This is a genomic window from Rhizobium sp. G187 (genome assembly GCF_051549525.1).
Taxonomy (GTDB): Bacteria; Pseudomonadota; Alphaproteobacteria; order Rhizobiales; family Rhizobiaceae; genus Allorhizobium.
Genome location: NZ_JBPUGM010000001.1, coordinates 398,299 through 455,969, shown reverse-complemented (window position 1 = coordinate 455,969; position 57,671 = coordinate 398,299). Strand labels below are relative to the sequence as shown.

General features: G+C 59.3%; 46 protein-coding genes, 1 pseudogene and 1 riboswitch (2 of these 48 only partly in view). Of the genes and pseudogenes, 18 read left to right on the top strand and 29 right to left on the bottom strand.

Features of this window, described 5'->3' with window-relative positions; translation table 11 throughout:
- The 4 genes from murI to ACSV9I_RS02080 all read right to left on the bottom strand — a co-directional run.
- On the bottom strand, window positions 1-131 hold the start of the coding sequence (murI, locus tag ACSV9I_RS02095) for a glutamate racemase (protein ID WP_438326859.1). It extends 712 nt beyond the left edge of the window; only the first 131 of its 843 coding nucleotides appear in the window; it begins with the start codon at window positions 129-131; its stop codon lies beyond the left edge, outside the window.
- Complete coding sequence (locus ACSV9I_RS02090; RefSeq protein ID WP_438326856.1) at window positions 109-942, bottom strand: RNA methyltransferase; 834 nt, start codon at window positions 940-942, stop codon at window positions 109-111. The genes murI and ACSV9I_RS02090 overlap by 23 nt, the downstream gene beginning before the upstream one ends.
- Before the next feature lie 66 nt (window positions 943-1,008).
- Window positions 1,009-1,554, bottom strand: a complete 546-nt coding sequence (locus tag ACSV9I_RS02085; RefSeq protein ID WP_438326854.1) for a hypothetical protein — start codon at window positions 1,552-1,554, stop codon at window positions 1,009-1,011.
- Between the two features lie 32 nt (window positions 1,555-1,586).
- A complete protein-coding gene (locus ACSV9I_RS02080; protein ID WP_054158665.1) occupies window positions 1,587-2,111 on the bottom strand; it encodes a hypothetical protein in 525 nt (174 codons plus the stop codon).
- 277 nt (window positions 2,112-2,388) lie between these two features.
- Between ACSV9I_RS02080 and ACSV9I_RS02075 the strand changes: the two genes are divergently transcribed.
- Window positions 2,389-3,603: an NADP-dependent isocitrate dehydrogenase gene (locus tag ACSV9I_RS02075; RefSeq protein ID WP_054158666.1), complete on the top strand. Its 1,215-nt coding sequence runs from the start codon at window positions 2,389-2,391 to the stop codon at window positions 3,601-3,603.
- Window positions 3,604-3,657: 54 nt separating this feature from the next.
- Here ACSV9I_RS02075 and ACSV9I_RS02070 read toward each other — a convergent pair whose 3' ends face one another.
- The 4 genes from ACSV9I_RS02070 to recA form a co-directional block, all read right to left on the bottom strand.
- Complete coding sequence (locus tag ACSV9I_RS02070; RefSeq protein ID WP_438326852.1) at window positions 3,658-4,095, bottom strand: hypothetical protein; 438 nt, start codon at window positions 4,093-4,095, stop codon at window positions 3,658-3,660.
- 195 nt (window positions 4,096-4,290) lie between these two features.
- Complete coding sequence (locus ACSV9I_RS02065; protein WP_438326849.1) at window positions 4,291-5,532, bottom strand: GGDEF domain-containing protein; 1,242 nt, start codon at window positions 5,530-5,532, stop codon at window positions 4,291-4,293.
- A gap of 128 nt (window positions 5,533-5,660) precedes the next feature.
- A complete protein-coding gene (alaS, locus tag ACSV9I_RS02060) occupies window positions 5,661-8,315 on the bottom strand; it encodes an alanine--tRNA ligase (RefSeq protein ID WP_438326847.1) in 2,655 nt (884 codons plus the stop codon).
- 154 nt (window positions 8,316-8,469) lie between these two features.
- The gene (gene recA / locus ACSV9I_RS02055) at window positions 8,470-9,558 is read right to left on the bottom strand and encodes a recombinase RecA (RefSeq protein WP_438326845.1); all 1,089 of its coding nucleotides are present in this window, start codon (window positions 9,556-9,558) and stop codon (window positions 8,470-8,472) included.
- Between the two features lie 241 nt (window positions 9,559-9,799).
- Between recA and ACSV9I_RS02050 the strand changes: the two genes are divergently transcribed.
- Window positions 9,800-10,744, top strand: a complete 945-nt coding sequence (locus ACSV9I_RS02050) for a carbohydrate kinase family protein (RefSeq protein ID WP_438326843.1) — start codon at window positions 9,800-9,802, stop codon at window positions 10,742-10,744.
- Window positions 10,745-10,773: 29 nt separating this feature from the next.
- Window positions 10,774-11,694 carry a pseudouridine-5'-phosphate glycosidase gene (locus ACSV9I_RS02045; protein WP_438326841.1) on the top strand — a complete coding sequence of 307 codons (921 nt, stop codon included), beginning with the start codon at window positions 10,774-10,776 and terminating at the stop codon, window positions 11,692-11,694.
- A gap of 94 nt (window positions 11,695-11,788) precedes the next feature.
- On the opposite strand, the gene cckA is transcribed toward ACSV9I_RS02045, so the two are convergent.
- On the bottom strand, window positions 11,789-14,413 hold the full coding sequence (cckA, locus tag ACSV9I_RS02040) for a cell cycle histidine kinase CckA (RefSeq protein ID WP_438326838.1): 2,625 nt from the start codon (window positions 14,411-14,413) through the stop codon (window positions 11,789-11,791).
- Window positions 14,414-14,669: 256 nt separating this feature from the next.
- On the opposite strand from cckA, the pseudogene ACSV9I_RS02035 reads away from it, so the two are divergent.
- Window positions 14,670-14,951 (top strand): annotated as a pseudogene (locus ACSV9I_RS02035) (flagellar biosynthetic protein FliO); the annotation flags it as partial.
- A 1,563-nt stretch (window positions 14,952-16,514) separates the two neighbouring features.
- On the opposite strand, the gene dksA reads toward ACSV9I_RS02035, so the two are convergent.
- Window positions 16,515-16,934: an RNA polymerase-binding protein DksA gene (gene dksA, locus ACSV9I_RS02030; RefSeq protein WP_054158675.1), complete on the bottom strand. Its 420-nt coding sequence runs from the start codon at window positions 16,932-16,934 to the stop codon at window positions 16,515-16,517.
- Window positions 16,935-17,203: 269 nt separating this feature from the next.
- Between dksA and ACSV9I_RS02025 the strand changes: the two genes are divergently transcribed.
- From ACSV9I_RS02025 to ACSV9I_RS02010, 4 genes are all read left to right on the top strand, one after another.
- Window positions 17,204-17,695, top strand: coding sequence for a SixA phosphatase family protein (locus ACSV9I_RS02025; RefSeq protein WP_438326835.1), 492 nt, complete (start codon window positions 17,204-17,206; stop codon window positions 17,693-17,695).
- A 126-nt stretch (window positions 17,696-17,821) separates the two neighbouring features.
- The gene (locus tag ACSV9I_RS02020) at window positions 17,822-19,294 is read left to right on the top strand and encodes a YcjX family protein (protein WP_438326833.1); all 1,473 of its coding nucleotides are present in this window, start codon (window positions 17,822-17,824) and stop codon (window positions 19,292-19,294) included.
- On the top strand, window positions 19,291-20,385 hold the full coding sequence (locus tag ACSV9I_RS02015) for a YcjF family protein (RefSeq protein WP_438326831.1): 1,095 nt from the start codon (window positions 19,291-19,293) through the stop codon (window positions 20,383-20,385). Before ACSV9I_RS02020 ends, ACSV9I_RS02015 begins: the two co-directional genes overlap by 4 nt.
- A 133-nt stretch (window positions 20,386-20,518) precedes the next feature.
- Window positions 20,519-21,064, top strand: a complete 546-nt coding sequence (locus ACSV9I_RS02010) for a hypothetical protein (protein ID WP_054158678.1) — start codon at window positions 20,519-20,521, stop codon at window positions 21,062-21,064.
- A gap of 30 nt (window positions 21,065-21,094) precedes the next feature.
- On the opposite strand, the gene folK is transcribed toward ACSV9I_RS02010, so the two are convergent.
- Genes folK through folP form a run of 3 tightly spaced genes read right to left on the bottom strand, consistent with a single transcriptional unit; the run spans window position 21,095 to window position 22,854 of the window.
- Complete coding sequence (folK, locus tag ACSV9I_RS02005; RefSeq protein ID WP_438326828.1) at window positions 21,095-21,598, bottom strand: 2-amino-4-hydroxy-6-hydroxymethyldihydropteridine diphosphokinase; 504 nt, start codon at window positions 21,596-21,598, stop codon at window positions 21,095-21,097.
- A 1-nt stretch (window position 21,599) separates the two neighbouring features.
- The gene (gene folB, locus ACSV9I_RS02000) at window positions 21,600-21,971 is read right to left on the bottom strand and encodes a dihydroneopterin aldolase (protein WP_054158680.1); all 372 of its coding nucleotides are present in this window, start codon (window positions 21,969-21,971) and stop codon (window positions 21,600-21,602) included.
- Window position 21,972: 1 nt separating this feature from the next.
- Window positions 21,973-22,854, bottom strand: coding sequence for a dihydropteroate synthase (gene folP, locus ACSV9I_RS01995; RefSeq protein WP_438326826.1), 882 nt, complete (start codon window positions 22,852-22,854; stop codon window positions 21,973-21,975).
- Between the two features lie 189 nt (window positions 22,855-23,043).
- Between folP and ACSV9I_RS01990 the strand changes: the two genes are divergently transcribed.
- Entirely contained in the window at window positions 23,044-23,580 is a 537-nt protein-coding gene (locus ACSV9I_RS01990) for a DUF922 domain-containing Zn-dependent protease (RefSeq protein WP_438326824.1), read from the top strand.
- Window positions 23,581-23,854: 274 nt separating this feature from the next.
- Here ACSV9I_RS01990 and ACSV9I_RS01985 read toward each other — a convergent pair whose 3' ends face one another.
- Complete coding sequence (locus ACSV9I_RS01985; protein WP_054158683.1) at window positions 23,855-24,175, bottom strand: 2Fe-2S iron-sulfur cluster-binding protein; 321 nt, start codon at window positions 24,173-24,175, stop codon at window positions 23,855-23,857.
- A gap of 117 nt (window positions 24,176-24,292) precedes the next feature.
- Entirely contained in the window at window positions 24,293-24,667 is a 375-nt protein-coding gene (locus tag ACSV9I_RS01980; protein WP_438326822.1) for an Hpt domain-containing protein, read from the bottom strand.
- 474 nt (window positions 24,668-25,141) lie between these two features.
- On the opposite strand from ACSV9I_RS01980, the gene ACSV9I_RS01975 reads away from it, so the two are divergent.
- Window positions 25,142-30,745, top strand: coding sequence for a hypothetical protein (locus ACSV9I_RS01975; RefSeq protein WP_438326820.1), 5,604 nt, complete (start codon window positions 25,142-25,144; stop codon window positions 30,743-30,745).
- A 105-nt stretch (window positions 30,746-30,850) separates the two neighbouring features.
- Here ACSV9I_RS01975 and ACSV9I_RS01970 read toward each other — a convergent pair whose 3' ends face one another.
- The 5 genes from ACSV9I_RS01970 to ACSV9I_RS01950 form a co-directional block, all read right to left on the bottom strand.
- Window positions 30,851-31,480: an ABC-type transport auxiliary lipoprotein family protein gene (locus ACSV9I_RS01970; protein WP_438327664.1), complete on the bottom strand. Its 630-nt coding sequence runs from the start codon at window positions 31,478-31,480 to the stop codon at window positions 30,851-30,853.
- Between the two features lie 29 nt (window positions 31,481-31,509).
- Window positions 31,510-32,883, bottom strand: a complete 1,374-nt coding sequence (locus tag ACSV9I_RS01965; protein WP_438326818.1) for an MlaD family protein — start codon at window positions 32,881-32,883, stop codon at window positions 31,510-31,512.
- Window positions 32,884-32,886: 3 nt separating this feature from the next.
- Window positions 32,887-33,705 (bottom strand): ABC transporter ATP-binding protein, encoded by an 819-nt coding sequence (locus tag ACSV9I_RS01960; RefSeq protein WP_438326816.1) that lies wholly within the window; start codon window positions 33,703-33,705, stop codon window positions 32,887-32,889.
- Between the two features lie 8 nt (window positions 33,706-33,713).
- A complete protein-coding gene (locus ACSV9I_RS01955; RefSeq protein WP_054158688.1) occupies window positions 33,714-34,862 on the bottom strand; it encodes an ABC transporter permease in 1,149 nt (382 codons plus the stop codon).
- Window positions 34,863-35,033: 171 nt separating this feature from the next.
- Window positions 35,034-35,888 carry a UDP-2,3-diacylglucosamine diphosphatase gene (locus tag ACSV9I_RS01950; protein ID WP_438326814.1) on the bottom strand — a complete coding sequence of 285 codons (855 nt, stop codon included), beginning with the start codon at window positions 35,886-35,888 and terminating at the stop codon, window positions 35,034-35,036.
- A 200-nt stretch (window positions 35,889-36,088) separates the two neighbouring features.
- Between ACSV9I_RS01950 and ACSV9I_RS01945 the strand changes: the two genes are divergently transcribed.
- The 4 genes from ACSV9I_RS01945 (at window position 36,089) to ACSV9I_RS01930 (ending at window position 41,169) form a co-directional block, all read left to right on the top strand.
- Entirely contained in the window at window positions 36,089-38,404 is a 2,316-nt protein-coding gene (locus tag ACSV9I_RS01945; RefSeq protein WP_438326812.1) for an NADP-dependent malic enzyme, read from the top strand.
- Window positions 38,405-38,505: 101 nt separating this feature from the next.
- The gene (locus ACSV9I_RS01940) at window positions 38,506-39,255 is read left to right on the top strand and encodes a helix-turn-helix transcriptional regulator (protein WP_438326810.1); all 750 of its coding nucleotides are present in this window, start codon (window positions 38,506-38,508) and stop codon (window positions 39,253-39,255) included.
- 121 nt (window positions 39,256-39,376) lie between these two features.
- Window positions 39,377-40,018 (top strand): acyl-homoserine-lactone synthase, encoded by a 642-nt coding sequence (locus tag ACSV9I_RS01935; protein WP_438326808.1) that lies wholly within the window; start codon window positions 39,377-39,379, stop codon window positions 40,016-40,018.
- An 89-nt stretch (window positions 40,019-40,107) separates the two neighbouring features.
- Entirely contained in the window at window positions 40,108-41,169 is a 1,062-nt protein-coding gene (locus tag ACSV9I_RS01930; protein WP_438326807.1) for a DUF2865 domain-containing protein, read from the top strand.
- Here the strand turns inward: ACSV9I_RS01930 and bluB are convergent.
- The 3 genes from bluB to ACSV9I_RS01915 form a co-directional block, all read right to left on the bottom strand.
- Entirely contained in the window at window positions 41,120-41,869 is a 750-nt protein-coding gene (gene bluB, locus ACSV9I_RS01925; RefSeq protein ID WP_438326804.1) for a 5,6-dimethylbenzimidazole synthase, read from the bottom strand. The genes ACSV9I_RS01930 and bluB overlap by 50 nt on opposite strands.
- Window positions 41,870-41,912: 43 nt before the next feature.
- Window positions 41,913-42,102, bottom strand: a riboswitch (cobalamin riboswitch).
- Between the two features lie 38 nt (window positions 42,103-42,140).
- Entirely contained in the window at window positions 42,141-42,974 is an 834-nt protein-coding gene (locus tag ACSV9I_RS01920) for a TolB family protein (protein ID WP_054158695.1), read from the bottom strand.
- A 64-nt stretch (window positions 42,975-43,038) separates the two neighbouring features.
- Window positions 43,039-44,721: an NAD+ synthase gene (locus tag ACSV9I_RS01915; protein WP_438326802.1), complete on the bottom strand. Its 1,683-nt coding sequence runs from the start codon at window positions 44,719-44,721 to the stop codon at window positions 43,039-43,041.
- A gap of 334 nt (window positions 44,722-45,055) precedes the next feature.
- On the opposite strand from ACSV9I_RS01915, the gene ACSV9I_RS01910 reads away from it, so the two are divergent.
- Together ACSV9I_RS01910 and ACSV9I_RS01905 are read left to right on the top strand one after the other, a co-directional pair.
- A complete protein-coding gene (locus ACSV9I_RS01910; RefSeq protein ID WP_082352532.1) occupies window positions 45,056-46,852 on the top strand; it encodes an LTA synthase family protein in 1,797 nt (598 codons plus the stop codon).
- A 187-nt stretch (window positions 46,853-47,039) separates the two neighbouring features.
- Window positions 47,040-47,930: a hypothetical protein gene (locus tag ACSV9I_RS01905; protein ID WP_054158698.1), complete on the top strand. Its 891-nt coding sequence runs from the start codon at window positions 47,040-47,042 to the stop codon at window positions 47,928-47,930.
- 10 nt (window positions 47,931-47,940) lie between these two features.
- Here ACSV9I_RS01905 and ACSV9I_RS01900 read toward each other — a convergent pair whose 3' ends face one another.
- The 5 genes from ACSV9I_RS01900 to rpiA form a co-directional block, all read right to left on the bottom strand.
- Complete coding sequence (locus ACSV9I_RS01900) at window positions 47,941-48,348, bottom strand: GFA family protein (RefSeq protein ID WP_438326800.1); 408 nt, start codon at window positions 48,346-48,348, stop codon at window positions 47,941-47,943.
- A gap of 227 nt (window positions 48,349-48,575) precedes the next feature.
- Window positions 48,576-49,952 carry a class II 3-deoxy-7-phosphoheptulonate synthase gene (locus ACSV9I_RS01895; protein ID WP_054158700.1) on the bottom strand — a complete coding sequence of 459 codons (1,377 nt, stop codon included), beginning with the start codon at window positions 49,950-49,952 and terminating at the stop codon, window positions 48,576-48,578.
- Window positions 49,953-50,588: 636 nt separating this feature from the next.
- Window positions 50,589-51,977 (bottom strand): glutathione-disulfide reductase, encoded by a 1,389-nt coding sequence (gene gor, locus ACSV9I_RS01890; protein WP_438326798.1) that lies wholly within the window; start codon window positions 51,975-51,977, stop codon window positions 50,589-50,591.
- Window positions 51,978-52,084: 107 nt separating this feature from the next.
- Window positions 52,085-52,609 carry a DUF2059 domain-containing protein gene (locus tag ACSV9I_RS01885; RefSeq protein WP_054158702.1) on the bottom strand — a complete coding sequence of 175 codons (525 nt, stop codon included), beginning with the start codon at window positions 52,607-52,609 and terminating at the stop codon, window positions 52,085-52,087.
- Window positions 52,609-53,328 carry a ribose-5-phosphate isomerase RpiA gene (gene rpiA, locus ACSV9I_RS01880; protein WP_438326796.1) on the bottom strand — a complete coding sequence of 240 codons (720 nt, stop codon included), beginning with the start codon at window positions 53,326-53,328 and terminating at the stop codon, window positions 52,609-52,611. The genes ACSV9I_RS01885 and rpiA overlap by 1 nt, the downstream gene beginning before the upstream one ends.
- Window positions 53,329-53,469: 141 nt before the next feature.
- Here rpiA and ACSV9I_RS01875 point away from each other — a divergent pair, with 141 nt between their 5' ends.
- The gene (locus ACSV9I_RS01875) at window positions 53,470-54,141 is read left to right on the top strand and encodes an HAD family hydrolase (RefSeq protein WP_438326794.1); all 672 of its coding nucleotides are present in this window, start codon (window positions 53,470-53,472) and stop codon (window positions 54,139-54,141) included.
- A gap of 51 nt (window positions 54,142-54,192) precedes the next feature.
- Here the strand turns inward: ACSV9I_RS01875 and ACSV9I_RS01870 are convergent, their stop codons facing one another.
- Entirely contained in the window at window positions 54,193-56,109 is a 1,917-nt protein-coding gene (locus ACSV9I_RS01870; RefSeq protein ID WP_438326792.1) for a L,D-transpeptidase family protein, read from the bottom strand.
- Between the two features lie 436 nt (window positions 56,110-56,545).
- Here ACSV9I_RS01870 and fumC point away from each other — a divergent pair, with 436 nt between their 5' ends.
- Window positions 56,546-57,671: the 5' portion of a class II fumarate hydratase gene (fumC, locus tag ACSV9I_RS01865; protein ID WP_438326790.1), read on the top strand. Its footprint extends 263 nt past the window's final position; 1,126 of the gene's 1,389 nt are visible here — the first part of the coding sequence; the start codon lies at window positions 56,546-56,548; its stop codon lies off the right edge, out of view.

Sequence of the window (57,671 nt, the reverse complement as noted above, 5' to 3'; positions counted from 1 at the left end):
TAGATGAAGCCGCGCTCAGGCATCAACAAGCGAGCCTCACGCAGAACGGTCAACCCGCCGATCCCGGAATCGAAGACGAGAATTGGCTTCGAGCCGACGGTGTCGCTGTTACTTGCCGGAGCTTTCGTCATTCGATCCATCTTCCGACACTACAGCCTTTACCGATGTGTTGATCTGCCCGGGCCTTGAAAAGCGGTCGAGCGATGTGATCACACCGCGAACCACATGGATTTCAGGCGTCGTGAAGGCCCGTCGGGTGAACACGGCGCGCAGATTGTCGATCATCCTCGGCTTTTTGTTGGCAGGATGGAAATACCCCCTGATGTCGAGTGCCTGCTCCAGGTGTTCGAACATGCCGATCACCTCCTCCTTTGTGGCCTGCGGCTGCTGCGGCGCGTCAAACGGCACGGCATGCGGGTCCTCGATCTCGGACTTCATCCATTCATAGGACATCAGAAGCACAGCCTGGGCGATATTGAGTGAGGCGAAGGCCGGATTGACCGGAAAGGTGACGATTTCGTCGGCAAGCGCCACATCCTCGTTCGATAGGCCCGATTTTTCCCGTCCGAACAGGATACCGGTCTTCTCGCCCGAACGGAACCGCTTGCGAAGCGTCTCGGCAGCGGTCACCGGTGAACGCACGGGTTTGAAGCCGTCGCGAAAGCGTGCCGTGGTCGCATAGACGAAGTTCAGATCGGCAACAGCCTCTTCCAGCGTGTCGAACACCACGGTACCGTCGATGACATGGTCTGCCTTCGCAGCTGCAGACCGGGCCTTATCGGAAGGCCAGCCGTCGCGGGGATTAACCAGCCGCAACTCAGCCAGTCCGAAATTTGCCATGGCCCGAGCCACCATTCCGATGTTTTCGCCGAGCTGCGGCTCCACCAAAATGATCGCCGGCCCCTCGGCCAGCATTTTGCGCTCGCTATTCGTTCCCGCCATGACATGCCCTTTTGAGATTACCGGGCTCCCCTTGGCACAAAATCACCGAACCATAAAGAGCCTGACTTATTCCTTGGGCCAGGCACCGGTGACACGGAAGGTGAGATAGTCTCGCGTAAAATCGGCATATTCGTTCTTGACGGAGGTCGACACATCCCCGCCGTTATAGTCGCGGTTCCAGAAATTATCGATCACCGCGCGACCACCCTCTTCGATGACATGGAAGATCACCCCAGGCTTTGACAAATCCGGTGTCAGACCGAAGCAGGATACCGCGTCGAAATAGACGGAGACGGGCGTGATGTCGCCGGATTTGGTCCCTGCTTCAATTCGAACCTTTTCAAGCTCACAGGAATCCTGACCACCAATGATGACATCATAACCGGTCATATAGCCGGCACCATCCTGGAGCTCATCCGTCTTCTGCGCAAGCCGGTACACCTCCACGAAGCTCTGGCTGTAGATTGTCGAAAGGAGCGTATCGTCGAAATAGCCGGACGCCTGCGCATCAGGTCCGCCCGCCTCTTTCCAACCGGCAACGCGCATGAGCACCTTGACGGGATCGCTCGGCTCGGAAGCCATGACGGCAGCTGCCGGGAGCGAAAGCAGCATGATCAGAGATCCCGTCAACAGTCGGATCATTCTCATTGACCACCAACCGCGAGCAGTTCCTCCTTGATCGACGTGCCCGACACGTGATCCACGACTGGATAGATATCGTCGATGACAGGCCGCCCATCTTCTGTCTCAACGTGAAAGATCAGGACCGTATCCTGCTGGTATTCGGCTTCCTTGCCGAAACAGCCGCGGTTCTTGAAAAGTGCGGTTACCTGCCCGTCTCCATCATTCTCGATACGGATATCCTCGAATGGGCAACCGTCCTGCCCCTGGGCAATCGGATCATAGGAAAAAGGAAAACCGGTGGTTTCGCCGTCTGCTATATCATAAGGCGGATTTTTCGATGCCTTGTAAAATGCCTCAGCGAAGCTCTTGCTGAACACGCGGTCTAGCCGATCCTTGCTGAAGACTTCCTCGTACTCGCCGCCCTCATCCCAATTGCGCGCAGTCGCCTCCACCACCTCTCGCACAGGATCCGTATCATCAACGGCGTAGGCAAAAGGAGCAACCAGCAAATAGGACGAAAGGACGGCAGGCAGGACGCGCTTCATGGGACCTCTCCGGGCAGACAGTGTTGGGCATCGATATCCGGTTACACACAGACAGACAGTCGCCGGATCTGCTGCCAGTCCTAGCGCAATATTACGCCGCAATCTCGGACCAAGATTGGCACGACACGCCATGACCGGACGGCGAAAGTTCTATCCCCGAATTTCGCTGAATTCGCCCTCTCCTGTTTGCCTTGCTGTGAGAGAATGTTATAGGCAGCCATCGGCAGGGCGCCCTCCCCGCGCTCGGGCCACAGGCTCCAACCCCGTGAGGATATTCATGAGCAAGATCAAGGTAGCCAACCCGGTCGTCGATCTCGACGGCGACGAGATGACCCGCATCATTTGGCAGTTCATCAAGGAAAAGCTGATCCTGCCCTATCTCGATCTCGATATCGAATATTACGACCTCTCGGTGGAAAACCGCGATGCGACCAATGACCAGGTAACGGTCGATGCTGCCCACGCCATCAAGAAGCACGGCGTCGGCATCAAGTGCGCGACGATCACACCGGATGAGCAACGCGTGAAGGAATTCAACCTAAAGGAAATGTGGAAGAGCCCGAACGGCACAATCCGCAACATCCTCGGCGGCGTGATCTTCCGCGAGCCGATCATCTGCAAGAACGTGCCCCGCCTCGTTCCCGGTTGGACCAAGCCGATCGTAGTTGGCCGTCATGCCTTTGGTGATCAGTACAAGGCAACCGACTTCAAGTTCCCCGGCAAGGGCAAGCTGACGATCAAGTTCGTCGGCGAAGATGGCGAAGTCATCGAAAAGGAAGTCTACAACGCGCCTGGCGCCGGCGTTGCCATGGCGATGTACAACCTCGACGAATCGATCCGCGAATTCGCACGCGCCTCGATGATGTACGGCCTGATGCGCAAGTGGCCGGTCTATCTGTCGACCAAGAACACCATCCTCAAGGCCTATGATGGTCGCTTCAAGGATATCTTCGAAGAAGTCTATCAGACAGAATTCAAGGCGAAGTTCGACGAAGTCGGCATCGTTTACGAACACCGCCTGATCGACGACATGGTCGCTTCCGCTCTGAAGTGGTCGGGTGGTTACGTCTGGGCCTGCAAGAACTATGACGGCGACGTTCAGTCAGACACCGTGGCACAGGGCTTCGGCTCGCTTGGCCTGATGACCTCTGTGCTCCTGTCGCCCGATGGCCGCACGGTTGAAGCTGAAGCGGCCCACGGCACGGTAACGCGTCACTATCGCCAGCATCAGAAGGGTCAGGAAACCTCGACCAACTCGATCGCCTCGATCTTCGCCTGGACCCGTGGCCTCGCCCACCGCGCCAAACTGGACGACAATGCCGAGCTCGCGAACTTCGCAACGACGCTCGAAAAGGTCTGCATCGACACCGTTGAAGCCGGCTACATGACCAAGGACCTGGCGCTGCTCATCGGTCCCGATCAGCCGTGGCTGTCGACGACTGCCTTCCTGGACAAGGTGGACGAAAACCTGAAGAAGGCCATGGCGGCCTGATTGAATCGATCCAAGATCGTATGACAAAACCCGGTCACGAAAGTGGCCGGGTTTTTACGTTTCGTCGCCATCTTCAGCGGCATCAATCGCCTCAAAGCGCTGACGAATGCTGCGCCCCAGTCTCTGACCGGAGATGTTCAAACCACCGATGGGAAGATCGAAACTTTCGAGCCGCTCCGGATCGTCTTCGTTGACATAGCGGATGGCAACGATCCAACGCCCACCGGCACGCCGCTGCGCCACATCAACGATATTGACCCAACCGATCCGGGTATCTGTCGGAAAATGAATGATTTCTTCGTCATTCAATTCGATAACGGGCTTCATGGCCGCCATCAGACGCTTCAGTCCCCTATGGAGAGCCACATAGCTACCAACGAAAAACAACAGATACAGAAGAAAAGAGAGGGAGGCCCAGTTCCCGGCCAGCAACTGGCTAAGCAGCCCCCCTGCGGCGATCGCAATCATGATCGCCGCGGTAACGGCAAACATCAGGCCCGGCGCACGGCGCGGATAGGCAATCTGGACGTTTAATGACAAAGGTTCAGTGGGCATGAAATCTCATATCGCGATGTAGCCCTCTCCACAATTGTTGACCGTCCTGAGCTCAACAGTGCTTTCGCCTTCAGCACGTCCGCCCGACGACCTCATCGCGGGAGATCGTTCACGCCCGACCCGAGACGATGATTACGGCGTTAACGCCTCGAGCGCTGTCGATACTGGCTCAACGCGATGACCGCCTTTTTGAATTGCGGGTGCTTCATACTCGACGGCGGTCAACCGATCGCGGCCGGCTTTCTTCGAAACGTAGAGCGCCCTGTCGGCGGCTGCGAGAGCAAGATTGAAATCAAGGTCGCCCTCGGGAAGTATGGCCGCCCCAATACTGACGGTCAGATGGAAGTGACGCCCCTCAAAACCAAGGGATTTGCGGCGAACACATTCCAATAATGTCTCCAGGATCTGAACCCTGTCATTCGCGATCGACGCGGTCAGGTAGATCCCAAATTCCTCGCCACCTAGACGGCCGCACTGCGCGCCGACAGGCAATTTCGACACCAGTTCTTCGGCAAGCATACGCAGCGCCGCGTCACCAGCTCCGTGGCCATGGTTGTCGTTGATCTGTTTAAAATGATCGGCATCAATCAACGCCATCACGGCCCCGGGAGCCGACCCGCCACTCTTTTGCCGATCGCGGCAAACCGCATCCAGAAATGCTCTGCGATTTTGAAGACCGGTGAGGAAGTCAACTTCGGACGCGCGCTTGTAGTTCAGCGACATCCGTTCATGGACCATGGAGAAGATTGCCAGGGCGGCAAACAGCGCTTGAATGAAGTACTCGAACAGCAACGCGCCGTACCAGATGGTCGCATGACCATCCTGGATGGTCGGCTGATCGATAGCAATCAAAACTAGACGAACAAGATAGAACAACCCATGCAAGCCGAAAGCAAAGATCGCGAAGCGTCTGGCGGGCAATGGCTCTGTGGAATGACCTTGATGGACAACGAGAGCGACCATCAAAGAGTAAGCTGCGTAAAGGACCGAAGCGAACAACACCCGCGCCGACAGGTTGTTTGAAAACTCGGGCCAGAACGCGAACAGCGCCAGCCACACACCTCCGCCGAAGAAAGCGATTGGCACCGCACCTGCCACCCTGCGCTGGTCGAATTCAAGACAGCCGAGCCATACAAGACCCAATGCCCAAATCGACAGCGAATTGCCCATCCCCAAGCTTAGAAGATCCGGAATGACATCACGCAAAGCCAGCAAAAACAGACCGATACATGCTACCCAGAAGCCTGCGGTCCAGCACACAAGTGCTTTGTTCGACCGATCGGACATCCAAAGTAGAGTGAGGAAGATAGACACGATCACAAATGCCGCCGAAAGGCAGAGCATAAGACTAGGGATATGAAACAGCCGGTCCAACGAAAGCCCTTGCCTGTGATGCGAAACGTCGAACTCGCCCCTTCAAATTAAGGGGAAGCATTGGCATCCTTGCCTTCGCCAAAAAAGGCTGGCCCGCTAGACCAGCCTCCATCTGTCGCAAAAATGCGTCAGTTCAGCGCAGCCGCAACGGCTTCGATCGCCTCATCCGCGCGCGCACCATCCGGACCACCAGCCTGAGCCATATCCGGACGACCACCGCCACCTTTGCCGCCCAGCGCAGTCGACGCAATTCGCACGAGATCAACGGCACTGAAGCGCCCAGTCAGGTCCGGTGTAACCGAGACGACGGAACTGGCCTTTCCATCATCCCCAACGGCAATCAGGACGACCACAGCAGTCTCCAAGCCTGACTTGGCATCATCAGCGAGGCCCTTGAGATCTTTGGCATCGACGCCGGACAGACTGCGGCCGATGAAGTTGATACCATTGATCACACGCGGTGCATCCACACCGGCCGTGCCGCCGCCCATGGCAAGCTTACGCTTGGCATCCGCGAGTTCCTTCTCGAGCTTGCGACGCTCGTCAACAAGCGCCTCGACGCGCGACACGACATCGCTGGCCTGAACTTTCAAGGATGAGGCCAACGCCTTGATCCGTTCATCCTGCTCAGAGAGATAGGTCCGTGCGGCCTCGCCTGTCAGTGCCTCGATACGGCGAACCCCGGCGCCCACCGCGCTCTCGGCCACTAGACGGACCAGACCGATATCACCGGTTGCGTTGACATGTGTGCCCCCGCAGAGTTCGATCGAATAGGGTTTTCCGGCCTTTTCGCCGCGCACAGCGGTGCCCATCGATACCACGCGGACTTCGTCCCCATATTTTTCGCCGAACAGCGCCATCGCGCCTTCCGCAATCGCGTCGTCCACGGCCATCAGGCGGGTGGTGACTGGCGCGTTCTGCAGGATGATCTCGTTCGCCATTTCTTCGACGATCTTCAACTCTTCGGCCGTAACCGGCTTCGGATGGGAGATGTCGAAGCGCAAGCGCTCCGGCGCGACCAGCGACCCCTTCTGGGCCACATGCGTTCCAAGCACTTCGCGCAGCGCCTCATGCAGCAGATGCGTAGCCGAATGGTTGGACCGCAGACGCGAGCGGCGCGCATGATCAACGGTCAGCGTGACCGGCACACCTGCCGTGACAATCCCGTTGGAAACGGTCGCGACATGGACGAATACGCCCTCACCCTTCTTCTGGGTGTCCGTGACGTGAAGCGAGAAGCCTTCACCGACGATCACGCCAGCATCGCCCGTCTGACCACCGGATTCGCCGTAGAAAGGCGTCTGGTTGACGACAATCTGAACCTCGGCACCGGCGTCAGCACGCTCGATGACCTTGCCGTCCTGAACGATCGCCAAGACCTGACCTTCGGCAGTTTCAGACGAATAGCCGAGGAACTCGGTCGCTCCAAACTTCTCCTTGAGCTCGAACCAAACGGTCTCCGTTGCCTTGTCGCCCGAACCCGACCAGCTGGCTCGCGCCTCAGCCTTCTGGCGCTGCATCGCGTCGTTAAACCCGGTCAGATCGACGTGAATGCCACGGCCGCGCAAAGCATCCTGGGTCAAATCCAGCGGGAAGCCGTAGGTATCATAAAGCTTGAAAGCGGTTTCGCCATCGAGCTTGTCACCATCATTGAGATCAGCGGTCGCATCAGACAGCAAGGTCAGACCGCGCTCCAGTGTCTTGCGGAAGCGCGATTCTTCAAGCTTGAGAGTTTCTGAAATCAACGGCTCAGCACGGACGAGCTCAGGATAGGCGCGACCCATCTGCTGAACAAGCACGGGCAAAAGCTTGTAGATGATCGGATCATGCGCACCCAGCAACTGTGCGTGACGCATGGCGCGACGCATGATGCGGCGCAGGACGTATCCACGGCCTTCGTTAGACGGCAACACGCCATCGGCAATCAGGAAGGCCGACGAGCGCAGGTGATCCGCAATCACCCGATGGCTGGCACGGCGTTCGCCTTCGGCCTTGACACCTGTGAGCTCGACCGAGGCATCAATAAGGGCACGGAAAAGATCGATTTCATAATTGTCATGCTTGCCCTGGAGAAGAGCAGCGACACGTTCAAGGCCCATGCCAGTATCGATCGAAGGGCGCGGCAGATTGACACGTTCTTCCTTGGTGACCTGCTCATACTGCATGAAGACGAGATTCCAGATCTCGATGAACCGATCGCCGTCTTCATCCGCCGATCCAGGAGGGCCGCCCCAGATATGATCGCCGTGGTCATAGAAAATCTCAGAACATGGACCGCAAGGCCCGGTATCGCCCATGGCCCAGAAGTTGTCGCTGGTCGGGATGCGAATGATCCGATCATCCGTCAGACCGGCAATCTTCTTCCACAGGCCATGCGCCTCGTCATCGGTATGATAGACCGTGACCAGGAGACGGTTCTTGTCGATGCCGAATTCCTTGGTGATCAGGTTCCAGGCGAGCTCGATCGCGCGTTCCTTGAAGTAATCGCCGAAGGAGAAGTTGCCCAGCATCTCAAAGAAGGTGTGATGGCGCGCCGTATAACCGACATTGTCCAAGTCATTGTGCTTGCCACCCGCACGCACACATTTCTGCGCGGTAACCGCCGTCGAATAGGGGCGCTGTTCAAGGCCGGTGAAAACGTTCTTGAACTGAACCATGCCGGCATTGGTGAACATCAGCGTCGGGTCATTGCGCGGGACCAGCGGGCTCGATGAAACGACCTCATGACCGTTCGTCTTGAAGTAATCGAGAAAAGTCGACCGGATGTCGTTTACACCGCTCATGTCACGCCCTTCATTCAGGCCAGTTTTCGGCCATTTCGCAAAATCAATGGCTTTTATCGCCCGTCAGGATCGCTGTCCAGCGGCGCAATGGAAAACCGGCCGCGTCTCCCTCGAAACGCGGCCGGTTTAAGATCAAATCAGAGATCAGGAGATCTCACGCGTCATCAGCACCGTCGCCATCATTGGCATCCGGCCCACCATTTTGCAGGAACTTCTCCGCGATCAGGCCGGCATTTTGCCGCAAGGCCATCTCGATTTCCTGAGCAACGGTCGGATTGTCGCGCAAGAAGAGCTTGGCGTTCTCACGCCCCTGTCCCAACCGTTGACTGTTGTAGGAGAACCAGGCACCCGACTTCTCGACAATCCCCGCCTTGACACCAAGGTCAACCAGTTCGCCGGTCTTCGACACGCCCTCGCCATACATGATGTCGAATTCGACCTGCTTGAAGGGAGGAGCCATCTTGTTTTTCACAACCTTGACGCGGGTCTGGTTGCCGACAACCTCTTCGCGATCCTTGACCGCGCCGATACGGCGGATATCGAGGCGCACCGAAGCATAGAACTTCAGCGCATTACCGCCAGTCGTGGTTTCCGGCGAGCCGAACATGACGCCGATCTTCATACGGATCTGGTTGATGAAGATCACCATGGTCTTCGACTTCGAGATCGAAGCCGTGAGCTTGCGCAGTGCCTGACTCATCAAGCGCGCCTGAAGGCCAGGCAGGCTATCACCCATTTCCCCTTCGATTTCCGCACGCGGCGTAAGCGCCGCCACCGAGTCGACAACAAGCACGTCAACCGCACCGGAACGCACCAACGTATCGGTAATTTCAAGCGCCTGCTCACCGGTATCTGGCTGCGAAATCAGAAGATTCTGCAGGTCAACGCCAAGTTTGCGCGCATAGACCGGATCCAGTGCGTGTTCCGCGTCAACAAATGCGCAAATACCACCTTTTTTCTGGGCTTCTGCAATGGTCTGAAGCGCCAGCGTCGTCTTACCCGAGCTTTCAGGCCCGTAAATTTCAATGATACGCCCCTTCGGCAGACCGCCGATGCCGAGTGCGATATCCAGGCTGAGAGAACCGGTCGAGACCGTCTCGACTTCGACCACACTCTCGTTCGCGCCGAGTTTCATGATCGAGCCCTTGCCGAACGATCGTTCGATCTGCGAGAGCGCCGCTTCCAATGCCTTGCTTTTATCCACCGATTTGTCCTCTACCAGCCGCAAAGAATTCTGTGCCATTCGATCCACCTTTAGGTTATTGAAGCCGCATAGGCAATGAAGCCGCCGATGGACAATATGTACACTTTTTGTTCTCATTTTGCAAGAGCCACTCAAGCCTCTGAAATCAATGAGCATTTCGGATCATGTTCGAATTTTGTTCCAGGAAAAAGGCGAAGGGTAAGAACCTTGCTGCCTACCGACGCGACGAAACGCTGCGGCGCTGCCCGATTCGCTCTTCAGCCAGGCTTTGGGGGCTCAGATGAACCTTGATCTCCTGGCCATCGGCGGGGCCCATATCGACCGGCGCGGACGCATCTTCGGGGAGACAAAACCGGGTGCAAGCAATCCCGGCAAATGGTTCGAGGAGGTTGGCGGCGGCGTCTTCAATGCCGCATCGAACCTGTCGAGACTGGGCCGAAACGTCCGATTGATCGCTCCGCGTGGCGGCGATGCGGCCGGTTCACAGGTGTCCGAGGCCGCCGAGAGAGCAGGGCTGGACGACCAGCCGGTAATGTTTCTCGACCGCGCCACCCCGAGTTATACCGCGATCCTGGAAAGAGACGGCAATCTTGTGATCGCATTGGCCGACATGGCGCTCTACGACGCCTTTGTCGCACGAAGGTTGCGGGCGCGAAGCATGCGTGACAGCCTTGATGACGCGAATTATGTGCTCTGCGACGCCAATCTTCCGGCCGACACCCTGTCTGCGCTATCGAAAGACTGCGCAGCCCGCGGACGACCACTCGCCGCTATCGCGATTTCCCCGGCCAAGGTGATGAAGCTGCATGGCGCTGTCGCTCATCTCGACCACCTCTTCATGAACAGCGCCGAGGCGGAAGCAATTGCCGGCGAACGCGCCAGAACACCGGAGGATTGGCCTCGCCTCCTCAAATCGTGCGGACTGCGCGGCGGAACAGTGACGAATGGGAGCGGTCCGGCCGTCGCCTTTGCCGGCAATCAGGTTGCTGTGATCGAGCCGGCAGCACTGTCCGAAGTTGCGGATGTCACGGGTGCCGGTGATGCCTTTGCATCCGGATTTCTCGATGCGCTTATGTCCGGCGCCGACCTCGCGGAGCGTCTTCGCCGCGCCGTCGCCTGCGCCGCGATCACGCTTCGAACCGCGCGGGCGACGGATGAAAACCTGTCGCAGGTGCAACTCGACACGCAAATGGCCCTTGTCCCGCACGCCCGTTTCCTGCCATGAGGGCATGATCTACCAAAGAGAGTTCCGTCATGACACGTCCCGTCTCCCCGCTCCTGCCGATCACCTATTCGAGCGAAGTCAGCGCCGCAAAGCAGCGCGGCGCGCCAATCGTCGCGCTTGAGTCGACCATCATCACCCATGGCATGCCCTATCCCGGCAATATCGAAATGGCCCGGAGTGTCGAGGACATCATTCGCCAACAGGGCGCTGTCCCCGCCACGATCGCAGTGATCAAGGGCATGCTGCATATCGGGCTTGAGCCGCAGGAACTCGAGACCCTGGCCCAGCTCGACAATGTCATGAAAGTTTCCCGCGCCGATCTTGCCTTTGCTATCGCCGAGCGTCGCCATGGCGCAACCACGGTGGCTGCAACGATGATTGCAGCCTCGCGCGCCGGCATCAAGGTGTTCGCAACGGGTGGCATCGGCGGCGTGCATCGCGGTGCCGAAGAGAGCTTTGACATCTCGGCCGACCTGGAAGAGCTGGCCCGCACCGGCGTCATCGTGGTCTGCGCTGGCGCCAAGGCGATTCTTGATGTGCCGAAAACGCTGGAAGTCCTGGAAACACGCGGCGTACCGGTTGTAACCTATGACTCGGAAGAGTTTCCGGCATTCTGGTCCCGCGCATCCGGTCTGCGCAGCCCCTTGAGCCTGCCGAGCCCGGCTGCGATCGCCAACTTCCAGAAGATGCGCGATCAGCTTGGCATTGATGGCGGCATGCTGATCGCCAATCCGGTACCGGAAGCCGACGAGATCCCGCGCGAAGAGATGGAAATCTATATTGGCCGGGCACTGGCCAATGCCGAGCGTGACGAGATCACTGGCAAGGCCGTGACCCCTTATCTGCTCGATAATATCTTCCATTTGACGGGTGGCCGCAGCCTGAAGACCAATATTGCCCTCGTTGAAAACAATGCCCGCCTCGCAGCTGAGATTGCCGTGGCCAGCTGAACGGCCTTAAGATCAAGGTCGACCGAACAAAGAAAACCGCCAGCTCACGCTGGCGGTTTTCTTTTATGCACAACACGACATCCTGTCGCTTGCGTCAGGTTTCGCCATCGAGCATTTCGCGGACCGCAACCGCCAACTGCTTGAGCGAGAAGGGTTTGGGAAGGAAACCAAACTTGGCATCGGCCGGGAGGTTGCGCGCAAAAGCGTCCTCAGCATAGCCCGATACAAAGATGAACTTCAGGTCTGGATAGCTCTTGCGCAGTTCTGTCAGAAGCGTTGGGCCGTCCATCTCTGGCATGACAACGTCCGAAACGACAATATCCACCTGACCATTCAGCTCATCCATAATGTCGAGCGCCTCGACGCCGGAGCCCGCCTCGTGCACCGTATAGCCACGCGTCTCGAGCATGCGCTTGCCGCCACGGCGGACAGCTTCCTCGTCCTCGACGAGCAAGACCACGGCAGACTTGCCGGTCAGGTCTTTCTGTTCGGCTGCCGCGCCATTTTCGGAAGGTGGCACGACTGTAATCGTGTCTCCATCGACGACGGCAGTTGCCTGCCCGGTCTCGTTGACAGGCTGAACGTCGGGAATATGCCGCGGCAGGAAAATCCGAAACGCAGTGCCCTTGCCGACTTCGGACTCCGGATAGATGTAGCCGCCAGACTGTTTGACGATGCCATAGACCATGGCAAGTCCAAGTCCGGTGCCCTTGCCCACTTCCTTTGTGGTGAAGAATGGCTCGAAGATCTTGTCCATGATCTCGGGCGCAATGCCCGTTCCCGTATCGGCAACCTCGATCAGCACCATGTCTTCGGCAGGCAGTCCGCGATAATTGAAGGCCTCCGCCTCCGCAGCGGAAATGTTGCGCGTCGAAACCGTCAGAGCACCGCCTTGCGGCATGGCATCTCGCGCATTGACGCAGAGATTGATCAGGACCTGCTCGAACTGTGACAGGTCGGTTTTCACCGGCCAGAGGTCACGTCCATATTCGACCTTCAGCTTCACATTGGTGCCGGAGATCAAACGATCGACCAACATGCGAAGATCACCGATGACGTCGGTCAGATTCAAGACCGATGGCCGCATCGTCTGCTTGCGCGAGAAGGCCAGCAACTGGCGCACCAGAACGGCGGCACGGTTGGCATTGCGCTTGATTTCCATCAGATCGGCAAAGCTCGCGTCAGATGGCCGTGCCTGAAGGAGCAGGTGATCGGACGACAGAAGGATGGCCGTCAGCACGTTGTTGAAGTCATGTGCAATGCCGCCCGCAAGTGTGCCCACCGCATTCATCTTCTGCGTCTGCGCCATTTGCGCCTCAAGCGCCTTCTGGTCGGTGACGTCGACGGCATAGACGATGGCCGCCTCTTCGGGCGCCTCGTCGCTCTGGTCGATCACAGCATTGACGTAAAAACGGAAATTGCGCGCATCATTGCTTGGGTGACGGCTGTCGATCGGCGAAATATCGACCTGCCGGTCCTTTGCCGAGGCCAGTGCACGGCGAAACTCCTCGCGTTCGCTCTCATGCAGCACGACCTCGATTCGCTCCTGCCGGTCGATTTCGTCGCGAGAAATGATGTCGGAGAACAGCTTCATGAACGGCGCATTGGTGCGCAGGATGCGGCCTTCGCCGTCCACGGAAGCAATCGCCATCGGCGTATTGTTGAAGAAACGGGTAAACCGCATAGATGCGACCGAATCCGACTGATCGGAGCCATCGCCCTGCTGGCGGGACAATACGATCGAGCGGCTTTCGCCCGGCGCACCGTCACGGGCGGCCCGAACCCGGTGGACAAGGCGCACGGGCAGGCTCTGACCGTTGGTACGGCGCAGATCGAGATCCAGCGTTTCAGTGCGTGACTGGCCGGGCTCCGCCTGAACCGAATCGATCAGCGCCATGCCCTCACCCGCCACGAGGTCGGAAATCGAGAGAGAGCCAGGATTGAACTGCGTCAGGTCTACGCCCAGCCATTCTGCAAGCGTCGCGTTCAGATAGTAGATCTCACCCTTGCGACCGGCAGAGAAGAAGCCGGCAGGCGCATGATCGAGATAGTCGATCGCGTGCTGCAATTCCTTAAAGAACCGCTCCTGATCGTCCCGCTCTATCGTGATGTCGGACAATTGCCAAACATGCAGGCCTTTGCCCCGTCCCTCACCAGGCAGGAGCCTTGCCTTGAGACGATACCAATGTGCGCCAGAGCCATTGGCCGTCTGGCTGCCAAGTGGCTTCAACAGCCGAAACTCCTCGTAGGTTTCGCGCCCTTCTCGCAAACCATTGGTCAATCGATACAAAGCCTCGCTGGATTCGCGGTGACGCGACAATAGAGCTTCCAGCGTCTGGACGTCCGTCGCCTTCTGTGCGCCGGTCATCGCGCCATAGGCGGTATTGGCATAGACGATACGGCCCTGCTCGTCGGTGATCAGCGTGCCTTCCGGCTGGCTCGCAAGAAACCGCCTCGACAAGCTGTCGCCCTGCGGCTGCGGCATGACTTCGACAAAACCGATCACGGCGGAAACGATGAAGAAAATCCCCATCATCGCCAACACGCCAAGGATTCCGAGAAAGAGTTCGTTGTCCAATTGCTCGCGGAAGAACACGAAGGCAGCCGAAGCGGCGATCAGCACCAGCGCCAGGACGAGAATGCGCAATGCCGTACCGGCACCGCCGCGGCGCTCGACCAGGGCGCCCTCTCCGTCGCGGTCCGTCTGTTGTCGTGTCATCAATGCCTCTCGCTCATCACGCGCCCCCGTCAACGTCAACGAGAATCGTGCAGCTTCTGTTTATCAACTTGGCTTGCCTGCAAAAAGCAAAGAAAGGGTTCAAGACCCGCCTTGAGCGGCCTATCCCACAGGAATGCCGCAATCAGTGGCCATTCTCTCTCATTTGATCGCTGGCATCGGCTGCGCGCACCCCTGAGCGCCGATTGCGCATTGGAACATCTTCTGCCAGAAAAGCCAGCAATAGGGAGCGTATCATATGGTTGACGAACTGATTTCGGCTTACGGCGATAATTTCATGGTCGCTGCCTTGGGGGTCGCTCTCGGGCTCCTCTGCCTCTTCATCGTCTTGTGGTTACTGCGCAACCGAGCGCCCTCGCCCTTTGTGCGCGGCGGAAGAAACCGGCAGCCGCGGCTACAGGTTCTCGATGCCGCCGCCGTCGACACGCGCCGCCGCATCGTCCTCATCCGCCGCGACAATGTCGAGCACCTGGTGATGATCGGCGGTCCGACGGATATCGTCATCGAGAGTGGCATCGGCGATGACCGCGCCTATCTGTCAACCGTGGCAGTCCAGACAAACGAGCGCGAGACGATTCCGGCCAAGAGCGTTGCAGAGCCCGTTTTTGTGGCACCGACCGAGCGTCCGTTACCTGTCATGCCCGCCATCGCCGAGACCACGCCGAAGGCTAAGGCCGGCCCCGCACCCAACGCTTCCCCGACGCCTGAGATGCTCCAGCCACCGATCCAGGTCGAACGTCGCGGACAACCGGCCGCGCCGGCAATGCGCGCGCCAGACGTTACGCCGCAATCCGCGCCCATGTCCGCATCCACGGAGGCACCCCGGCAAGTTCGAATGGAAACCCCAGTGGCCGCTCCAGTCGTCGCAAAAGCGATGACCAAACCTGTGGAGCCGAGCCCCACTCCCGCGGTCGACGTCGGTACACTGCGTGCGGAGGAACGCACGCCACGCAGCACGTCTCAGCCAACCAACTTCGCAAGTGAACAGCTCGTCCCTCCGGTCACCGCAACAGCCGCACAGGCGGATATCGCTCCGCTTGCTGCCGCCTTCAGCGCGGCAACCGCCACGGCTGGACCGGTGATGGCGATGGCAACCACGTCGCCAGAGAAGGTGGAGCCCGTAGCACCGATCGCGCCACCAATGGCACCGATCATGCCTGCGGCGCAGATCCCGACATTCTCCACGTCGGCCACCTCCCATCCGCGGGCAGAAATCGCGATCAATGCGCGAGATGATCGCGCTGGAACCATCGAACAGGCATCCATCCCAGACATCCGGCCAGAGATCTCTGCCACTGAGGAAGCCGCACCGCAGATCGAGACACCTCAGGCACCCTCATCGCTCCGCGAACCGGTTTTCAGCCTAGACCATTCGGTCGAGCCTGAATTTGCAGCACCAATCGTGACCGTCGAACCTGTTTCGGACGAACGCGACGAACTGGAACATCTGTCAGCAGCGAGGCCGTTGCCACAGCGCACAGAGCCGACCTTGGAGAGCGCACCGCTTAAAACCGAAATCCCGGATGTCGAGGCCGTGCTCGAAGCCGCCCGGCAAAAGGTTTTGGCACCGGAACCCCGTCGCGAACCACGTCCTTTCGAACCCGAGCGTTTCACGAGCAAACCCGTAACCCCATTCGCGGCAGCCGCCGCCGAAGAGCCAAAACGCGACATCAGCGAATTCGAGCGCGTGCTTGAAGAGGAGATGGCCCTGCATCTTGCCGCCAGCCCCGCGCCGGGCCCTGCGGCCGCTGGTCCAAGACCCGCCGTCTCGCAGGTTGTGCCTGACGCCCTGACTGAAACGCCGCGCCTGCCTGTGGACCTCATTCTTGGCGAGCGCCGGCAGAATGCTGTGGATGACTCAAAGCTGACGCCCGATGCGGAAAGCGCCGCCGAACCCAGCCTGCAAAACGAAATAGCCCGTATCTTCGGAGAGATGTCGGCGAGCCGCAATCCGTAAGTCAGGATCAATACTCGACCCAAACGACAATCGGCCCGCCTTGCGGCGGGCCGATTAAAAACAAGGCAGTGAAATTAGCGAGGTCGCAGAGACCTCGACAATTTCGGCCCCCTTTTTGTCCAGAGATCACTCGTCGCGATAGACTTTTTCGCGCCGTTCGTGACGCTCTTGCGCCTCTATCGACAAGGTGGCGATTGGACGGGCATCAAGCCGCTTCAATCCGATCGGCTCGCCGGTTTCCTCGCAATAACCATAGGTGCCATCGTCGATGCGCTGAAGCGCCGCGTCGATTTTGGATATCAATTTGCGCTGCCGGTCACGGGCGCGCAATTCGATGGCACGGTCTGTTTCGGAGGAAGCCCGATCGGCGAGATCAGGATGATTGGCGCTTTCTTCGGCCAGGTGATCGAGTGTCTCCCGCGCTTCGCGGAGGATCTCGTTCTTCCAGGCGACGAGCTTGGCTCTGAAGTAGGCACGCTGGCTAACATTCATGAACTCGTCGTCTTCCGACAGAACGTAGCTGCTAAGATCGATCTTCTCACTCAACGCGATTCTCCTGAAGAACATCTCACTGGGCGGGTGTATATCCTTTCATTGCAAGCGGTTCAAGCCTTGCAAGCATTGAAGACACCTTTTTAAGTCTGTCACAATTTTCAGCTAAACTGCTATTTTTTAAGCATTAATTTTTGAGGACTGGTCGACACCAGAGACTTCCCCTTACGCAAGCCACTTGTGCTGCCCAACCAGCGGACAGTTGACGCGGAGGGGCGTAAGCAGCTAGGTCAGAGCTCGTTGATCTCATGCGGAACCGACGGATGACGCCCTTCCTTTCGCCTCCCACGCGCCTTTATCTGCTGCGTCATGCCAAGTCGGGCTGGGCCGAGCCGGGCGGTCGCGATTTTGACCGAACACTTTCCGACGCCGGTTTCGCCGAAGCAGAACTCGTTGCAGACGCTGCCGCAGATCGTGGCTACCGGCCGGAACTCGTCGTAAGCTCCACCGCCAGGCGATGCCGTCAGACGTTCGACGCTTTCGGACGCGCCTTTCCAGGCCTGGAAGAGGTTCGTTTCGTCGACGAACTCTACAATGCACCGGCAGATACCTATCTTGAACTTCTGGGCGCGACGCGCGGCGTCCAGTCGCTCATGTTGATTGGGCACAATCCGGCGATGGAAGAAGTCTTGGCCCACCTTTGCGGCCATGAGGTCGTCGGTCGGACAATACCGGAGGGATACCCAACCTCAGGCCTCGCAGTCCTCGAAGGGGCCGACAAAACATGGGCGCTGAAGGATTTTCTGATCGGCTGACGCCTCCCGGCAGACAGACGTGACACCGCCCTCTTTTTCCATAGTGATCGAGATCCTATATCGGAGACTGCCGGCGCAGAGCCCTGCTTCGACGTGACGACCAGCAAACCCTAGTAGGATATGACATTGCCGCCATCGCTGAGTGGACTTGTCGACGAAGCCGCCATCGCCTTCGACAACATCGCCGACCGCGCGTCGGGTCTTGTCAATCCGACGATCAGACTGGGTGTCACCGGCCTGTCGCGTGCTGGAAAGACCGTCTTCATTTCGTCATTGGTTCACAACTTGCTGCATGGTGGCCGCCTGCCGCTATTCGAACCCTTGCGTGCCGGTCGGATCGCCAGCACCCGGCTTGAAGAGCAACCAGACGATGCCGTGCCCCGTTTTCAATATGAGGACCACATCAGGGCACTGGTCCATGACCGGATCTGGCCAGATTCAACGCGCGCGATATCAGAGCTGCGCCTCACGATCGACTATCGGAGCGCCAGCACCTGGTCGCGGATGCTTTCACCAGGTCGTCTGTCGATCGACATCGTCGACTATCCGGGCGAATGGCTACTCGACTTGCCCTTGCTGGATCAGGACTACCGGACATTCAGCGAGACGACTTCAGCATTGTCCGTATCAGGCGTTCGTGCGGAACTGTCGCGGCCGTGGCGCGAGCTGGCATCAAGCCTCAATCCTGACGCCCCTGCCGACGAGATGACTGCAAGACGTCTGGCGGAAACCTTCACCACCTATCTGAGGCTCTGCAAATCAGACGAACGGTCCCTGTCCACGCTGCCTCCCGGCCGCTTTCTGATGCCGGGTGATCTGGAAGGCTCACCTGCCCTTACCTTCGCTCCGCTTCCTGTCCTGGCCGACGGCCCTGCCCCCAAGGGTTCGTTGCGTGCGATGATGGAAAGGCGATTCGAGGCTTACAAGTCCGTGGTGGTCAAACCTTTCTTTCGCGAGCATTTCGCCCGGCTCGATCGGCAGATTGTTCTCGTCGACGCCTTACAGGCGCTCAATCGCGGTCCCGAAGCTGTGCAAGACCTGGAGCGCGCCCTTGGCGATGTCCTCGCCTGTTTTCGTGCAGGCTCCAACAACATCCTGACCTCGCTGCTTCGCCGTCGGATTGACAAGGTTCTGGTTGCGGCAACAAAGGCCGATCACTTGCACCATGAGAGCCATGACCGGCTGGAAACGCTGACACGTCGACTGGTGAACCGGGCGGTGCAGACCATCGGTTCCACCGGCGCCGGGATCGAGGTCATGGCAATCGCTTCGGTTCGGGCAACACGTGAGGGAAATGTTCGCCAGGACGGCCACGACCTGCCGGTGATCGTTGGTACGCCCATAAAGGATGAGCGCATCGGCGACGAGATCTTCGACGGTGAACGCTCGACCGCAGTCTTTCCGGGCGACCTGCCGATCGATCCAGAGGCTTACTTTCGGTCGGTTGATGCCGGCGAAAGCGCCGCCGCACTCGCGGATTTGTCCATTGTCCGCTTCCGCCCGCCGCTTGTCGACAGGAAGGGATCGATCAACCTGTCGGTGCCGCATATCCGACTTGACCGCGCCCTCCAGTTCCTGCTGGGAGATCGCCTCGCATGACTCGTCCAAAAGATCCATCTTCGACCGAAACTGGACAAGACAAGCCGCGCCGACCCGCTTCCTTTGCCGTCACAAGCGATGAGAGCACGAGCGCCTCGGCTCAAAGCCCTGCCCGCGCACCGCGCAGCTTTGCCGCACCCGTCGAGATCGTGCCTGATGACCAAGACCCATTCATCGCCGGCACGGATGTCACCGAAACGCCTCAAGCTACCCCTCGCAAGCGACGCTTTTCATTTGCCAAGCTGGCAGCCGGCGCCTTCAGCCTGCTTCTGTCACTGGCGATTGGCCTTTGGACCGACCAGTTGATCCGGGATCTGTTCGCACGTGCCGACTGGTTGGGTTATACCGCAGCCGCGGCTGCCTTTGTCGGCCTTGCAGCCGTCCTCGGCCTCGTTGTGCGGGAGGGCCTCGGCCTCTACCGCCTGGAAGCCGTCCAGTCGCTGAAGGCACAAGCCGAAGCCGCTTCCGCATCACGTCTGCGGCCTCCGGCACAATCCGTTGTTGAGAAGCTTGTGTCTCTGGTCGGCCATCGTGCCGAGACGGCCCGCGGCGTGGCCGCGCTCACCGCATCAAAGGACGACATCATTGACGGCCCCCAGCTGATAGAGTTGGCCGAGCGGGAACTTCTGTCACCCCTTGACGCACAGGCCCGTAGCCTGATTCTGAACTCTGCCAAACGCGTCTCCGTCGTAACAGCCGTCAGCCCCCGTGCAGTTGTCGACCTCGCCTATGTCATCTTCGAAGTGGTGAGGCTTGTGCGCGCCATGGCAGAGCTCTATGGCGGCCGTCCAGGTTCTCTTGGCATGCTACGATTGCTGAAGGATGTCATCGCGCATTTGGCGGTCACTGGCTCGATTGCTGTCGGCGACGGCATTGCCCAACAGGTCCTCGGTCACGGCCTTGCCGCACGGCTTTCAACACGGCTCGGTGAAGGGGTAATCAATGGCCTGATGACGGCACGAATCGGTATCGCAGCTATGGACCTCTGCCGCCCCCTGCCTTTTCGGGCCAACAAGCGACCGGGAATTGGCGACTTCGTGTCAGATCTCACACCTTCGGTAACGGGAAGAGGCAGCAACACGACCATCTGAGAGCGGTCGCGACTTGACCTGTGACGTTTGTCGATTGTATCAGCGGAGACGAAAGGGTAATGCAATAATACATTAACCATTTTCCGGCTACCGTATGTGCGGGCTCACTGGTTTCTCGTACCAAGGTTTATCGATGTCTATTTGCTCCACTTCGACACTCGGCCGTTGCGCCGCGATCCTCGCCGCGGTGGCTCTGACACCGGCAACCGTTGCCGATGCGGCTTCGCGCGACAAGCGCTTCTTCGAATCCGTTGCAGGCATCTGGAAGGGGCCGGGAGAAATTGTCGCGGGCAAGTACAAAGGCACCAAGTTTACCTGCAACCTGACCGGCCTGGCCGCCGAAGGCCGAGAAACCGGCCTCAAGCTCGACGGCACTTGCCGCGTCGGCGTATTCAGCCAGCCAATGTCGGCCGTCATCTCGAACAAGGGTGATGGCTATAAGGGCCAGTTTCTCGATGGCGCAGATGGCAAGGGTCTCGATATCGTCTCCGGTCAGGTCGCCGGCAATCGTGCCGTGATGGGCATCAATCGCGCCAAGTTGAACGGCGCAATGGTGGCGCGCCTCGATGAAGATGATTCGATGAACATCACCATTTCAGTCAAGGTTGAAGATCAAATGATCCCGGTCATCGGCCTCAAGCTGAACCGTCAGGACGTCGCGCAGGCTTCAAACGACTAAGCGCCTTTTGAAACTTGAATGCTTATACGATCAACCGCGCCACCAGGCGCGGTTTTCGTTTGCAACCTGAATTCCCGTCTGATCACTCGCGCTCAACCAAGAAGCAACGCTGCGCCCGGACACGGCGAGTTCGGGACGAATGTCCGCCAGGGGCAATAAGACGAACGCCCTCTGCGTCATGCGTGGATGTGGCAGCGTCAGAACGTCCGCATGCAGTTCAATATCGCCATAAGTCAGAATATCGATATCGATCGTCCTTGGACCCCAACGCTCTGAGCGCACGCGCTTCATCTCACGCTCAATGTCGAGACACGCAAACAGCAGAGCCTCAGGCTCCAGACGTGTCTCGATTGCGGCGCAAGCATTGTAAAAATCCGCCTGATCCGTCTTGCCCCAGGGCGGCGTTCGATAGAGCCTGGACACGTCGAGCACACGACAGTCCTCCCGCTCATCCAGACGCTGCAAGGCATGCGCCATTGCGGCCGCCGGATCGTCGAGATTGCCGCCAAGACCAAGCGTCGCGAAATGCCACATGTCAGGCTCTGAACTGCTCAACGCTCACCTGTACATGGTCGAGGATCCCGGCGATCGGAGCACTCGGCTTGCGCACAGTGGCACGCACACGCAGAATTTCCGGAAACCGGTCGAGCAGACCGCGCGCAATCGCAAGCGCCAGAGCCTCGATCAACTGCCGACGCGCACCCGTCACGATTTCTTCAATGACCTGAAACGCAATGCCGTAGTGCACAGTCCCATCGAGCGTATCGGTCTCGGCGGCAGCCTCCGCATCGACATCGAATTCTGCATCGACAAAAAAGCGCTGCCCAAGCACTGCCTCCTCGGCGAAGACACCGTGATGGGCAAAGAAACTACAGTTCTTCAAGGTAATGGTGAAGATGGCCGCCATGTCAGGCGTGTCCTCCCGATTGTTCAGGCGCGCCGATTGCACGGCGCGCAGCGAGCATAGCATCCGCGACCAGCAGCGCATCCCGGTTCATCGCGACATTATGGACACGGAAAACGCAGGCACCGGCCATACGAAGGGCAACAGTGGTGGCAGCGGTCGCCACATCCCGATCCATCGCATCGCGACCTGTCAGGGCACCGAGGAAGCGCTTGCGCGAAGTACCCACCAAAAGCGGCAGTCCATAGGCTCCGAGTTCTTCGATACGGGCCATCAGACCCCAATTTTCCTGCGGCGTCTCCTTGGCAAAGCCAAATCCTGGATCGAGCACTATGGCTTCGCGACGCACGCCGGCTCGTTCTGCAATCGCAAGCGAACGATCGAGAAATGCAAACTGATCCGCGATCGGATCGGAAAGCCGCTCGCGATCGCGGCCCGTATGCATGATGCAGAGGCCGGCGCCCGCAGCAGCAACGACCTCGGCCATCGCCGGATCCCGCTGCAAGCCATAGACATCATTGATGATATGAGCACCGGCATTGAGAGCGGCAGCCGCCGTATCGGCTCTGTAGGTATCGACGGAAATCAGCGCATCGGTCGAGGCGACAAGTTCTTCGATCACCGGAATGATCCTGGCCTGCTCCTCTTTCGCATCCACCCCGGCCGCGCCCGGCCGCGTAGATTCCCCGCCGACGTCGAGAATGGCCGCACCTGCCTCAAGGCAGCCAAGAGCGTGCCGGATGGCCGCGTCCGTCGTTGCGTGCAGCCCGCCATCGGAAAAGGAGTCCGGAGTCACATTGACGATCGCCATCAGCGCGCCAATCTCACCCAACGGCAAGGAGCGCCCATGGCCAAGCTGCCAGATAAACTTGTTATCGATTGTCACCGGGCCTCTGTCGTGTTCGAGGAAAAGCTGCAAGGGTGGAAATCGCCTTCCGGCTCGGCTATGCCCCAAGGCTTCGGGGAATACAACATTGCGGATTGAAGAATGAAGAGAATACCCCGCCTCCGAACCGTTCTAATGATTGCATGTTTGGTTCTCGCCGCTTCTCCCGCAGCTCGTGCTGAAACGGTCGTGCGCAAGACAATCACCTATTTCGATATTGGCGGACGGAGTGCAGCAGATCTTGACGCGGAGTTGAGCCGCAAAGGACCACTGACCCAATCGACTGGTGGTCGTCATCCGGGCGCCACACAGATCCGCTTCGGCGGCGACGTGACCTACGCCCACAGCGCCGGTCGCTGCGCGATCGATGACGCAACTGTGACCTTGAAGACGAAACTAATTCTGCCCCGATGGAAGAACCGCCGGCGTGCCAATGCCGATCTGGGGCTGATCTGGGATGCCTTGTCCGCCGACATTAAACGTCATGAAGAGCGTCATGCCGAGATTGCCAAGCAGCATGCCTATGAACTCGAGCGCCGATTGAAGCGCTTGCGTCCGGAGGTGGACTGCGACCGGCTACAGGACCGCGTTTCTCTGGTGACGGAGGAAGTGACCCAGGCGCATGACAGAGCGCAGATGACGTTCGATCGAATCGAATCGAAAAATTTCGAAGACAGAATGATTCGGATTTTGCGCTACCGCGCACAAACGCGGCAGAAGCCGTAAAAAGTCATCCCGAACTTTTGCCAAGCGCAGATGCATGGCTGCACCAGCTTGCCCGAAACTTGCGCCACCGCCTGTGAATAACTGGCAATTTGTGAGCGTAGAACTTGCGTGAAAACTGAAATAAGGTTGTGCTCAATCAACTTGCAGCAGCAACCTCATCCAAGTTCTCCCAGGCGCGTTCTGGTGCCGCAGGTGTTTCCTCCCTCGCCTGCCTGGCGATGCGCCCAATTGCCCCGCTCCCGCAAAAGCGCGAGCGGGGCTTTTTTAGGAAAGCTCAGCCCTGCCGCTCCGGCACGTGCACGACGAGACCATCAAGATCAGCCGTAAGCTTGATCTGACAGGAAAGACGCGAGGTCGGGCGGACATCAACGGCAAAATCCAGCATGTCTTCTTCCATCGGCGACGGAGTCCCGACCTTGGCGGCCCAACCATCGTCAACATAGACATGACAGGTAGCGCAAGCACAGGCACCGCCACATTCGGCATCGATACCCGGCACCGAATTACGAACGGCATTCTCCATGACCGTCGACCCGTCCTGGGCCGCGATGTCGAAACGGGTGCCGTCGAACGCGACAATGGTAATATTGGCCATACTGTTAACCCATGCTCCGCTTGATTTTTACACGGGCGATGTCTTCCCCCAAATCCCGGGGGCAGTCAACACGCCCGACCATGCGGCCAATTGGCGGCCAATCCGGCCGCAAGCCTCTCAACGAGCAAGCTTCAAGATGAAGTGCTCAGCCGCAAGGACGGCAGCGCTGACGCTCGCGACGGTATCGGGCGTCACGCCCTTGGTTTCAATCAGTTCCGCAGCGGTGACGACATCCAGAGCGCCAACAGTCAGTGCCGAATTGCGCAACCGGGTCGCCGCCTGACGGGTTTCCGCCTGCGATGACCCGGCCGACAATGTCAGCAGACAGCCGCGCGCCTGGCGGGCAAAGCCCTGCAGGAGTTCAAGTTCCGCTCCCTTGTCGCCGCGCGTCTGCACGGCAATGGCAATCAGGTCGACCGGCCGAGTCTTGCCCGAGCCAGGTGCCCGGATGACATCGGGAGCCTCAAAGGCGATGTTCAGAGCCGCAGTCATGGAGCCGTCCTTCCGTTATCCACTTCAAAGTTCCGAACGGCACAAATGACATGAGACCATCGACACCAGGTTAAGTGTCCCAAGACGGGACAGAAAAACCTGCCAATATGGTTAATGCTTTCGAACACGCGGGGATTAAACGGTTTTCCGGCTAAACCAAGGTTGAAATACTGTTAACAAGGGCAGAGGTGCTCACCCGTCACCAAGCGCATTAATTGTATAAAAACCCCGAATGTGCCACTACGATACGGTAGTACGGGTCTGTAGCGGCAACTTGCATTGGATGCGGGCAGGAAAATATCGGGCTTGGGCGGGCTGGGACCACACATTTGGCCAGTTTCAGGTCTGAAAGGTGCCGCGTTCATTGTGGCGGTGAACAAGCAGCCGGTGTACGAAGGTGTGATCGGTGTCACGGACATGGAGCCAGACAGCGGTCGGCGTCACCGAATATGAGTGGTAACGAGGCGTAACCCTATGGCGAACAAGAAGTCTGACTCGATCGATGAAAGTGCGTTCCAGGCACTGGAAGCGGCGCTGAGCATCGACTTCGAAGACGAGGCGGCCCCTTCATCGAAGCAGGGCCCGCACGGCGATTCGGAAACGTCGGACGGCGGTGCAAAAAAACGCACGGCGGCAAACAAGCCATCGGACAAGCGTGCACAGCGCTCTGAGATGCAGTCGGAGCCTGCACCCAAGGCCCCGAACCTTGCGGCCGCAAACGACGCGACACGTCGGCCAACTTCGGTTTTGTTGCGCCAGCTTGAAAGCACCTCGATCAGCCACGCGGTTCGCAACGCCACCGTCATTTCCGGCCTGTGGATTCTCGGCGCCCTTGGTCTCACGCAATTGCTGTATGGCGCCACGATCTGGCAGGCTGATAGCGTAGCCGAGATCCTGGCCGCGCCCGGCCTGGTCGCGATTTTCGTCGGCACATTCCTGCCGATCATGCTCTTCTATGCCTTCGCCATCATGATGGCCCGCGCCCATGACCTGCGCAATGCCGCTCGATCCATGGCGGAAGTCGCACTCCGTCTTTCCGAACCGGAAACGATCGCGACCGAACGGATCATGACCGTTGGCCAGGCTGTCCGCCGCGAAGTCTCCGCGATGAATGAAGGCATCGAGCGCACAATCGCGCGCGCCACCGAGCTCGAAGCTCTGGTCCACGCCGAAGTTACCGCACTTGAACGCAGCTACACCGACAACGAATTGCGCGTCCGGAGCCTCGTGCATGAGCTGGGCGCCGAGCGCGATGCGATCGTCAACCATGCCGAGCGCATCCGCTCCTCAATCGTCGGCGCGCACGACCAGCTGAAGGAAGACCTGTCGCTCGCAACGGAAGAGATTTCCGTCCGCCTGCAGACCTCGGGCGAGGCCTTTGCCTCGATGATCGACACGCGCGCGGCGACCCTGATGGAAAAGTCGGATGCTGCGGTCAACGCACTCGGCTCGCTCCTCGCTCACAAAACCGACAACATGGTGCAGACGCTGGCTGCATCCGGGATCTCGCTGTCGTCCGAATTCGACACACAGCTCAAGAGCCTCACCGATACGCTCGGCGCCCGCGGCCGCGAACTGCTGACCGAATTCGAGACCCGCGCCTCGACCCTCGACGCCAACACCGAAAAGCTGAATTCGGCTCTGCATGATCGGGCCCGACAGCTTAATGAAACGCTGCTTGAGCGCACCCGTGACATCGCCGAGAGCCTGAAGAGCGGCGAGCGCAACATTTCCGGCTCGCTGGACGAAGTCCTGTCGACCCTCAACCTGTCGCTTGAAGAACGTGGCAAGAGCTTCCGCCAGAGCCTGCAGGCCAGCGCCGATGACGCCATCGTCGACATGGATCTTCGCTCGGGGCTGTTCGAGGAACGCTTCCAGACGACGATTGGCCAGATCAACACCACCTTCGATGACCGCGTCGCCGAATTCGCCAGCGCCTTCGACCAGCGCGCCGGCACACTCGACAGCAAGCTCATGGAGAGCCTTGCCCGCATCAACGAGACCGTCAATGGCGGCTCCGAGTCGATCGAAGGCATCCTGACGTCCAGCATCGACCGCCTGGGCACCACCCTCACCGACCAATCCCTGGCACTCGCGCTGAGCCTCGACACGAACCATCAGATGATGGACGAAACACTGTCGAGCCGCGCTCAGGAAATCGCCGATGCGATGTCGGCACGCGCCGCAGCGCTGACGGAAGGTCTGGAGACAGCCAAACGCAGGATCGAACAGGTCCTCGAAGAACGTGGCGGCGCCCTCTCCAGCGCGATCGTGGACAACCAGAGCCGCTTCGAAGAAACCTTGTCGAGCCGCGCCGAACAGGTGGTCAATGCGCTCGAGTCCAACCAGGATCGGCTTGCCGAGACTCTGGACGCCAAGAGCCGCAGCCTCGCCTCGCTGCTCGAAACCAAGAGTGCCGAAATCGCCGACACGCTCGAAACCAAGAGCCTTGAACTCGACATCACACTTTCTGGTCGCAATGCTGGTCTTACCGAAGCATTGGACGCCACGAGCCGCAATCTCGCCTCTCTGCTGGATGCCAAGAGCGCGGAAATTGCCGACACGCTCGAGACCAAGAGCCTCGAACTCGACCTGACCCTGACGGCCCGTAGCGCCGACCTTTCCGAGACCCTGAACGAGAGCCAGCGCCGCCTCGACCAGAGCCTCGAACAGCGCGCTGCCGGCATCATCGAAAGCGTTGCCGATGCAGACCGCCGCATCGATTCAGCCTTCGCCGATAAGGTTGATGTCATCCGTACGGCCTTCGTGGAAAATCAGGACCGGCTGGACATGTCGCTGGCCAGCCATACGAGCTATCTCGCATCGACCCTGGAAGACGCATCCGCTACCCTGTCCCGCACCCTCGGCGACAACACCGGCAAAATCGTTGACGTGGTCACGTCAGGTGTGAACGACATCGACAACCGTCTTGTCGGGACCCACGAGCAAATTCGCGACATCCTGGAAGGCCGCGCCCAGGCAATCGCCCAGACGCTCGACAACGGCCAGCGCTCGATTGCAGACACGCTGGGCACCGCCCAGACCACGATGGCCGACACGCTGGGCACCGCACAGCGGACACTCGCCACGACACTGGGCGATGCCCAACAGGCTCTCGATCACACGCTCAGCGAACACGGCACGTCGATCGGGGCGTCGGTCGCGGCCGGCGCGAGCATGCTGGAGATGAGCCTTGAAGATCACGAGGAAAGCCTGCGCAAGGCCATCGACGACAGCAGCCGCATGCTGGACGACCGCCTGCGCGGCACAGCCGGCGCACTGACCGAACAGATCCGTGATGCCGCAGGCGATATCACGCGCTCGGCCCAGGACTTCTCCGGCGTGGTGGAACAGTCCGTCAGTGGCATGACCTCGCGTCTCGACGAGACCAGCTCGCGTATCGAGCAGAGCCTCGGCACGCTGGAAGACCGCCTGCGCAACGGTCTCGACGGCGTCGACGCACGCGTCAACGATGCCGGCGAGAAGTTCGCGGCCCGTCTCGATGACAAGGTCTCGATCATCGAGCGCGTCAGCCAAGAATCCAGCATGCGGGTTGCCCAGGCCCTGGACGATGGCGCAGCCAAGGTCGCGGATACATTCGACACGCGCACGACCCAGATTGACGAACGTCTGAACACCATGGACCGCGCTTTGAGTGTCGGCCTTGAAAACGTCAATCGCACTATCGAAGGCAAGGCTGCCGGCCTCGCCGCTGCCCTGCGCAGCGCCGTGACCGATGCCGCCAGAGACCTCGATGCCGAAGCACAGCGCTCCGTTGAACGTCTGGCTGCCAGCGGTAACCGCCTGACCGAGCAGCTCGACGAACGCAGCACAGCTCTCAGCCGCACAGTCGAGGAACAATCCGACGAGCTCGCACGGCGCATCACCGACACGCAAAACCGTCTTGCTGGTCAGGCAGCCATGGTGGCTGAAACCTTCTCCCAGGCTGGCGACGTCATTGCCAACAAGGTGTCCAGCGCCGAAGCTCTGGTCAGCGCTCAGGTTTCGAACCTTACTGGCACCCTCACGGACGTCACCTCGACGCTCGAGCAGCGTGCTGCCGCCATTCGTGATGCGATCTCGGGCAATACCCAGGAGCTCAGTGCATCGATGGATGCCGTCGAAAAGGCGCTGGAAGCCCGCGGCAACTCGATCCGCAACGTCCTGGACGACCGCACGCGCGAACTGAACTCGATGCTGTCGACCCGCTCGGCCGAATTGTCTCGCCTGATCGACGAGAAGGCCATGCCGGTCATCGAAACCTACGCCCAGACCGGCCGTGTCGCGGCAGACCAGATCAGCGCGGCGGCCGCCGAGAGTGCAGACCGCCTGCGCGCCGAAAATCAGGCCCTTGTCGGCGCAATCAACGAACGCACAGAGCGAGCCGTCGCCTCGCTGTCGAATGCCGAGCAGAATCTGGTCGCCAGCGCAACGCAGCTGATCGATCGCCTCGGCGACAGCAATGCCGGGATCGCCAACGTCATCGAACAGGCCGTCGGCAGCATCAGCGCGCTGGACAGCCGTCTCGACTCGACAGCCGCACAGTTCAACGAGACGGCTGGCAAGGCGACCGACCTCATGTCGACTTCCAACCGCCTTCTCAGCGATCAGCTTGGCCGTCTCACGACCGTATCCGGCGAAACCCTGTCGCAGGTATCTTCGATTGTCGGTCGCTTTGGCGACCACACCAAGGTCCTTGGCAAGGCTTCGGAATTGCTCTCAGCAGCACAGTCCAATCTTGTCGGTACCCTTGAGGAGCGCCAGCAGGCACTTCGCGAGCTGTCGGTCGGCCTGGTCAAGCGCTCTGAAGAGATCGAGACCACGATGCAGGGCCTCGGCCGGATGGTCGAAACCGCCTTCGACCGCGCCGAGCAGCGTTCTGGTCAGATGGCCGGCAATTTGCGCCAGAGCGTCCAGTCGTCCTTCACCGACATCGGCCAGATCCTGAGCGAGACCGAAAAGCGTGCCCAGGGCACGGCCAACACTATGCGCGATGCCCTGCTCTCTGCTGAGAAGGAAGCGCATCTTTCGATCGAAAAGACCCTGTCGGAAGCCGAACAGCGTTCCGCAGCCCTGTCCGATCGTCTGCGCGGTGGCCTGTCGACGTCACTCGCCGACATCGACCACCTGCTGCAGGAAGCTGGCCGCCGTTCTGAAGGTGCTGCCTCGACCCTGCGCGAAGCCATGCGCCAGGCCGTTGAAGAGGCCGTGGCCCGCTTTGCCGGTGCAACGGACGAGATCCGTCGCTCGGCTGGTGACATCCGCAAGGAACTCGACATGACGCGCGACGAACTGAAGCGCGGCGCCTTCGATCTTCCTGAAGAAGCCAAAGAAAACGCAGCGGCCATGCGCCGGGCGGTTTCCGAGCAGATCAAGGCTCTCCAGGACCTGTCGCAGCTCGTAGGTCGCACCAGCCAGAACCTCGAAATCTCCGAACCGGTCGCACAGCGCGCATCGGCGCAGGCTGAAGTCCGGCGCGCAGCCACGGGCCAGATCACCTCCCAGGCCCGCCCGACGGAAACCTTTGCCCTGCGTGGCAGCCTTGACGCCACGGATGCCTCTGCACAACCTGCAGCCCGTGGCGAAGGTGGTGGCTGGATCAGCGACCTGCTGCGCGCAGCCTCGCGCGATGAAGCCTCGGAGGCGGCCCCGACCCGGCCTGCTCCCGTCGCACCACGCGCAGCACAGGAACCTGCACCGGCCGCACGCCAGGGTGACAACCGAAACCCGCGCCACATGGTTGAATCGCTGAATTCGCTGTCTGTCGACATCGCACGGGCGATCGATCATGAAGCCTCTGTCGATCTGTGGCGTCGCTATCAGCGCGGCGAGCGCGACATCTTCACCCGTCGCCTCTACACGTTGAAGGGTCAGCAGACCTTTGACGAGATCAAGCGCAAGTACGATCGCGAGCCGGAATTCCGCGTCGCCGTCGACCGCTACATCGCCGATTTCGAAAAGCTGCTCGGCGACGTCGCCCGCACCGACCGGGACAAGACGATTACCCAGTCCTACCTGACCTCCGATACCGGCAAGGTCTACACGATGCTGGCACATGCCGCAGGCCGCTTCAGCTGAAGCGGAAGCTGGCCAAAGGCTTGAACCGACCACCTGATATAATTGAAAAACCCCGGATCGCTACGCGATCCGGGGTTTTTCAATGGTAGTCTGTAAAGGCGCCGGTCAGATAGACTTCAGTGTCCAGGCCACGATATCGGCTGTCACTGTAGCAAAGGCCCGATCCAGAGCCTCGACATAGTCGGCATTGCTGCTGCTTGCCGAGCGGGCTTCTGCGCGGAAGCTGCGCTGCGCCTTAACGGAGCCGTTGCGGTCATTGAGCAGTTTTACCGAAATCTCCACAACCCCACGATCGCCACCGCTCGCGACCACTTCAAATGTGCGAACATCGGTCACCAGCTGGTAGTCGATCGCCAGGCCCTGGCCAGGCCGCCCGACACCGCCCAGACGCCCAGTGTTCTCGAAGGCCTCGATCAAGTTGGACTGCACAACGCGGGTGAGCCGGTCACTCCACTGTGCCTTGCTCAGATAGCGGATTTCAGAACCCGATACGCGAACAAGGATCTGCTCGCTATCGAGCGCCTTCAACGCCACCGGGTCCGCCACCAGCAATTGCCGTGATCGGGCCGACGCCGTTGTTGCGACATCGACAGGTGAAGCCGAGAGGTCGAACGTATCGTTCACTGCAGACGAGCCGCATCCGGACAGGCCAAACAACCCGATCGCCAGAACGGAAGCGAGCAATGCGCCTCTCGTTCGGTTCGTCGGCCGCGATGCGGCATGAGCCGTAAACATCATCATTGCTGCTTTTCCCTTCAGCCCTCTCATCGGCGCGTCCGCCCGTCGAATTCCTTGACCGTATCGCCGCCGAAGAGGAGACGTTGCGGATCCTGATCGAAATTGGTGATGGCGTCGTTCAACCCGCGCACGGTCTGGCGCGTGTCGTTCACCAGTGTCTGGATGTCGCGCAACCCGCTGCTCGAGAAGCGCTGGAGATTTTCGGCGATCGGCCCGATACGCGAATTCAGGTTCTCCGCTGCTTCGCGGATCGTGACCAGCGTCTTGCGCGCTTCGGCGCTGAGGGAATCTGCTTCGCCGGATCCCAGGAAGGCATCAACCTTCTTCAGGATACCGTCGACCTGCGTGGAGGCATTGTTCAGACGGTTTGCAAGCTGTGTGAAGTCGTCGATTGCGCGGTCGATATCGCCCTTGCGATCGGCAAAACTGTCGGACAACTCGCGGAAATTCGCCAGCGCCTGTCGCGCATCACCGGTTGCAACCGACACATCATCAACCACGCGTCCGATCTTCTGGCTATCGACCGCTGCAATGAGCGCATCGACGCGCGTCAGCGTCTGGTCAGCATTATTGCCGAAGCGACGGAAGGTGTCGGATGTCTCCTTGAAACTGTCCATCGTCGGGCCGACCCTGTCGGAGGCCGAGGCAAAGCTTGCTGTCGCACGCTCGGTATTGCTGAGGATCTGGTCGATCTTGTCGGAATTCAGCGCCTTGAACAGGTCTTCCGCTGCGCCCAATGTCGCGTCAAGGCGACCGGAAAGGCCCGAGACGGAATCCGAAAGCGCACTGACGCTGCTCAGGAACTGATCGATCCCCTTTGCATTGTCAGCAAGCGACTTTGAGAAGGTCTCGGCATTGCGAACCGTGTTCGTCAAAGGTGCACGCGCGTCCACAATAAAGCCCTGGAGCTCGCCGATTGCATCATCGGCCCGCTGGAGAATGCGGTCTGCCGTCGACAGAAGATTTGTCACGCTCGACTGATCTGCCATCAGCACGGCAGGCTCTCCCGTATCCAGCGCCCGGCGAAGAATACGTTCACCGGAGCCGCTTCCTGCACCGGAAAGTTCGATATAGGCCGCACCCGTCAGGCCCTGGATCTCGAGTACAGCCTTGGTCGTGGCGGTCACGGGTGCATCTGCGCGCACCTCGGTAAAGGCCACAGAGAACTGCGGGTCTTCGTTGTCGATATAGAGATTGCGCACCGAACCGACAGCAATGCCGTTGAAACGCACTGCAGACCCGACAGTCAGCCCGTTGGCAGACCCCGGAATGCGGATGGCAAGCGGCGCCATGGGACCACCGCGACCATATTCAGCCATCCAGTAGACGAAGCCGAAAGCCGCCGCGATCACCAGCATGGTGAAAAAGCCCACGATTGTGTAATTGGCTTTGGTTTCCATAGGTCACTCTACCGGATGTCTGGCGGATACATCCGCACGGGGAATGGAACGGGCGCGCTTGCCCTTGAAATAGGACTGCACCCAGGCATCATCGAATGCGAGCATGTCGTCCAGGGTTCCTTCGACAAGAACCTTCTTTTGTCCGAGCACCGCGATACGGTCGCAGACGGAAAACAGACTGTCGAGATCGTGAGTGACCATGTAGACGGTCAACCCAAGCGTATCGCGCAATTGGGCGATCAATTCGTCGAACTCGGCAGCGCCGATCGGGTCGAGACCGGATGTCGGTTCATCAAGGAAGACCAGATCCGGGTCCAGCGCGAGCGCGCGCGCAAGCGCCGCGCGCTTGATCATGCCGCCGGAGAGTTCCGAAGGGTAGCGATCAGCGGCCTCTGGCTTCAGTCCCACCAGTTCGATCTTGAGATAGGCCAGTTCATCCATAAGCCACTGCGGCAGATCGAGATATTCCCGCATCGGCAGCTGAATGTTTTCCTTCACCGTCAACGACGAGAAAAGTGCGCCATGCTGGAAAAGAACCCCGAGCCGCGTGTCGAGCATCATGCGCTCGACATCGCTCACGGCATCATAGTCGGCGCCCAGGATCTCGATCCTGCCTGAGCGGCGCGGCAGCAACCGGAGAACCGTGCGCATGAGAACCGATTTTCCGGCCCCTGACGCCCCAACGAAGCCGAGGATCTCACCGCGATAAATGTCGAGGTTCAGATGGTCGAGGACAATATTATCGCCGAAGGCAACCGTCAGGTCCTTCACCGACAGGATGGGCTGTCGGACCTTCGTCTTCTGTGCGGTCTCATCACGCATTCCGCACCTCAGAACTCGATTGCTGCGTAGAACATGGCGAACAGACCGTCCACCAGGATCACGACGAATATGGATTTGACGACGGAGGCCGTGACATGTCGACCGAGCGACTCGGCACTGCCGCCCACCTTCATGCCCTCCACCGCGGCAATGATGCCGATGATCAGTGCCATGAAAGGCGCCTTGATCATTCCGGTGGCGAGTGTCGAGTAGTCGACTGCCTCATGCAAACGGCTGAGAAACACTTCGAACGTGATCCCCGAATATCCCCAGACCACAACCGCTGCACCGAACAAAGCTGCGAAATTCGCAAGGATCGTCAACAACGGCAAGGCGATCGTCAGCGCCACAAGCCTCGGAAAGACAAGAACACCGATCGGGTTGAGACCGATGACCTTCAAGGCATCGATTTCCTCCCGCATTTTCATCGAGCCGATTTCGGCCGTGATAGCACTGCCCGAGCGACCGGCAATCATGATCGCAGTCAGAAGCACACCGATTTCACGCAGCTGGAGAATGCCGACAAGGTCGACGACAAAAACTTCCGCGCCGAAATAGCGAAGCTGAAAGGCTCCTTGCTGGGCAATGATCGCGCCGATCAGGAAGGACATGAGAAGAATGATCGGAACGGCGCGCACGCCCATATGGTCGAGCTGATTGACCACGGATGCGGGTGATACGCCCGCGCCGCGTCCAAGCTTCGTTTGGGCGCCGCGCACGGCCGACCCCAGGACGAACATCATCGCCACCAGATCGTCCCAGAGCGAGATGGTTGCCCGACCGACGGGCTCGAAAATGCGATCGACGAGCCGCCGGTCATCCACCGACTTCTCGGGCGCCTGGACGCGCTCAGGCAGCGCCTCGATCATCTCGCGCATTTCTGCGGTGCCGCCGGTGATCTCGATGGCACGACCCTGAGCGTTGCGTTGCGCCACGAAACGGCGGACCAGCCACGCCCCGGCCGTATCCATGGCCGTTACGTCAGTCAGATCGACAACTTCACGACGTCGGTCATCGGTATCAACCAGATCGCCGGCGCTCCTGACCACAGCACCAATCTGATTGTTTTTCCAGCTGCCCCCAAGCCGAATGAGGCGCTGCTCGCCGGCGCTCTCGTCGATATCGATGCGGGCTGAATCAGGTTGAACCGATGTCAAGGAGTGGCAGCTTCCCAAGATGCAGACCGGCGAATCCAAGCCGGCCCCGAAACTAGAACATGGCGCGCACTATAACGACCCGCGTCGCGGATGTAATCCTTAACGAAACCCTAAGCACAAGATGTTGCTCGTTTGGCGGGACCATTGATTTCTTTGCAACAGTAACGGCATTCACGCCGCCCGTATGCCTTCGTCGCGGGCAGCCTCGCCAAGGCCAGCAAGCGAGACCGGAACCATCTGCGGCTCGCCTGACATGCGAGAAGCCGATTCGCTTACGCGACCAGCCCAGGAGATGAGTTCAAGCCGACCGTCATGGTGTTCGGCAATGGCAGTGCAGCTCTCCACCCAGTCGCCGGTATTGACGTAGTGGATGCCGTCGATGTCTTCCATCACCGCATGGTGGATGTGACCGCAGATCACACCATCGACGTCGTTGCGCCGGGCTTCTTCCGCCACGACCTTCTGAAATTCACCGATAAAGTTAACAGCATGTTTCACCTGCAGTTTCGCCCAGGCTGAAAAAGACCAGTAGGGCATGCCGAGCCGCCGGCGGACTGCCGCGAGAATGACATTAATCGCAATCGCGGTGTCATAGGCCCAGTCACCGAGATAGGCGAGAAGACGGGCATTTCGCACCACAACATCAAACTCGTCGCCATGCAGAACGAGATACTTCTTGCCGTCTGCCATTTCATGGATCATTCGCTCGGCAACTTCGATGCCACCGAAGTGTGTGCCGGGGAAACCGCGCAGGAACTCGTCGTGATTGCCCGGAATATACACAATCCGGGTCCCTTTGCGCGCCTTGCGCAGCAGTTTTTGAACCACATCATTGCAAGGTTGCGGCCAGTACCAGCTGCGTTTCAGGCGCCAGCCGTCGATGATATCGCCGACCAAAATGATCGTCTCGGCCTCATGGATACGCAGGAAGTCGAGCAGGAAATCCGTCTTTGCCGCCTTCGATCCGAGATGAACGTCGGAGATGAATAGGGTGCGGAAATGACGCGCGTCACTCTCTGTTTCCACGGGCTTCGTCCTTTCATACTGTCACGCTAGCGCTTAACCAGACTCGTGTTGCAGGATGATGACATGCTCTTCTCGCCCTCCTTCCCGGGCACCGGCGCATGGCGTATGCGGGAACGAATGGTGGAACTAAAGTCTACCACTGCTGGACATTTCGTGTATGACGTTGACGATATTGACGACATGAAACGCCCGGTGGACTGATGAATTCCGACGAGACGAACAAGCAGCAATCTGTGAACCCGACCGCTGACCTGGACGAACAGGCCCTCTTCTATCATCGGTATCCACGACCCGGAAAACTGGAAATCCAGGCGACAAAACCGCTCGGCAACCAGCGTGACCTGGCCCTGGCCTATTCACCGGGCGTCGCTGCTCCCTGCCTCGCCATCAAGGACGATCCGGCTGCTGCCGACGACTACACCGCGCGCTCTAATCTCGTTGCCGTCATCTCCAACGGCACCGCCGTGCTCGGCCTTGGCAATATCGGCCCATTGGCCTCCAAGCCGGTCATGGAAGGCAAAGCCGTTCTGTTCAAGAAGTTCGCCGGCATCGATGTCTTCGACATCGAAATCGATGCGCCAAGTGTCGAACAGATGGTCTCGACCATATCTGCCCTTGAGCCGACCTTTGGTGGCATCAATCTCGAAGACATCAAGGCGCCGGAGTGTTTCCAGGTCGAAGACCAGTTGCGCGAGATGATGAACATTCCGGTCTTCCATGATGACCAGCATGGAACCGCGATCATTGTTGCCGCCGCCATTCTGAACGGACTCGAGCTCGCAGGGAAGTCGATTGCCAACGTCAAGATCGTCGCTTCCGGCGCTGGCGCCGCTGCATTGGCCTGTCTCAACCTGCTGGTGATTCTGGGAGCAAAGCGCGAGAACATCTGGGTGCATGACATCGAGGGGCTTGTCTATAAGGGCCGCAACGAGCTCATGGACCGCTGGAAAGAAGTCTATGCGCAAGAGACCGATAAACGCTCGCTTCACGAATCAATTGAAGGCGCGGATGTCTTCCTTGGTCTCTCCGCCGCCGGCGTCCTGAAACCTGAACTTCTCGCCCAGATGGCGCCAAAGCCGCTGATCATGGCGCTCGCCAATCCCAAGCCCGAAATCATGCCGGAAGAGGCACGCGCAGCGCGCCCGGATGCCATGATCTGTACCGGACGCTCGGATTTTCCGAACCAGGTCAACAACGTCCTGTGCTTCCCCTACATCTTCCGCGGCGCACTGGATTGCGGCGCCACCACGATCAATGAAGAGATGAAGATGGCGGCCGTGCGCGCCATTGCGGCGCTTGCCCGCGAGGAAGTCTCGGAAGTCGCGGCCCGCGCCTATAGCGGCGAGACACCCGTCTTCGGACCCGACTATCTGATCCCCTCACCTTTCGATCCGCGTCTCATTCTGCGCATCGCTCCGGCCGTTGCCCGCGCTGCTGCCGAAAGCGGTGTCGCCCGCCGTCCAATTGCCGATTTTGACACCTATCTCGATCAACTCAACCGCTTCGTCTTCCGCTCCGGCTTCGTGATGAAGCCGATCTTTGCTGCGGCAAAAACGGCATCAAAGAAGCGCGTCATCTTCGCAGAAGGCGAAGACGAACGCGTATTACGCGCAGCCCAGGTCCTGCTTGAGGACGGGATCGGCGAACCGATCCTGATTGGCCGTCCGCAAATTATCGAGACGCGCCTGAAGCGCTACGGTCTCAGGGTTCGTCCCGGCGTCGATTTCCAGCTGGTCAATCCGGAAGACGATCCGCGTTATCGCGACTATGTCGATGAATATTTTGCGCTTGTGGGCCGTGCAGGAATCAATCCGGAAGCCGCCCGCACGATCGTGCGCACCAACACCACCGTCATTGGCGCGCTTGCCGTCAAGCGCGGCGATGCCGATGCGCTGATCTGCGGCGTCGAGGGACGCTACGACCGCCATGTAAAGGACGTTCGCCATATCATTGGTAAGCGTTCGGGCGTGCGTGACTTCTCGGGCCTTAGCCTGCTGATTTCCCAGCGCGGCGCCATCTTCCTGACCGACACCTTCGTCACCGACGATCCGACCGCGGAAGAAATTGCCGAAATGACGGTCATGGCGGCCCACGAAATCCGCCGCTTCGGGATCACTCCGAAGGCCGCACTCCTGTCGCATTCCAATTTCGGCTCTCGCCCTTCGGCCAGCGCCAGCAAGATGCGGGCAGCCCTTGAAATCATCCGGGCGGAAGCGCCAGAGATCGAAGTAGACGGCGAAATGCAGGGTGGCTCGGCCTTGTCGGAAGTCTTGCGGAAACGTGCCATGCCCGACAGTACGCTGACGGGTGAAGCAAACCTCCTCGTCTTCCCGAACCTCGATGCGGCAAACATTTCGCTCGGAATCGTTCGCACTATGATGGATGCTTTGCATGTCGGCCCAATATTGCTTGGGGCCGCCATGCCGGCGCATGTACTATCGTCTTCGGTGACATCGCGCGGCGTCGTCAACATGGCAGCGCTCGCCGTGGTCGAAGCGTCTCAGCCTGTCGTCTGATTGCTCTTGAGAACCGTCGGCATCGCCCAGGCCGGAATTCGTGCCAGTTATTTTCAGAACCGAAGCATTACACTGGGCCCTTGAAATTTAGGGGCCAGTTTATGGTTCAGCACGAAGTCTATTTCGACGTGCGCATGTGGTTGGAGAGCCAGGAGGCTCCCGACCCGGCTGCGTTTTTGATCAAGCTCCATTCCGCATTCTCGGCAAGACTGCTCGTCTATCTCGATGGCAGCCTGGCCGAGGGCCGTCTGGATGTCATCCGCCTCCATCACTACCCCACCGCAGACCATCGGCGTCTGTCGCGAAATCTGCGCGAACAGCGGCATTTACCGCATGTTGCGGCACTTTTCTCGGCACTGGAACCGACGACAATTGATTGGTCACCCTTTGTCGAGCGGCGGACACGGGGCGAACCGGATTTGTCACAGTCCCAGCCTGTGGCTGCCGTTGTCTATCCACTGCTGACCAGTGCCGGGCATCATGCCTGCCTGATCGTGATCCCCTCACCCTCCATTGATGACATTGCGGCATGGCGCATGGCGAACGATCGAGACATCGCCAGTCTTGCTGCGATTTTTCACGCGAGATTGACCCGTTCAGTCGAGATTCACCCCCAGAAGCACCTTACCGCTGTCCGGCTTACCAGACGGGAACGCGAAACATTGGCCTGGATTGCCGGCGGCAAGAGCTACTGGGAAACGGCAATGATTCTCGGAATTACCGAGCGAACGGTCCGATATTTCATGGCGAATGCCCGAAGAAAGCTGGACGTCGTAAACAATTCGCAGGCGGTGGCAGAAGCTGTCTGGCAAGGCCTCATTCCTCGCTTAATCGAAAGGCCCGAACAGTAAACGCAGGGTTGCGTCGATCTTATCACAGATTGCAGAGTTGAAAGCTGTCGCCACCGCCAGTTTCAAAACCAGGAACCAAAAGTCATCTTTGTTGTTCCATTCTCAACGAAGGAGCAAGCGCATGATCAGGATCATTAACGGTTCCCGCCGTCACCAATTTCCCTCCGACATCGATGCCATGCATCGGCTGCGGAAAAAGGTCTTCCACGATCTCCTTGGCTGGGACGTCTCCGTCCAGGAAGAATGGGAGATCGACAGTTACGACCGTGCCAACCCGCTTTACGTCCTCTCTTATGGCGATAATGGTGCACTTCGCGGGTCACTCCGCCTCTTGCCAACGCTCGGCCCGAACATGCTGGATGACACGTTTCCGATCTTGCTCGGCGACGGGCCTGAGATCCGCGCCGCAGACATCTGGGAATCAAGTCGGTTCTGCATCGACCCAGACATCTCGCAGGACCGTGCCAGCAATCAGGTCACGATCGCCGCTGCCGAACTGATGTGCGGCGTGGGCGAGCTTGGTCTTGCCTCCGGCCTCTCGCATATCGTGACCGTGACTGACGTTTTCCTTGAGCGCATGTTCAAGCGCATGGGATGCCCTGGAGAGCGCATTGCTGCACCACACCGGATCGGCTCGGTTCAGGCCGTGGCGGTTGCCTGGGAGGTCAGCGAAGACTTGCTGGAACGCATGAAGATCGTCGCCGAGATCGATGGTACGGTTCTCGAAGAACCGATGACACTGAACGCCGCCCGGGCTGCGTGATGGTGCGACGGCCGCCTCTTTTGGGGCGGTCGTCTCGACTTGTTTATTTTAGTGTCGGCCACTGCTACGTATGCATCAACGCCTATTGAATGGCGCACAGCAATACGTTCATTACCGAAAGTGTCGGCGTGGCCAAACGACGGATTCTTCCCCTGATCTTGCTGGTCGGCCTGACGATGGGGGGCAGCGACGCCCTTGCCGATGTCTGCCGCACTTTGGAGGCCAATTTCCACAAGGCCGTGCAACAGGCCGCAGATCCAGTCGCCGCCGCACGTTATGCCAGTGCCGTCGCCCAGCAAAACCTCGAACTGAGAAGGGTCCGCCAGGATCAGCGTCGGCTTCGCTGCTTGAACTCCTCGATCATTCAGGTCCGCCCAGATGGCGGTAGCGACTGTGGCGACATCGCCAAGTCCATCGATAGAATGGAAGAGAACCTCTCGATCCTGACCGCAAAACTGAAAGAATTGCGCGGCCAGCCAACGCGAGAGCAAAGGATCGACGAACTCGTCGCCAATGGCTGTAGCCTGGAAGGCATCGAAACAGACGAGCAGAACGTGCGGACGCCGTACCTCGATACAGTCCCCGAGGTTGATCGGGCGAGTAAGAATCTTGGGCAATTCGAAAAACCGCGCCTCCTGCCGACCGGCAATGTCCGAACGCTCTGCGTCCGGACCTGCGACGGTGGCTTCTTCCCCATTTCGTCACAGAGTTCGGCGACCTATTTCGAGCGTGACGCCACCCTGTGCCAGAACATGTGTCCGGGCGTAAAGACAGAGCTGTTCTATCAGCCCCCCCTTCAAGGAGATGCCGCAGACATGATCTCTGTGGCGACTGGCCAGTCATATCGCGACCTGCCGTCAGCATTTGCTTATCGCAGCCGCGGCCGTGATGAGAGTTGTTCCTGCAACTTCTCCAGCAATCGCGGCAGTGGTGCGGGCATCGCCAAACAAGCTGAACCGCAAACGTCCATCCGCCAGCTGAGCGCCCCCTCTGTCAGCTTGCAGAACAAGTCGATTCCAGCACCAGAGCGAGATCTCGACGAAGCGGCGCTCGGCGCACGCAAGGTTGGGCCGGTCTTCCTGCCGCCCGACAAGGGCACGATCAACCTTCGGAATCCTGCCCAGCCCGGCCCTCAACCATTGCAGGAATGACCGCGTCAGAAGCAAAACCTGGCTCGTCCCAACCATCCAGATGCACGAGACTGCCGAGCGGCAACCGACTGCGCCAGCCTTTGACTTCCAGTTCGGGTTGGCAATAAAGTTCAGCGACGAAGCCGACGCACAAATAGCCGATGATATGGATATGCTTGGGAATACCGAGCACAGCCTTCACATCCTCCTCGTGGAAGATGCTGACCCAACCAACCCCGACACCCTCGGCCCTCGCAGCAAGCCAGAGGTTCTGGATGGCACAGACGGTTGAATAGGCGTCCATATGCGGATTGTGGGTGCGACCGAGAACGACAGGCCCAGCACGGCCGGGATCACAGGTCACGCAGATATTGAGGGGTGCCTTCTCTATGCCCTGCAGTTTCAGGCTGTCATAAATCGCGCGCTTCTCCTCAGGAAACATCGCGGCGGCCTCGCGATTGGCCCTCTCAAAGGCTTCGCGAACAGCACGTTTGCGCGCTGCATCGCGAACAAGAATGAAGTCCCAGGGTTGCATGAAGCCAACGGATGGCGCCGCGTGAGCAGCGTCCAGCAGACGCATCACCAAGTCATCCGGCAAGGGATCGGAGACAAACTGGTCCCGCACATCGCGCCTTGTATGTATGGCGCGATAAACCGCGGCGCGTTCGGCTTCGGAAAATGAGGATGCGGGCGCTAGTGCGCCCCGGTACGCGTCGTGCATCGCTTGGTCCCCAACAATGCGCAACCGCCCGCCGTCCGCGCGGGCTAGTCCATGATGTCAGGCCGGTCTTCTGACTCGGCGTCCTCCGTTTCACGCAACCTTCCCGATCATTCCGACCAGTGGCTGGGTCTCCCCCGCGTGAACGTCAGCCTTACAGCGTTGGGCACGTGCCGGAATTGCACCGACTTCCCGATTCTCCCGCCTGCGCGGGCACCTGACAGCCCAAGGCTTACACCCTGATTGGAGGCGCGCGCAAGAAGTCTGGCCTGGCCTATGGATTTTCCGGGAAGTAGCGCACATAGGCAAAGGCTCCGCCATCGGGAGACCAGTTCGGCACATTGATCGTGCCTTGCCCGCCGAAGAGTTCGAAAAGAACTTCCTGATTGCTGCCGTCCATATCCATCAGGCAGAGTTTGACATCCTTGTCGCGCGGATGGTCGAAGACATCTGGCGCATAGGAAAGATAGAGAACCTTGTCGTTGTTCGGCGACGGATGCGGAAACCAGTCCCCGGAATCGCTGTTTGTCAGGCGCTGCACGTCACGGCCGTCAGGGCGCATGCGCCAGATCTGCATCAGCCCGCTGCGACTGGAGTTGAAGTAGATCCATTCGCCATCCGCCGACCAGTCAGGACCATCATTGCGTCCCTCACCCTGTGTCAGACGCAGTTCGTCTCCGCCATCGACCGGGATGGTGTAGATGTCAAAGATATCATCACGGATGCCGCAATAGGCAAGCGTCTTTCCATCCGGTGACCAGCCATGCCAATAGGAGGGCATGTTTTTCGTCACCTGACGCGGCATGCCGCCTTCGGCCGGCAGGACATAAATACAGGACTGACCAACCAGTGTTCTGTCGCAGATCGCCAGCATGGAACCATCGGGCGAAATGCCGTGATCATTGTTGATGCGAATTGCAAAACCGGTATCGACCTCTTCCGGCTCGCTATCTTCATCAAGCCAGATCCGATGCAGCAGTCCATCACCATTGATCAGCAGATACGAACCGTCCGGCGACCAGTTTGGTGCTTCGACCAGAAGATCTGTTTCCCAGACCACGGTCGAGGTTCGGGTTTCCATATCATAGATTTCAACCGAACTGCGCATCACACCATCTTTCTGCCGGGACAAGCGCCCGAATCTCTATTGTACGCGTGCCGTCTGCTATTGCTCAGTCACGATCGCGGTAGCGATTGGTAATCGGATAGCGGCGATCTCGGCCGAAGTTCTTCTTTGTGATCTTGACGCCGGGTGCGGACTGGCGACGCTTGTATTCCGCCAGATAGAGCAGATGCTCGACCCGGTGCACCGTTGCAATCTCATGGCCACGCGCAACGATCTCGTCGACGCCCATTTCCCGCTCCACCAGGCATTCAAGGATGTCATCGAGCACCGGATAGGGCGGCAGCGAATCCTGGTCTGTCTGGTTCGGACGAAGCTCGGCGGATGGCGCCTTGGACAGGATGTTGGCCGGGATGACCTCCCCAGAAGGTCCGAGCGCACCGGGCGGCACATGGCTGTTGCGCCAGGCGGACAAGGCATAGACCTGCATCTTGTAAAGGTCCTTGATCGGGTTGAACCCGCCATTCATATCGCCATACAGCGTCGCATAACCAACCGACATCTCCGACTTGTTGCCGGTCGTTACCACCATAGAGCCGAACTTGTTCGAAACAGCCATGAGAATGGTGCCACGCGCCCGGCTCTGCAGGTTTTCCTCGGTGATGCCGCTCTCCGTGCCTTCGAACATGTCCGAAAGCGCTGAGAGGAAGCCCTCAACCGGATCTGCGATCGGCACGATGTCATAATGGCATCCAAGCGCCTTCGCACAGGCTGCTGCATCGGCGAAGCTTTCTTCCGACGTATAGCGGTAGGGAAGCATGATTGTCCGCACCCGCTCCTCCCCCAGCGCATCGACGGCGATCGCCGCACAGATCGCGGAATCGATGCCACCGGAGAGCCCCAGAACCACGCTCTTAAAGCCGTTTTTGTTGACATAATCCCGGAACCCGAGAACACAGGCGCGGTAATCCGCTTCCTCACGCTCGGGGATCTTAGACATCGGCCCCTCGTCACAGCGCCATCCCTCGGCTGTCCGCTTCCAGGTGGTGACAGACAACGTCTCTTCGAACTGGCTCATCTGAAAGGCCAGCGACTTGTCGCCGTTAAAGGCGAAGCTTGCGCCGTCGAATACCAGCTCATCCTGTCCGCCCAACTGGTTGGCGAAGATCAGTGGCAGACCAGTTTCGATGACCTGGCGAAGCACGACCTGATGACGAACATCCACCTTGCCACGATAGTAGGGCGAACCGTTCGGCACGAGCAGGATCTCCGCGCCTGTCTCGGCGAGCGTTTCACAGACACCGAGATCATTCCAGATCTCCTCGCAGATCGGTACACCGATGCGCACTCCACGGAAATTCACCGGGCCGGGCATCTCGCCCTCGACGAAAACCCGCTTCTCGTCGAATTCGCCATAGTTCGGCAAGTCGATCTTGTCGCGCAGAGCAAGGATGCGTCCCGCATCCAGGATAGCCACGGAATTGTGTCGGCCTTTCTCTCCCAGACGAGGGAAGCCGATGATAACGCCAGGACCGCCATCCGCCGTATCCTTCGCCAATTGCTCGACGGCTGAAAGGCAAGCCTGCAGGAAGGCAGGCTTCAGAACGAGGTCTTCCGGCGGATAGCCGGAAATGAACAACTCGGTCAGCAACAGGAGGTCAGCCCCCTGGCTGCCAGCATCCTGGCGCGCAGCGCGCGCCTTGGCGAGATTGCCGGCGACATCGCCGACCGTGGGATTGAGCTGCGCAACGGCAATGCGCAGGACATCTGAGATTTTCTTCGGTTCGCTCATGAAGTCGGTTTACCCGCTTGCAGACGATCTCGCAACGTCACCCGCCGCGCTTGCGCGCGGGAAATGGTGCGACCGGAAAATCCGTCGAAATTACACTGGGAACACCGAGGTAACCATCATAGTTCATGTGGCATTCATGACGGTTATGTGACAGCTAAAGAAAGAATTCGTGTCGTCTGCCTGCCCTCCGGAGACAGCCTTGGAAAAGTTCAACGCAAAATCATTGGTGACCAGCTTCGGTTCGACGGGTGACGTCGCTGCACGAGGCGATCGGGCAGGCGCCAAGGTCATCCGGATCGCCGGGCAGCTGACCCTGGTTACCCTCACGGCGCTTATGGCGGTCTTTGCGAGCGAATGGTTTGCCCGCGGCGATACAGCCGACATTTTGCCCTATCTGACGTCGACGATGCGGCCGGGCATGATTGCGGTCGGCGTCGTCGCGCTGGCGATCCTGGCGCTCGACGCCCTGCTGGGTCGCTCGTTGCAGTCGGCGGTTCTCGTCGTCCCTATGGCCGTCCTTCCGGCCTTCTTCTCCGGCCAAAAACAGCAGTATCTGTCTGACCCGCTCTATCCGAGCGACCTGCTCTTCGGTCGGCAAATATTCGAACTTCTGCCGGCCATGGTTGCTGCACAGCCGCTTTTGGCTGTCGCCGTATTCTCCGGCGCGGCTGTTGCCATTTCAGCCGTCCTTTACCTGATCATTCGCGGCCGCAAGATTTTCCCGCCGCTCTCGGCGTTTGGCCGGGTGACGCGCCTGGTCATCGCCTTGCCGATCCTCTTCGGTTTCGCCAGCATCATGAATCCGATGACCTATTCGGAGACCAGGGATCGGCTGAACATCATTCCCATGCTTTGGGACCAGACCGAGAATTACCGTCACAACGGCTTCCTTCTGGCCTTTGCGATCAACGTACCAATGGCCAAGGTCAGCGCGCCAGATGGCTATGGCAATCTCGCTGTGTCCGACATCCCGACGGATCGCATCCCAGCGACCTTTTTCTCCGGGCGTCGCGCCGACGTGATTTTCCTGATGAGCGAATCCCTCTGGGACCCTACCCGTCTCAAAAATGTGGGCTTTTCCGCCGATCCGATGCCGACAATTCGCGGCAAGCAGTCCGGCAATGTCTTTTCGCCTGAGTTCGGCGGCATGACCGCCAATGTCGAATTCGAGGCGCTGACGGGTTTCTCCAACGCGTTCCTGCCCTATGGCAGCATCCCTTATCAGCAGTATATCCGTCGTCCGGTTCCCTCGCTTGCAACCTTCTTCGAATCGAAGGGTTACAAGACCAAGGCGTTTCATCCGTTCCAGAGCTGGTTCTGGAACCGGAAGAAAGTCTATGACGCGCTCGGCTTCCAGGAGTTCCACTCTGAAGAGACGATGCCTGTCATGAGCAAGCGTGGCCAGTTCGCCTCCGACGACGCCCTTACCCGCTACATCATGGACGAGGCAGAGCGCACCGAAGGTCCCTTCTTCTTCTTCGGCGTGACGCTTCAGGGCCACGGTCCTTATGAACCCGGCCGCTATGCAAAGAATGCCGTGACCCTGGATGCGCCGATGATGTCGCCCGCCAATGCCAGTGCGCTTGCGACCTATACGCAGGGCGTAAAGGAGGCCGACGATAGCCTGAAGACGCTGATGGACTGGGCGAAGAAGCGCCAGCGGGAAACCATTATCGTCGTCTTCGGCGATCACCTGCCGCCGCTGAACGAGGTGTATACGCAGAGTGGTTACATGCCGAATGTCGTGGCTACGCGGCGTGCGTCGGTCGAGACCATGAAGCGCGAACACGAAACACCGCTTGTGGTCTGGTCGTCGAAGCGTGGCGTGCAGAAGAACCTTGGCACCGTCAGCCCTGCCCTTTTGCCGCATTACATCGTCCGTCTCGCAGGCTACCGCCACCCCTTCTACACGGGGGTCCTGGGACGGGTCAGCGAGCGCTATACCGTAATCGACCGCCACCAACTGGTAGGTCGCGGCGACAAGGCCCAAGCGGACTGGTCCCTGTCCGGCCAAGTCGATCCGCTGATCCGCGATTATCGCTATCTGCAGCACGATATGATGTTTGGTGAAGGTTATTCCATGGAGCGTTTCTTTCCCGAGCAGGAGGGTCGCCTTGCTCCGGCAAGTTGAGTGGCCGAGCTTATTTCTCGACGCCATTTGCAGCCAGTGCGAAATCTCGCCTGTTGCGGGTTTCACGGAAATAATTCATAGGCATATTTTGCGATAGTAAGCGTAGTGCTTTACAGCAGTTATATCTGCTCTGTTGAAGCATTGCATCGCTGCCGCTTCATTAGGCCTTTGAAATCGAGCTATTGCCATGCCGCTTCTGACGCGTGCCGAAATAGTCAATCACCCCCTGTTCCCGTCGATTGAAAAACAGATCGCCGGGCACCTGATCGGAATCCACAACAAGACCCCGCGGATGTCGAGGCTGAAGGCCTCCCATCGCAAATGGCTTCTGACACAATCGCTTTTCTCTCTCGCCTTGCGCCGCAATCCCGAAGACCCACTGTCGGGCCTGACAGCGACGCGTTTCATCGAGACAGCCATGCGACTGGGCGCAGCGAGCCGGAACACGGCGACTGCCTACCTCGCCGAACTCGTGGCCTACAAGTTTCTGCGCGACATTCCCGACGTCCCCGACAAGCGGGTGAGGGTCCTAGAGCCAACGGAAATCAGCCTTGAAGGCATGAGAAGCTGGTTTCACGGCCATATGGCATGCCTGGACCGGCTCGACGGCGGTGCACGAGAACGCACCTGCCTCGCAGACGATCGCATTTTTCGGTTGGCGCAGCCTATGGCCGCAGATGCACTGGTGGAGGAGCCGCTTTGGCGGGATCCCCCGGAGACCATCGGACATTTTCTGTGGTCGGATCTTGGCGGCATGATACTTCACGATCTGATTGCCAGGCTCGACAGCGTCGACCGTTCCGCTGACCGCGTGTTTGCAGGCCCCGTGACACTCGTCGAGTTGAGCGATGGCTATCAGGTATCAGCAACGAACCTGAAGCGGATGTTCAAGAAAGCGGAGAGTGACGGCCTGCTCGGGTGGGAACTGCCCCGCCGGCGAGGGAACCTCTGGATGAGCCAACGCTTCATTGAGGACTATTTCATCTGGCAATCGGCAAAATTCGCCCACTTGGACCTGGCCTATCATCAGGCAACTGCGACACTCGGCATCGTCGAAACGACTGTCGCTGCGGCCTGATGTTGGTCACCTAGGTCTTGCTGGCATCGAAGGCCGGAAGGGCTTCAGAAATATCGTAGAAGTCGCCCTTATCAGCGCAATAGATGTGATAGCCACCTGTAAGACCAGTCGGCTTATCGAAGAGACCCGCCATCAGCGAGATGATCTCCTCGCCGTCGGCTTTCCAGAAAAGCGCTGATCCGCAATGGCGACAAAATCCACGCTCGGCATCGGGGCTGGACCGATGGCGGCTGACATGCTCTTCGCCTGAAATGTGGACCGCACTCGTGGGGGCGCTGGTCGTCGCATAATAGAGACCTGTCTGCCGCCGACACTGAGAGCAATGGCAGAAGCTCACCGGTGCCAAATCACAATCCACAGTCACTGTGACTGCCTCGCACAGGCAGCGACCATGATGCGGCCAAGTCGTTTCAACCATATTTTGTCCTCCAAGCGATCTCCAAGAGAATCTCTATGAGGACGGGACTGGGGTCAAACGCCGAAAACTGATGCTTGGCTTCAATTGGCCGAAATGAGGCCCATCGCCAATCACATTAAACCTCTGGGAGATCCCAGGCGGCAAAACCGGGAGATGATCACAAACAAAAAGAGCCGGTCGATCAGGACCGGCTCTTTCTAACGTCAGCATGGATTGCGCGGCACTGCTCAGCCGTTCGCGACCATCATGCGCTTTTCGTCACGACCGCTCTTCATGCGTTCGGCAAGCAGGAAGGCGAGTTCCAGCGCCTGGTCCGCGTTGAGACGCGGATCGCAATGGGTGTGGTAGCGATCAGCCAGATCGTTGCCGGTCACTGCACGCGCGCCACCCGTGCATTCGGTCACGTCCTTGCCGGTCATCTCGATATGGATACCGCCTGGATGCGAACCTTCCGCGCGGTGGATCTGGAAGAAGCTTTCCACTTCCGACAGGATCCGCTCGAACGGACGGGTCTTGTAGTTGTTGAGCGTGATCGTGTTGCCGTGCATCGGATCGCAGGACCATACGACCTTGCGGCCTTCGCGCTCAACGGCACGGATGAGCCGCGGCAGGTGCTCGGCAACCTTGTCGTGACCGAAGCGGCAGATCAGGGTCAGGCGACCGGCTTCGTTCTGCGGGTTCAGAATGTCGATCAGGTTCAGAAGGTCGTCCGCCTGAAGCGACGGGCCGCACTTCAGACCGATCGGGTTCTTGATGCCACGGCAGTATTCGAGATGCGCATGGTCTGCCTGACGGGTCCGGTCGCCGATCCAGATCATGTGGCCGGACGTCGCGTACCAATCGCCCGAGGTGGAATCGACGCGCGTCAGCGCCTCTTCATAGCCGAGAAGCAGGGCTTCATGGCTGGTGAAGAAATCGGTCTCGCGCAGGCTCGGATTGTTCTCCGACGTGATACCAACGGCCTTCATGAAGTCCATGGTTTCGGAGATACGATCCGCCAACTTGCGGTAACGCTCTGCCTGCGGGCTATCCTTGACGAAGCCCAGCATCCACTGATGCACGTTCTCGAGGTTGGCATAGCCACCCATGGCAAAGGCGCGCAGCAGGTTCAGCGTGGCCGCCGACTGGCGGTAGGCCATCAGCTGACGGTCCGGGTTTGGAATGCGGGCATCAGCGGTAAACTCGATCCCGTTGATGATGTCACCGCGGTAGCTCGGCAGCTCCACATCACCGATCTTTTCCATGTCGGACGAACGCGGCTTGGCGAACTGGCCGGCGATGCGACCGACCTTGACCACCGGCAACTGCGCACCAAACGTCAGGACAACAGCCATCTGCAGGAAGGCACGGAAGAAGTCGCGGATGTTGTCCGCACCATGCTCGGCAAAGCTCTCAGCGCAATCGCCGCCCTGAAGCAGGAAGGCATTGCCTTCCGCGACCTGGGCCAGCGACTTCTTGAGGCGACGGGCTTCGCCCGCAAAGACCAGCGGCGGATAGGTCGAAAGCTGCTGCTCGGCAGCCTTCACTGCATCGAGGTCCGGATAGGCCGGAACCTGCTTGATCGGCTTCTGCCGCCAGCTGCTCGGGGTCCAATTCTGCGCCATGGTCGTCACCTGTCTCGATTAGAACTGCGGCATCCTCCCGGCCGCAACGGATGGGGGCTTATAAACGGTTATGCATAGGTTGGAAAGCCGCGATTTCGGGAGATTCGCACCACGTTTCGACGCTTCTGGAACATTCAGCAGACAGTCTGCTGAGCGTGCGAAAACAGAAGCATGAAGGGCACGCCTCACCCTTCATGAACCAAGAGATCCGCAGGATAATCCCGTTATCCACAGCCACAGCGACGCCTGCCCCCATGGATTGTGTTGCAATCCGAAACACTCTGACGGAAGCTTTCCTTCATTCGAATATGCCGATTGGGCAAAGATTCGTCAGGAGGTCAGCTTCACGCAGGTTTCGAGAATTACCGGTCATATTGAGGGGTATGGAGGCATGTTCAGAAGTCGCAAGACTTCAGGCGTATCTAAAGAGGAACGCGTTATGGCGTATGATTGGACTGGCGTACAAACCCGCAGAACCCGCAGAATGCGGATCTTTCTTTTTTCGACGCTTGCCATTGCAGCAGCGGCATTCTCTCTCGGCCACTTCGGCCTGTGATGATCAGGGGCATGCGCCCCACCCGATCTCCGATATTACACAAGAACATTGGGGCGCCTGGTAGCGCCCCTGTCTGTGTGTCAGACACGTTCTCCATTGCGGATACGGTAACTTGGCGCATACATGGTGACCAACTCCTCCGCTGCCGTTGGATGAACCGCCATCGTTCGATCGAAATCGTCCTTGGTGCATGCCGCCTTCAAGGTGATGCCAAGCAGCTGCGCCATTTCGCCCGCATCATGACCGAGAACATGCGCGCCGACGACCTTGCGGTCGGCGGCGTTGACGATCAGCTTCATGATCATCTTTTCAGTGCGGCCGCTTAGCGTCGCCTTCATCGGCCGGAATTGCGCCCGATACACTTCCAGTTCCTGATATTTGCGCGAAGCTGCCTCTTCAGACAGTCCGACGGTCCCGATCTCCGGCTGCGAAAACACCGCGGTCGCAATCAGATCATGATCCGGCTTCGTCGGCTTGCCTCTGAACTCGCTCTCGATGAAGCACATGGCCTCGTGGATCGCGACCGGTGTCAACTGCACACGGTCGGTCACATCGCCGAGCGCGAAGATACTCGGCACATTCGTGCGCGAATAGTCGTCGACGATGATGGCTCCACGCTCATCAACTTTGACGCCAGCGGCCTCAAGTCCAAGCCCGGAAGTATTGGGGTCTCGACCAAGCGCCAGCATAACCTGCTCCACAACCAGCCGCGTCCCGTTCAACGTATCAACTTCGAGGTTGCCGGCCGCCGACTTCGACACCGAGGCAATGTGATCCTGGCAGATGATGCGGATCCCCTTCTCGACCATCGCCTCATGCAAGCCACGGCGCATGTCCAGGTCGAAGCGGCTCAGGATCTCAGCGCCGCGATAAATCAAGGTTGTTTCGACGCCGAGCCCATGGAAGATGTTCGCGAATTCGACCGCGATGTAACCACCGCCAGCGATCAGGATGGAGCGTGGGAGGCTTTCCAGATGAAAGGCTTCGTTTGAGGATATGCAGTACTCATAACCCGGCAAAGCGGCATGCGGATTAGGCGTCCCGCCAACCGCAATCACGATGCGTTCGGCTGTGACCTCCTTGCCGTTCCTGACGAGGCGCACGCTGTTTGGCCCGGTGATTTCGGCGCGACTTTCGATAATTTCGACACCGGCCCCTTCGAGCCCCTTGCGGTAGAGACCTTCAAGGCGCGCGATCTCGCGGTCCTTTGCGGCTAGGAATGTCGGCCAGTCGAAACGCGCCTCGCCCACCGTCCAGCCATAGCCGGCAGCATCCTCGAAATGTTCGGGATACTGCGATGCGTAGACCATCAATTTTTTAGGCACGCAGCCACGAATGACGCAGGTGCCGCCAAGACGATACTCCTCGGCAATCGCCACACGTTTGCCAAGTCCGCCGGCGAGACGCGCGCTACGCACGCCGCCGGATCCGCCTCCGATGACGAAGAGATCATAATCGTACTGGCTCATCGCTGGCTCCTTATGCGCGTGCAAATTCAAACCGGATATAGGGTGGATCCCAGGCAAAAAGAAAGCCCGGGACATGTCCCGGGCTTGAATGTTTCGTCAAACGCCACTCAGGGCTTCGGCGCTTGCGCCTGCACGGCCTGGAGAAGGCTGTCATTGACCTCCTTTTCCAGATCGCGAGCGACGCCCGCAGTCCAGATGTCAGCGGCCTTCAGCAGTTCGCGTGTGGCGATCGGGCCGTCCTTGAGAAGCTTCTTGCCCGTTTCGCTGCTGTAGAAAGCCGTCATTTCCTGCAGTTCTTCCGCGGTGAAGGCCTTGGCGTAAACCAGGGCAGCCTCACGCTCCAGATCGCCGCGACGGCTGGCGAGCTTAAGCGCGGATTCCTCGACCTTCATCGAAATCTCGTCTTCGAGGTTCGGATAGGCCTGGATGAGCTGACCGGTCAGCCGGTCCATGATGTTCGGAAGAATGGCATCGAAACGGTTGGTGACGCCAAGCGCCGAAATGGCGCTGCGAGCAGCCTGAAGGTGCTCGGGCGCAACATCCTGCGCCTGCGCCGAGACACCGCCCAGCATGACGCTGCCGGCGACGACGGCGATCGATGCGAAACGGCCGAAACGCGAAATGCTGATCATCAAATTCTATGCTCCTGTTCGTATTTAGCCTTCATCTCTCGCGCGCCCGCCGGTCCGGCGATGATTGCGAGGGACGCAATGTTTATGAAGAGACCGTGCTCGACGACGCCGGGGATCGCGTTCAACTGGGTCGCCAAAGCGTCTGCATCAGGAATGCGGCCAAATGATGCGTCGAGGATCAGGTGACCGCCATCCGTGGTGAACACACTCTCATCCGAGCGAGCCCGAATCTTCATATCTCCCGAGAGCCCCAGCTTCGTGCAGAGACGCTCAATGGCGATCTGCGTTGCGGCCTGACCAAAGGGATTAATCTCGATCGGCAGGGGGAAGGCGCCCAGGCAATCGACCACTTTCGTCTCGTCGGCGATCACGATCATCCGGTGCGATGCTGAAGCGACGATCTTCTCCCGCAGCAAGGCCCCTCCGCCTCCCTTGATCAGCCGTAGCTGGGCGTCGATCTCATCTGCGCCGTCAATTGTGAGGTCCAGTTCGGGCAACTCGTCGAGCGACTTCAAGGGCACGCCCAGTTCGACGCACAGCCGCGCAGTCCGCTCCGATGTCGGCACGCCTTCGACCTTGAGGCCTTCGGCGACCTTTTCCGCGAGCAGGCGGACAAATTCCTCCGCCGTCGAGCCCGTCCCAATCCCGAGCCTCATCCCGTCTTCGACATGTGCGAGCGCCGCCGCTGCGGCCTTGATCTTCATTTCGCGCGCGTCCATGCGCCAAAAGCTCCCGATCGTTTCGATGAAAGCTGTTTACACGGCCAAATCGCTGAACGAAAGCCCCGGACATGCTGGCGCGTTGCCTTTCAAGCGGATTTGGCCTAACGCCGGACCAAGCGGCATTTGCGGAAGGGCATCATGGAAAAGACAACCATCGTCTTCGATCTCGACGGCACACTGGTCGATACGGCACCGGATCTCGTTGGCAGCCTCAATCACACCATCGCAGCCAGAGGCCTCGCCCCGGTGGGCTATGAAGACCTGACATTCCTGGTCGGCCAAGGTGCGCGCATGATGATCCAGCGGGCCTTTGCCCTGCGCGGCGTGCCGATCGAAGACAGCGATTTACCAGATCTCATGGATCGGTTCATCGCCCATTATCGCGGCGCCATGCCGGGCATGAGTCGACCCTATCCGGGCGTCGTCGAAGCGCTGGACCGGTTGCAGGCAGCGGGGCACATACTTGCCGTCTGCACTAACAAGCTGGAGGAACTCGCCGTCCCGCTTCTCAAGGGCCTGGGTCTGGAGCGGTACTTCGCAACAATCGCGGGCGGCGACACCTTTCCCGTGCGAAAGCCTGATCCCGATCACATCGTCCAGACCGTGATCAAGGCAGGGGGCGCGGCGAACCACATCCTGATGATCGGCGATAGCATCAACGATATCGCAGCGGCCCGTGGCGCCGACATCCCATCGATCGCCGTCACTTTCGGCTATTCGGACGTGCCCGTCGAAGCGCTCGGCGCCAGCCACATCATTGCGCATTTTGACGAACTCACGCCTGAATTGGTCATCTCGCTGACCCGCTGAACTGCAACGAAAAATGGCGGGACATGCCCGCCATTTCAATTGCTCGCCTCGTCAAGCCCGCGGTGTGCGCGCGTCCGTCGTCACCTTGAAAGCCTTCTGCGTAGCTGTATCGCGCCCATAGACGTCGTCAAAATACTGAACCACACCGTTCTTGTCCGGCCATGCCGTGAAATAGGACACATAGACCGGGATCTTCTGGGGAACCTGAACGGCGCGGTTCTGACCTGTCGCGATCTGTCGACCAATTTCCTCGACGGTTGTGCCCATGACGGCAGCTGCCATCACACGCGGCTCTGCAAGGCGCACGCAACCATGGCTGAGGGCGCGCATGTCACGCTTGAAATAGCTCTTCGATGGCGTGTCATGCATGTAGATCGCATGATCATTCGGGAACAGGATCTTCAACTCGCCCAGCGCATTGTCGCCACCCGGTGGCTGGCGCACGTCGACGGCATGCGTGCTGTACCAGTCAACCTGGCTCGACGCGACCTTGCGGCCGCCATAGGAGACTTCGTAGCCTAGGCGATCAAGATAAGAAGGGTCCTGCCGTAGCTTCGGGAGCATCTCGTTGACGATGATGGACTTCGGTACGCCCCAATAAGGGTTGAACTCGACCGTCTGGATCTGGTCCTGGAAGAAATAGGTCTGGTTCGCCTTCGATCCGACGACAACGCGCATCGACAGCTGCTCGCGACCCTCGTTGATGTAATAGACGTTGAAGGCGGGCTGGTTGATGAAGACGTAACGCTGCCCCAGATCCGCCGGCAACCAGCGGACAGCTTCCATGGCAACCTTCAGCTTCTCGATCTTCTCGGCATTGCTGTGGCCAGTCATGGCGCGGATCGTCGCTGGGCCGACCACACCATCAGGCTTCAGCCCACGCTCCTTTTGGAAGGCCTTAACCAGCTCGACCAGTTCGGGACCGTACTGCGTGCTTTGACCAAATGCCGTGAAGGTCTCAGCATGATCCTTGAGCACAGCCTCCGACGCCACCTGCTTGATCGCGCCAACCACATTCACCAGTTCGGGATTGGCCTCTCCCGGCTTCACCACGGTGCCGGCCGCAACGGTGATGGGCTGCGCACTGGCCTGACTGTCTTCCGCCCGGAGCCGCGCGAGCTCATCGCGCATGGCGACGAACTGTGGGCTCTGCGGATTGCGCGAACGCAAATAGGCCGCCACATCTGGGCTGCGACGCAGCATATCAAGCACCGGCGCAAGATTCACCGACTTGCGCTTGAAATCATAGTAGCCGGAGATCCGGTTCGGATCGATACGGCCTCGCGTCGTATCCTGCACGTAAGTGAGAACTTTGGCCGAGAGAGCCAGTTCGAATGACATGAGATCACGCAGCGCGCGGTTGGGATCCGCCGGATCATTGACGGCAGCAGGAGCAGTCAGAGCATAGTCTTCGGGCGAAAGACCGAATTGGTCGGCTTCCGTCAAGGCATCCAGCATCTGACGGCCACGCTCGCTCACACCGTTCGGCGTGACCCAGATCAGCGGCTTCTGTGGATCCGAATAATAGGCTTCGACGACCTTGGCCACGTCATCGGTAGCGCGCACCTTAACCTCTGCCGCAAAACTGCGAGGCTCGAGCGGCGCGGTGGTCGTCGGCGCGACAAATGGCGCTGCGACATCAGCACTACCGACAGCGGCAGGTGTCGAAGGAGCATTCGAAGGCGCTGAGGCCTTGATCGCAATCAGCCTCGTCGCTTCAGGCTTGTAGGTATAATACTGCGGTCCCTTCACCTTCGGCAAAGGTTCCGGATCACCCATCTCCAGGCCGCCGCGCGCCTGCTGTTCGAGGCTCATCGGAGCCGACTGCTGCTGCTGCCTTGCCTGTCTTCCTGGCCCGCCGCGCAGAAGATCAAGAAGCGTCGTTGCATCGGCTTGGCTGGGCATGCCGCCGAGCACGGTGGTGACCGCCAGGAAGGCCGTGAACATGGCGCTGCGGTTTATCGTCATTCTCACTCTCGTCTCTTCCATCTGAGTCCCAAGGACTCACCGCCCATGCGGGCATTCGTGCTGATCTTTAGGCGATCGGCGATTGCTTGAAAAGTTGGCCGCCCAATCGAGCCGGTAACTCTCTCGGTCAACTTCGCGTGACACGATAGGCCCTGATGATGTGCTGCATCGGAACTAGGCGTGACCATCAGTTAAATTTCCCTAAACCTTAAACATTCGTTCACAGGGTTGCAGTGATCGCTCTCACTGTGATGGCAGATTGCGGGCAGGCGTCACCCAAATATGACAGGGTCCGGACAAATGTGTGGCGGAGGATGAAAGCTGGGATATTCATTAGTTGACTTAGCCAATCAAGATTGAGACCTGCTTGTATCCGGGGCGTACACACCTAAATCCAGACCTGATACCGACCGAGCCGACAGAAGGATGACATCCAATGGCACTCCGCACAGAAACTGATACTTTCGGCCCTATAGAGGTTGTTGCCGACCGCTATTGGGGTGCACAGGCCGAGCGTTCACTCGGCAACTTCAAGATCGGCTGGGAAAAGCAGCCTCTGCCAGTGGTGCGGGCGCTCGGCATCGTCAAGCAGGCAGCGGCGCGCGCGAACATGGCACTCGGCAAGCTGCCACACGATATCGGCAACGCGATTATCGCAGCCGCCCAGGAGGTGATCGACGGCAAGCTCGACGCCCACTTCCCGCTGGTCGTCTGGCAGACGGGATCTGGCACGCAGTCGAACATGAATGCCAATGAAGTCATCTCGAACCGCGCAATCGAGATGCTGGGTGGAGAGATGGGCTCGAAAAAGCCCGTCCATCCCAACGACCACGTTAACATGAGCCAGTCGTCGAACGACACCTATCCGACGGCCATGCACATCGCCTCGGCCGAGCACATCGTCCACCACCTTCTGCCGGCCCTGAAACATCTTCACGCTGCCCTCGATGCCAAGGCGCGCGATTTTGCGCATATCATCAAGATCGGCCGCACGCACACGCAGGACGCAACGCCGCTGACCCTCGGCCAGGAATTCTCCGGTTACTCAGCCCAGGTCGCATCCTCGATCAAGCGGATCGAACTCACCCTCCCCGGCCTTTACGAGCTTGCCCAAGGCGGAACGGCTGTCGGCACGGGACTGAACGCGCCGATTGGCTTTGCCGAAAAGGTAGCCGAGGAAATCGCAGCCATCACCCACTTGCCCTTCGTGACCGCACCGAACAAGTTCGAGGCGCTGGCAGCCCATGATGCCATGGTCTTTTCCCATGGCGCCATCAACGCGGCTGCGGCTGCCCTGTTCAAGATCGCGAACGACATCCGCTTCCTCGGCTCCGGGCCCCGCGCCGGCCTCGGAGAACTGGCACTGCCCGAAAACGAGCCGGGCTCCTCCATCATGCCGGGAAAGGTCAATCCGACCCAGTCCGAAGCCCTGACCCAGGTCTGCGCCCATATCTTCGGCAACAATGCCGCGATCACCTTTGCAGGCAGCCAAGGCCACTTCGAACTCAACGTCTTCAATCCGATGATGGCTTATAATTTCCTTCAGTCGGTCCAGTTGCTCG

Coding starts and splice junctions, on each gene's coding strand:
- ACSV9I_RS01905 (WP_054158698.1), top strand. CDS start 47,040: ATGCCGCTTCTGACGCGTGCCGAAATAGTCAATCACCCCCTGTTCCCG.
- ACSV9I_RS01885 (WP_054158702.1), bottom strand. CDS start 52,609: ATGATCAGCATTTCGCGTTTCGGCCGTTTCGCATCGATCGCCGTCGTC.
- ACSV9I_RS01875 (WP_438326794.1), top strand. CDS start 53,470: ATGGAAAAGACAACCATCGTCTTCGATCTCGACGGCACACTGGTCGAT.
- ACSV9I_RS02050 (WP_438326843.1), top strand. CDS start 9,800: ATGAACCTTGATCTCCTGGCCATCGGCGGGGCCCATATCGACCGGCGC.
- ACSV9I_RS01960 (WP_438326816.1), bottom strand. CDS start 33,705: ATGCGTGATGAGACCGCACAGAAGACGAAGGTCCGACAGCCCATCCTG.
- ACSV9I_RS01915 (WP_438326802.1), bottom strand. CDS start 44,721: ATGAGCGAACCGAAGAAAATCTCAGATGTCCTGCGCATTGCCGTTGCG.
- ACSV9I_RS01970 (WP_438327664.1), bottom strand. CDS start 31,480: ATGTTTACGGCTCATGCCGCATCGCGGCCGACGAACCGAACGAGAGGC.
- folK (WP_438326828.1), bottom strand. CDS start 21,598: ATGTGGCATTTCGCGACGCTTGGTCTTGGCGGCAATCTCGACGATCCG.
- ACSV9I_RS01945 (WP_438326812.1), top strand. CDS start 36,089: ATGAATTCCGACGAGACGAACAAGCAGCAATCTGTGAACCCGACCGCT.
- ACSV9I_RS02070 (WP_438326852.1), bottom strand. CDS start 4,095: ATGTTTGCCGTTACCGCGGCGATCATGATTGCGATCGCCGCAGGGGGG.
- ACSV9I_RS02015 (WP_438326831.1), top strand. CDS start 19,291: ATGACTCGTCCAAAAGATCCATCTTCGACCGAAACTGGACAAGACAAG.
- alaS (WP_438326847.1), bottom strand. CDS start 8,315: ATGAGCGGTGTAAACGACATCCGGTCGACTTTTCTCGATTACTTCAAG.
- ACSV9I_RS01965 (WP_438326818.1), bottom strand. CDS start 32,883: ATGGAAACCAAAGCCAATTACACAATCGTGGGCTTTTTCACCATGCTG.
- ACSV9I_RS02090 (WP_438326856.1), bottom strand. CDS start 942: ATGGCGGGAACGAATAGCGAGCGCAAAATGCTGGCCGAGGGGCCGGCG.
- rpiA (WP_438326796.1), bottom strand. CDS start 53,328: ATGGACGCGCGCGAAATGAAGATCAAGGCCGCAGCGGCGGCGCTCGCA.
- ACSV9I_RS01985 (WP_054158683.1), bottom strand. CDS start 24,175: ATGGCCAATATTACCATTGTCGCGTTCGACGGCACCCGTTTCGACATC.
- ACSV9I_RS01975 (WP_438326820.1), top strand. CDS start 25,142: ATGGCGAACAAGAAGTCTGACTCGATCGATGAAAGTGCGTTCCAGGCA.
- ACSV9I_RS01870 (WP_438326792.1), bottom strand. CDS start 56,109: ATGACGATAAACCGCAGCGCCATGTTCACGGCCTTCCTGGCGGTCACC.
- ACSV9I_RS01910 (WP_082352532.1), top strand. CDS start 45,056: ATGGCGGTCTTTGCGAGCGAATGGTTTGCCCGCGGCGATACAGCCGAC.
- folB (WP_054158680.1), bottom strand. CDS start 21,971: ATGGCGGCCATCTTCACCATTACCTTGAAGAACTGTAGTTTCTTTGCC.
- ACSV9I_RS02075 (WP_054158666.1), top strand. CDS start 2,389: ATGAGCAAGATCAAGGTAGCCAACCCGGTCGTCGATCTCGACGGCGAC.
- gor (WP_438326798.1), bottom strand. CDS start 51,977: ATGAGCCAGTACGATTATGATCTCTTCGTCATCGGAGGCGGATCCGGC.
- recA (WP_438326845.1), bottom strand. CDS start 9,558: ATGGCACAGAATTCTTTGCGGCTGGTAGAGGACAAATCGGTGGATAAA.
- ACSV9I_RS02045 (WP_438326841.1), top strand. CDS start 10,774: ATGACACGTCCCGTCTCCCCGCTCCTGCCGATCACCTATTCGAGCGAA.
- ACSV9I_RS01980 (WP_438326822.1), bottom strand. CDS start 24,667: ATGACTGCGGCTCTGAACATCGCCTTTGAGGCTCCCGATGTCATCCGG.
- ACSV9I_RS02025 (WP_438326835.1), top strand. CDS start 17,204: ATGACGCCCTTCCTTTCGCCTCCCACGCGCCTTTATCTGCTGCGTCAT.
- ACSV9I_RS01940 (WP_438326810.1), top strand. CDS start 38,506: ATGGTTCAGCACGAAGTCTATTTCGACGTGCGCATGTGGTTGGAGAGC.
- ACSV9I_RS01930 (WP_438326807.1), top strand. CDS start 40,108: ATGGCGCACAGCAATACGTTCATTACCGAAAGTGTCGGCGTGGCCAAA.
- ACSV9I_RS01920 (WP_054158695.1), bottom strand. CDS start 42,974: ATGCGCAGTTCGGTTGAAATCTATGATATGGAAACCCGAACCTCGACC.
- ACSV9I_RS01935 (WP_438326808.1), top strand. CDS start 39,377: ATGATCAGGATCATTAACGGTTCCCGCCGTCACCAATTTCCCTCCGAC.
- ACSV9I_RS01895 (WP_054158700.1), bottom strand. CDS start 49,952: ATGGCGCAGAATTGGACCCCGAGCAGCTGGCGGCAGAAGCCGATCAAG.
- ACSV9I_RS01900 (WP_438326800.1), bottom strand. CDS start 48,348: ATGGTTGAAACGACTTGGCCGCATCATGGTCGCTGCCTGTGCGAGGCA.
- ACSV9I_RS02010 (WP_054158678.1), top strand. CDS start 20,519: ATGTCTATTTGCTCCACTTCGACACTCGGCCGTTGCGCCGCGATCCTC.
- ACSV9I_RS02080 (WP_054158665.1), bottom strand. CDS start 2,111: ATGAAGCGCGTCCTGCCTGCCGTCCTTTCGTCCTATTTGCTGGTTGCT.
- ACSV9I_RS02085 (WP_438326854.1), bottom strand. CDS start 1,554: ATGCTGCTTTCGCTCCCGGCAGCTGCCGTCATGGCTTCCGAGCCGAGC.
- bluB (WP_438326804.1), bottom strand. CDS start 41,869: ATGCACGACGCGTACCGGGGCGCACTAGCGCCCGCATCCTCATTTTCC.
- cckA (WP_438326838.1), bottom strand. CDS start 14,413: ATGACACGACAACAGACGGACCGCGACGGAGAGGGCGCCCTGGTCGAG.